Source organism: Mycoplasma sp. CB776, from assembly GCF_054343395.1.
The window spans coordinates 1-43,157 of record NZ_JBTGVD010000005.1 but is presented as its reverse complement, the minus strand read 5'-3'; the positions used below and the strand labels follow the sequence as shown (position 1 = coordinate 43,157).

Annotated in this window: 34 protein-coding genes and 1 rRNA gene; 29 read left to right on the top strand and 6 right to left on the bottom strand. The window is 23.4% G+C overall.

Annotation, left to right across the window (positions count from 1 at the left end; translation table 4 throughout):
• Nucleotides 1-139: 139 nt before the first annotated feature.
• The 3 genes from ACXX86_RS01095 to ACXX86_RS01085 are packed head-to-tail and all read right to left on the bottom strand — an operon-like array spanning nucleotide 140 to nucleotide 2,933.
• The gene (locus ACXX86_RS01095; protein WP_458560969.1) at nucleotides 140-472 is read right to left on the bottom strand and encodes a thioredoxin family protein; all 333 of its coding nucleotides are present in this window, start codon (nucleotides 470-472) and stop codon (nucleotides 140-142) included.
• Nucleotides 473-475: 3 nt separating this feature from the next.
• Nucleotides 476-1,282 (bottom strand): hypothetical protein, encoded by an 807-nt coding sequence (locus ACXX86_RS01090; RefSeq protein WP_436358697.1) that lies wholly within the window; start codon nucleotides 1,280-1,282, stop codon nucleotides 476-478.
• The gene (locus tag ACXX86_RS01085) at nucleotides 1,272-2,933 is read right to left on the bottom strand and encodes a ribonuclease J (protein ID WP_458560968.1); all 1,662 of its coding nucleotides are present in this window, start codon (nucleotides 2,931-2,933) and stop codon (nucleotides 1,272-1,274) included. The genes ACXX86_RS01090 and ACXX86_RS01085 overlap by 11 nt, the downstream gene beginning before the upstream one ends.
• A gap of 194 nt (nucleotides 2,934-3,127) precedes the next feature.
• Here ACXX86_RS01085 and ACXX86_RS01080 point away from each other — a divergent pair, with 194 nt between their 5' ends.
• A complete protein-coding gene (locus ACXX86_RS01080) occupies nucleotides 3,128-4,924 on the top strand; it encodes an LppA-related lipoprotein (protein WP_458560967.1) in 1,797 nt (598 codons plus the stop codon).
• Nucleotides 4,925-5,022: 98 nt separating this feature from the next.
• A complete protein-coding gene (locus tag ACXX86_RS01075; protein WP_458560495.1) occupies nucleotides 5,023-5,940 on the top strand; it encodes a hypothetical protein in 918 nt (305 codons plus the stop codon).
• Between the two features lie 53 nt (nucleotides 5,941-5,993).
• On the opposite strand, the gene ACXX86_RS01070 is transcribed toward ACXX86_RS01075, so the two are convergent.
• Entirely contained in the window at nucleotides 5,994-7,286 is a 1,293-nt protein-coding gene (locus ACXX86_RS01070; RefSeq protein WP_458560966.1) for a glucose-6-phosphate isomerase, read from the bottom strand.
• The gene (locus tag ACXX86_RS01065) at nucleotides 7,274-7,609 is read right to left on the bottom strand and encodes a S1 RNA-binding domain-containing protein (protein ID WP_436358692.1); all 336 of its coding nucleotides are present in this window, start codon (nucleotides 7,607-7,609) and stop codon (nucleotides 7,274-7,276) included. Before ACXX86_RS01065 ends, ACXX86_RS01070 begins: the two co-directional genes overlap by 13 nt.
• A gap of 216 nt (nucleotides 7,610-7,825) precedes the next feature.
• On the opposite strand from ACXX86_RS01065, the gene ftsH reads away from it, so the two are divergent.
• The 14 genes from ftsH to ACXX86_RS00995 all read left to right on the top strand — a co-directional run bounded on the left by ftsH (nucleotide 7,826) and on the right by ACXX86_RS00995 (nucleotide 26,422).
• Nucleotides 7,826-10,003, top strand: a complete 2,178-nt coding sequence (ftsH, locus tag ACXX86_RS01060; RefSeq protein ID WP_458560965.1) for an ATP-dependent zinc metalloprotease FtsH — start codon at nucleotides 7,826-7,828, stop codon at nucleotides 10,001-10,003.
• A gap of 203 nt (nucleotides 10,004-10,206) precedes the next feature.
• Nucleotides 10,207-11,673: a lysine--tRNA ligase gene (lysS, locus tag ACXX86_RS01055; RefSeq protein WP_458560964.1), complete on the top strand. Its 1,467-nt coding sequence runs from the start codon at nucleotides 10,207-10,209 to the stop codon at nucleotides 11,671-11,673.
• Nucleotides 11,674-12,489 carry an HAD family hydrolase gene (locus ACXX86_RS01050; RefSeq protein ID WP_458557578.1) on the top strand — a complete coding sequence of 272 codons (816 nt, stop codon included), beginning with the start codon at nucleotides 11,674-11,676 and terminating at the stop codon, nucleotides 12,487-12,489.
• A 115-nt stretch (nucleotides 12,490-12,604) separates the two neighbouring features.
• Nucleotides 12,605-14,221 (top strand): ABC-F family ATP-binding cassette domain-containing protein, encoded by a 1,617-nt coding sequence (locus tag ACXX86_RS01045; RefSeq protein ID WP_458560963.1) that lies wholly within the window; start codon nucleotides 12,605-12,607, stop codon nucleotides 14,219-14,221.
• Nucleotides 14,221-15,549, top strand: coding sequence for a tRNA uridine-5-carboxymethylaminomethyl(34) synthesis GTPase MnmE (mnmE, locus tag ACXX86_RS01040; protein ID WP_458560500.1), 1,329 nt, complete (start codon nucleotides 14,221-14,223; stop codon nucleotides 15,547-15,549). The genes ACXX86_RS01045 and mnmE overlap by 1 nt, the downstream gene beginning before the upstream one ends.
• Before the next feature lie 206 nt (nucleotides 15,550-15,755).
• Nucleotides 15,756-16,508, top strand: coding sequence for a hypothetical protein (locus ACXX86_RS01035; RefSeq protein ID WP_458560501.1), 753 nt, complete (start codon nucleotides 15,756-15,758; stop codon nucleotides 16,506-16,508).
• Nucleotides 16,509-16,525: 17 nt separating this feature from the next.
• Nucleotides 16,526-17,260: a hypothetical protein gene (locus ACXX86_RS01030; protein WP_458560502.1), complete on the top strand. Its 735-nt coding sequence runs from the start codon at nucleotides 16,526-16,528 to the stop codon at nucleotides 17,258-17,260.
• A gap of 19 nt (nucleotides 17,261-17,279) precedes the next feature.
• Complete coding sequence (locus ACXX86_RS01025; protein ID WP_458560503.1) at nucleotides 17,280-17,732, top strand: hypothetical protein; 453 nt, start codon at nucleotides 17,280-17,282, stop codon at nucleotides 17,730-17,732.
• A gap of 191 nt (nucleotides 17,733-17,923) precedes the next feature.
• On the top strand, nucleotides 17,924-18,400 hold the full coding sequence (locus ACXX86_RS01020) for a hypothetical protein (protein ID WP_458560504.1): 477 nt from the start codon (nucleotides 17,924-17,926) through the stop codon (nucleotides 18,398-18,400).
• Nucleotides 18,381-19,901: a hypothetical protein gene (locus ACXX86_RS01015; RefSeq protein ID WP_458560962.1), complete on the top strand. Its 1,521-nt coding sequence runs from the start codon at nucleotides 18,381-18,383 to the stop codon at nucleotides 19,899-19,901. Before ACXX86_RS01020 ends, ACXX86_RS01015 begins: the two co-directional genes overlap by 20 nt.
• Nucleotides 19,902-20,105: 204 nt before the next feature.
• Nucleotides 20,106-22,409 carry an alpha-amylase family glycosyl hydrolase gene (locus ACXX86_RS01010; RefSeq protein WP_458560961.1) on the top strand — a complete coding sequence of 768 codons (2,304 nt, stop codon included), beginning with the start codon at nucleotides 20,106-20,108 and terminating at the stop codon, nucleotides 22,407-22,409.
• Between the two features lie 151 nt (nucleotides 22,410-22,560).
• Nucleotides 22,561-23,574 carry a hypothetical protein gene (locus ACXX86_RS01005; protein WP_458560392.1) on the top strand — a complete coding sequence of 338 codons (1,014 nt, stop codon included), beginning with the start codon at nucleotides 22,561-22,563 and terminating at the stop codon, nucleotides 23,572-23,574.
• A gap of 24 nt (nucleotides 23,575-23,598) precedes the next feature.
• Nucleotides 23,599-25,410, top strand: a complete 1,812-nt coding sequence (locus tag ACXX86_RS01000) for a S8 family serine peptidase (protein ID WP_458560391.1) — start codon at nucleotides 23,599-23,601, stop codon at nucleotides 25,408-25,410.
• A gap of 1 nt (nucleotide 25,411) precedes the next feature.
• On the top strand, nucleotides 25,412-26,422 hold the full coding sequence (locus tag ACXX86_RS00995) for a hypothetical protein (protein WP_458560390.1): 1,011 nt from the start codon (nucleotides 25,412-25,414) through the stop codon (nucleotides 26,420-26,422).
• Between the two features lie 23 nt (nucleotides 26,423-26,445).
• Here ACXX86_RS00995 and fmt read toward each other — a convergent pair whose 3' ends face one another.
• Nucleotides 26,446-27,285, bottom strand: coding sequence for a methionyl-tRNA formyltransferase (gene fmt / locus ACXX86_RS00990; protein ID WP_436358680.1), 840 nt, complete (start codon nucleotides 27,283-27,285; stop codon nucleotides 26,446-26,448).
• A 113-nt stretch (nucleotides 27,286-27,398) separates the two neighbouring features.
• Between fmt and ACXX86_RS00985 the strand changes: the two genes are divergently transcribed.
• The 13 genes from ACXX86_RS00985 (at nucleotide 27,399) to ACXX86_RS00925 (ending at nucleotide 43,085) form a co-directional block, all read left to right on the top strand.
• Nucleotides 27,399-27,554, top strand: a complete 156-nt coding sequence (locus tag ACXX86_RS00985) for a hypothetical protein (RefSeq protein ID WP_436358679.1) — start codon at nucleotides 27,399-27,401, stop codon at nucleotides 27,552-27,554.
• A gap of 72 nt (nucleotides 27,555-27,626) precedes the next feature.
• On the top strand, nucleotides 27,627-27,866 hold the full coding sequence (locus tag ACXX86_RS00980; protein ID WP_436358678.1) for a hypothetical protein: 240 nt from the start codon (nucleotides 27,627-27,629) through the stop codon (nucleotides 27,864-27,866).
• The gene (gene dcm, locus ACXX86_RS00975) at nucleotides 27,856-29,082 is read left to right on the top strand and encodes a DNA (cytosine-5-)-methyltransferase (RefSeq protein WP_436358677.1); all 1,227 of its coding nucleotides are present in this window, start codon (nucleotides 27,856-27,858) and stop codon (nucleotides 29,080-29,082) included. Before ACXX86_RS00980 ends, dcm begins: the two co-directional genes overlap by 11 nt.
• Nucleotides 29,075-31,894, top strand: a complete 2,820-nt coding sequence (locus ACXX86_RS00970) for a DUF262 domain-containing protein (RefSeq protein WP_458560960.1) — start codon at nucleotides 29,075-29,077, stop codon at nucleotides 31,892-31,894. The genes dcm and ACXX86_RS00970 overlap by 8 nt, the downstream gene beginning before the upstream one ends.
• Before the next feature lie 218 nt (nucleotides 31,895-32,112).
• Nucleotides 32,113-32,343 (top strand): preprotein translocase subunit SecG, encoded by a 231-nt coding sequence (gene secG, locus ACXX86_RS00965; protein WP_436358675.1) that lies wholly within the window; start codon nucleotides 32,113-32,115, stop codon nucleotides 32,341-32,343.
• A gap of 2 nt (nucleotides 32,344-32,345) precedes the next feature.
• Nucleotides 32,346-34,409 carry a ribonuclease R gene (gene rnr, locus ACXX86_RS00960; protein WP_458560959.1) on the top strand — a complete coding sequence of 688 codons (2,064 nt, stop codon included), beginning with the start codon at nucleotides 32,346-32,348 and terminating at the stop codon, nucleotides 34,407-34,409.
• A gap of 124 nt (nucleotides 34,410-34,533) precedes the next feature.
• Nucleotides 34,534-35,103 carry a chromate transporter gene (locus ACXX86_RS00955; RefSeq protein WP_436358673.1) on the top strand — a complete coding sequence of 190 codons (570 nt, stop codon included), beginning with the start codon at nucleotides 34,534-34,536 and terminating at the stop codon, nucleotides 35,101-35,103.
• Nucleotides 35,103-35,759: a chromate transporter gene (locus ACXX86_RS00950; RefSeq protein WP_436358672.1), complete on the top strand. Its 657-nt coding sequence runs from the start codon at nucleotides 35,103-35,105 to the stop codon at nucleotides 35,757-35,759. The genes ACXX86_RS00955 and ACXX86_RS00950 overlap by 1 nt, the downstream gene beginning before the upstream one ends.
• 9 nt (nucleotides 35,760-35,768) lie before the next feature.
• Nucleotides 35,769-37,295 carry a GIY-YIG nuclease family protein gene (locus ACXX86_RS00945; protein WP_458559391.1) on the top strand — a complete coding sequence of 509 codons (1,527 nt, stop codon included), beginning with the start codon at nucleotides 35,769-35,771 and terminating at the stop codon, nucleotides 37,293-37,295.
• 103 nt (nucleotides 37,296-37,398) lie between these two features.
• Nucleotides 37,399-40,263 (top strand): SGNH/GDSL hydrolase family protein, encoded by a 2,865-nt coding sequence (locus tag ACXX86_RS00940; RefSeq protein ID WP_458560958.1) that lies wholly within the window; start codon nucleotides 37,399-37,401, stop codon nucleotides 40,261-40,263.
• Between the two features lie 66 nt (nucleotides 40,264-40,329).
• A 5S ribosomal RNA gene (gene rrf, locus ACXX86_RS00935) occupies nucleotides 40,330-40,435 on the top strand.
• Nucleotides 40,436-40,470: 35 nt separating this feature from the next.
• A complete protein-coding gene (gene whiA / locus ACXX86_RS00930; RefSeq protein ID WP_458559390.1) occupies nucleotides 40,471-41,316 on the top strand; it encodes a DNA-binding protein WhiA in 846 nt (281 codons plus the stop codon).
• A 257-nt stretch (nucleotides 41,317-41,573) separates the two neighbouring features.
• Nucleotides 41,574-43,085 carry an APC family permease gene (locus tag ACXX86_RS00925; protein ID WP_458560386.1) on the top strand — a complete coding sequence of 504 codons (1,512 nt, stop codon included), beginning with the start codon at nucleotides 41,574-41,576 and terminating at the stop codon, nucleotides 43,083-43,085.
• Nucleotides 43,086-43,157 lie beyond the last annotated feature (72 nt).

Below are 43,157 nucleotides of genomic sequence, written 5' to 3'. Positions count from 1 at the left end.
TACCCCAACCCCTTATTACAAAAAGGGGCTTTCTAAATAAAATGCTAAGCATTTTATTAAATTAATATAAAATACAAGTAGGTTATAAAAACACTGGTGCACTTTATATTTCATTTAAGGAAAAAGTACCTTCAGGTACTTATTTTAGAGCGTTTTCAATTCACTCAATTAAGACTTCTTTTGGAAAATATTCAAATCCTTTGTTTAAAATTTTTCCATCTTTTAAAACAAGGTGAGTAGGAACTCTTAAAACTTCAAAACGAGTTCCTTCTTTTCTAAATAATTGTGCTTCTTCAGCATCAACATTAATCATTTTTAAACCTGAGTTTTCATCAAAGTGATCTGCAACTTTTTGCACCACTGGTGCCATCATTTTACAGTCTCCACATCAAGTTGTTGTAAATTCTAAATAAACAACTCCGTTTTCAATGTGTTTTTGAGCTTCTTCTCAACTCATTTTTTTTATTTCCATATATTAATCAAAAGGATTTTCAAAAGGTAAAGTCTCATTTAAGTCTAAATTATTTTTAGATGGGTTATCTTTATTTTCATCAATTACTTTCTGATTGTCATAAGTTTCTTGATGTTGCTTAACACTAACTTCATCTTTTGAAATTCCTTCTTTATCCTCCGTTGATTCTTGATTTATTTTTTTCTTTTTAAATTTTACTATTTTTTCTTCATTTTTTTCATTTTTCTTAATTTTGGGCATTTTTTTCATAAAAATCAATATTTTTACCAATAAGTAAGTTATAAATGCTACAAGAGGAACAAGAATAACCCCTATTACTGAAGTGGTGGATTTTAGTACAGAATAAAGAAAAATATTGATAAATCCCAAGTGATTTAAATTTGGTAAAGATGAATTTACTTTTTCAGGAGCTAAAGTATTTCATCACTCTTGAAAATTGTGATTTCAAACATTAGCACCCACACTAAAATAGAAATTGCCTTCATATTGCACAACTTCAAGCACTATAAAAGAAACAAACATATTTACAAAAATTAAAAATAAACTAATTAAAAACAAGTCTATTTTGAAATTTTTAATAAACATAATTTTAGGTGTACTCAATTTTATTATGCACAAAATAAAAACAATTAAAAAGTAAGAATATGCTAAATTTCCAAACAAAAGACCAATAGTGTATGAATAAATAGTAGTTAAACCTTTGATATTTAAAAATGCAAAAACAATTAGTGCTAAGTGAATAATTATGATAATAAATCAAAGAAATTTATTTTCTAAAATTTTTTCAACATTTCTGTTTTTAAATTTCATAAAACACCACAACAATGATTGGTTCCTTATCAAAAATTTTGAAAATTTTCTTTTTAATTATTTTTTTAATTTTTTCTTGTAAATCTTTTAAAACTATTTTTTCTGCATCTAAAAAAGATTGATAAAAAGCAGAAGTTATTATTTCATGAATTATATTTTTGTTTTCTTTAGAAATAATTCCAGAAGAATTTATTTGTAAATCACCTTGAAGTTTTTTGGTTTTATATTCCACTAAACTGGTTATTGTTATGATTCCATCACGGGCAAGAGTTTCTCTTTCTTTTATTACTTCAGAAGAAATATCTCCAATTCCAAAACCATCTATAATTACTTCACCAACTTGTTTTAGGGTTCCTTTTTGTGAAAATAAGTTTCCATCAATAAAAGTTGCTATTTTTCCATTTTGTAAAATTATAGAATTACTTTTATTAACTCCAGCAAGTGCTGCTATTTCAGATGAAACCACAAGATATCTATAAAGTCCTTGTAAAGGGATAAAGTATTTAGGTTTCAAACTGGAAACAGTTTGGAAAATATCTTCTCTTGCAGGTCTTATTCTATAATATTCATTTTCTGTAATATCTACAACTTTAGGGGTAATTCTTGCAATTTCATCTAAAGTCATAGCATAAAGAACTTCTAAACCATTTAATGGTGGTGCAATCATAATTACTGTATCGGTGCTTAATAATTTAAAAAATACATCGTTATTTTCTGTAATTCTTAAGAATCTTTGATACAGTCTTTCACTTGTAGAAGTGATTAATACAACAGCATTTTTGTGATTGTTAACTTCTTTATAATCGATGAATTTGGGTAATTTTAAAAATTGACCTTCATATTTTATTTTTTTAATAAGATCTACCAGTTGTCCGTATGTTCTACCATAAACAGCAACAGGTCTATCATATTTTTTAGCTAAATCTAAAATTTCTTGTAAAAGGGCCATTTCTTCATCAAATGAACCAATAACGATTCTAGAATTTTGATCAGTTTTGAAAAAAATATTTTCAATAGATGGAGTCACATCTATTTTATCAATGGCTTTTCCTTTATAATTAGCTCTTCCAGAATCAATTAATAAAGTGTGAATTCCTTTTAGAGATTCAATTGATGATTTAATATAATCTAAATTTGTAGTTCCATATATATTTAAAGATCCAACAACAAAATTAAGCATCACAACAATAGAACCATCTTCTGTTTCGAAGTTGTATCCATAAACTCCAGGCATTGATCCAGCAAGTGGAATAGATTTAACTATTGCATCATTACAGTCAATTTTTTCATTTGTTATTGAAATAACTTCAAAATCTGTGTGTCCTATTTTATACTTTGAAATCCTGTCTAAAATTAAAAATTTAGTAAAAGGCGAACAAAATATTTTTAAACCTTTTATTTTCATCAATAATCAAGGAATTGCTGAAAAAGATTCGTTTTTCCCATCTGTAATGAATATTCCTTTAATTTTGTCTTTGTTTTGTTCTAAATAGGTAAAATCAGGTATTAAAGTATCTACACCATTAGTTGAACTTATAGGAACCTTTGCTCCTGCATTAACTAGAAAAATAGAATTATTTACTTCAATAACATAGGAGTTTTTTCCATTTTCATCTAATCCCCCTAAACCAAAAATGCTAATTTTTGCCATTTTTTCCTTTCTTTTCATTATTAATTATTAATTTAATAAAAACATCTTGTAATTTCTTTTTTAAATTATACTTTTTTTTATTGAAAAAGTAAGATAATAATGAATTTTATATAAAAGATTATCTAATTCTTTTTATTTTAAAAGAAATTTGCAAAATTTTATAAATTTAAAATAAAAAGTGTTATATTTAAAATATGATAAAAAAGAAAAATAAATTAATAAATTTAGTTTTAGTAACATCAATAGTTACAACATCTATTGTTGCTGTTTCTTGTAAAAAAGAGCAAAATGAATCTGATATTTCACCATTTCCTCCAATTAAAGTAATTTCATATGATGTTAATGATTTAAAGTTTAAAAATGTTAAGGAAACTTCTGTTGAAATTGAAGTAGGTTTTAATTTAAATATTGAAAAAGATATAACTTTTTCTTTTGTTCTTAAAAATTTAGATAATTCCGAAACAAAGGAATATTACGTAACTCCAAAAGCAATTGAAAACAAAAGAGAGTTTAAAATTGAAAATCTTGAAGAAAATACAAATTATAAATTAATTTCAATAGATGCAAATAAACCTAATTCTGATATTTCTATATCAATTTCCCCTATAAAAGAAGAAATAAATACAATTTTTAGAACAAAAAATAGCAAAATTTTAGATGAAAATGAGCAAGAAATAATGAAATCAGTTGATGAACTTGGTAATTCGTTAAATGTAATTGATTTTTATAAAACCTATGATGCATCTTCATTTTATGAAAGATTTAAAAATAATGATGCAGAAAGTTTAAGTTCTAGCATAAGTTTACCTTATGATATTAGACATAAATTTTCTAAAATTATAGCTACTTTTTCTAAAGAAATCAGTGATGTAAAAAATAATGTAGGAATAATAGATAATGTTAAAATTTCCTTTTATACAGAAAAAAACAACAAAAAAGATATTTTCGTTTCTTTAAAAGGTTTTAGTTATTTTCAAAACAAAAATACAGAAAAAGATGCTGAAAAAGAAAACTTTTTAAGAGCAAAAGAATTGTCAGCAGAAATAAAAGAACTTTATCCTTCATTAATAGCAAGTTTATTACTTTATAACGAAAATAGAGAGAGTTTTCAAGATATAGAAAATCAACCGAAAAGTGAAAATGAAACGATACTAAATTATGAATTTTTAGTTTCTGGCACAAATGCAAAAGACTTATTTAGAAATCCTAAAATTAAACTAAATCCTTCATTAATAACAAAATTTTTAGAAAGAAATATAGAAAATAATAATAATCCAAAATTTCATTATGAAGTTTTAGGTGTTAAAGCAGATGATTTAGCAGGAACATTAGATATAGAAGTTGGAATTTACAATAGAGATGAAGAAGAAGTTAATGCAAGTGTTCCAAGGTATTTAAAAATATTTAGTTTTTCAGGATTAAGAAAACATAACATAAATGAAAAAGGCAATGTTGATAATGAATTATTTAATTTCAGTATAAATAAAGAAAAATTTAGTGAATATTTATCTAAATTGAAAGTTAAATCCCTTTTAGAAGAAGAATCTAAAAATCTAAATAATACAAAAACCAAAGTCAATGTTAATTCATTAATTAAAAATGCTAATTTATTTGAAAGAATCAAAAATTACGTAATTAATAATTTACTAGTAAAAATTAAAGATAGTAATTCTTCTAAAACTTATGAGTGAAAATATGACTTTTTACCTTTAAATTCATTAATTTCAAGAAACGATCGTTTAACTGCTTATCCTTTTGTAACCATTATAAATAATTCTAATTTTGACAACATTAATTTTTATTTAAATAAAAAAGAAAATAATGAATACGAACTAAGTCTTGAATTAAATGCACAATTTCCTTTATATAAAGCAGAAAGAATACAGGACATTAATTCCTTTGATTCATTTTCTGATAAAAATCTGGTCTATACAGGAGAAATATTTAAAGTAAATATTGATGAATTAAAGTCAACTAATAAAAGTAAATAGAAAAATACAAAAAGTTTAATTGAAAAAGTTTGAACTTTTTCTATTTTAATTATGCTATTTTATTCAAATTATGTATAATTATATTATAAGGAGGGAAAGTGAAAAAAAGATGAATTTTACTCAATTTAAGTGCTTTTGTATTTTCATCTATTGCCATAACTTCTTGTAATTCTAAAACAGAAGAAAACAAGAAAATACATAGTGATTCTGAAGGTGGAGAATTTCGTTATACAACAGAACCTTTAGTTGATGATTGAAATCCTGATATTCATACTTTTAATAATCAAAACCTTAAGAACATAGAAAAACTAAAAAATATTTTTGGAATAGATTTAACCAATTCAGATACTTTTGAAAACAAAAATTTGTTTTTAAGCGACAAACAACACAACATTTATTTTAATAATGAATATATAAATCATTCTAATAAAGAAAAAGAAGAATTTTTAGAATTTTCAAAAAATAGCGAAAATGCTTTATTTTCTATAGAAAACAACTTAAATATTTCTAATTTTGAAAATTATAATTTTGCTTTAAGTGTTAAATTATTGAATTATAAAAATTTTAGATATGACATTAATTTATTACCAAGTATTTTAAGCGAAGCAGTTCTTATAAACTTTTATGTTAAGGCTCCTTCTGATTTTAATCAAGAAAATATAAAAAAATCAGGATTAAATATTGATGTTTCTGATAAAAAAGATAGTTTATCTTTAGGAACTATAGTTAAAAATAATTCTCTAGATTATGATGTTTTAAAACGAATTTATCCTATGTTTAATTCAATTTATTTTGATTATAACAACAAAACACTTCATATGAATTTTCGGTTAGAAAAATCAAAAGAAAGGAAAACTGATTTTAAATTTTTAAAACAAACAAAATTAAATAATTCATACAAAATATTGCAATTTTCCTTTATGGTTCCAATTAATAGTATGGATTTGAAAGACTTTAATTCTATTAGTGATTTAGAAGTCAAAATAAATAATTGAGAGCAAATTTTTACTAAATAAGTTAAGTTACTTTTTGATAAAAAAATCATAAACCTGTATAAGATTTATGATTTTTATTTTCATTTTTTACCAAGAATTTTAAACATATTTGATTTATAAACTTCAACACCTGGTTGATTAAATGGATTAACTCCAAGTAAGTATGCTGAAATTGCACAAGCTCTTTCAAAGAACATTACTAGTCATCCAAAACTTCTTTCTTTGGAATCTTCTAATAATAAGTGAATGTTAGGAACTTTACCTACATTTACGTGTGCATCCATTGTGGCTTCAAAAGCTGCATTATTTACAAAATGAACTGTTTTATCTACTAAATAATTTAATTTATCTAAATTCTCTTCATCTTCATTAATTATTAAATCGTGTTCTGGATGTTTTAAGGTTATTATTGTTTCAAAAAGAATTTTTGATCCTTCTTGAATAAATTGACCTAATGAATGAAGATCGGTTGAGAATATAGCAGATGTTGGTAGCAATCCTTTTTCATTTTTACCTTCACTTTCTCCAAATAATTGTTTTCATCATTCATTAAAGAAAGCAAAATTAGGTTCATAAGAAACGAGCATTTCTGCTTTATATTTTTTACCTAAAAGGAATCTTGCAACAGCATATCTATAAGCATCATTTGTTTCAAGCGAACTATTTTTATAAATTTCATTAGCTTCTGCAGCACCTTTAAGAACTTCATCAATATCTACTCCAGCACAAATTAAAGGGAATAAACCAACAGGAGAAAGCACACTAAATCTTCCACCAATATTATCTAAAATAACGAATTTTTGGTATTTTTTAATTTTTGCCATTTCAAATAATGTTCCTTTATTTGCATCGGTAGTTGCAAAAATTAATTCTTGTGCTTGTTCAACACCTACTTTAGATTCTAAAAGAGATTTAAAGAATCTAAAAGCTATAGCAGGTTCTGTTGTTGTTCCTGATTTGGAAATAACATTGATTGCAAATCTTTTGTTTTCCACATATTTTAATAATTGATATAAAGAATTTGAACTAATGGAAGTACCTGCAAAAATGATTTCCATTTTTCTTTCAATTCCAGGATACATACCTTGAATAACATCAATAGCGGCTTTAGCTCCTAAATATGAACCCCCAATCCCTATAACTACTAAAACTTCAATATTATCAGTATGAAGTTTTTTAGCAGCTTTTTTCATTTCATTTATTTCTTTTCAATTGCTATTTTCTGGTAAATCTTTTCAACCTAAAAAATCAGAACCAACTGCAGAAAAATCATTCATTGAATCATTAATTTTAGTTACTTGATCTTGAAATTTTAAAATTTCTTCTTCTTTTATTGCATTTTTTAAATTTAAAGTTATTTTTTTCATTTTTCTACCTCGTTTTTTGTAAATCTTAATAAATTTTTAAAACCATTTTCTGTTTCTGTTAATTTAAAAGAAAAAGGACTTTTTAAGTATTTAGGTCTTATTTGTTTAAAAGAAAGCGTTGCTTTTTTTGTATGGTGATTTATACTTAAAATTTTTAGTTTTATTTCATCCCCTATTATAAACATTTCTTCTAAATTTTGAATGTAATAATCACTAATTTCCTTTATAAAAACAATACCTTGATAACCATCTTTTAAATTAACACAAAAGTAATTTTTAAAGATTTTTTTAACTTTACCTGTTACTATTTCTCCGTTTTCCATAATTATTTAAAATTATAGCACTATAAATCAAAAAGAAATCAAACTGTTTTTAAATTTATTTTTTTACACAAAGAGTGAAAAAATTGGAAATTTTACTTTTAGAAATGGAAAAAAGAGACTTTTTTCCCAAATAAGTATCATTTTTATAAATTTTATTAATAAATCAATTAAAAGTCTTATAATTTATAATACTTAATATGAAGAAAGGACTAATTAATGAATTTTTTAAAGAAAAAAAAGTGAACTGTAATATTAATTACAATTTTAACTATCATACTTTTATGATTTTTATGGCAACTAATTTTTGGTTATCATCCACAAACAATTAGTATTACTCAGTTTGAAGATAAAATAAGAGAATATAGTGCATCAACTACTGATGATAAATTTTTCGCAAATATAACAATTAGTGAAAACGAATGAGTTTTAAGATTTCAGGAAATAGGTGGACAAAAAAATAATCATTTTTATGTTCAAGATTACATAGTGCAAATTTCACCAACTATTGCAAATAAATACAATGGAAATATAGCTAAAATAATGGGTGATACTACTTATTTTGAAGCAATTCAAAAAGCACTTGCTTATAAACAATTTGATCAAAATCGACAAGAAGTTAAAACTGAACTTTCTAAATTTATTTTAAATAACAGAATTCAAACTGGTTATTATAGTTTAGGAATTCCACAACCATCAACTTTAAGTAGAATTTTAGGATTTATTCCATTACTAGTTTCTGTAGGTTTCCCTTTAGTTTTATTATTTTTTATTTATAGACAATTTAGAGGTTCAGGAAACGGAAATGGATTATTTGGTGGTCTTCAAAGTAGTCAAGCAACTAAAATAACTTCTGACAAAAAATTTAGCGATATCGCTGGAAATAAAGAAGTAAAAGAAGAAGTTATGGAATTAGTGGATTATTTAAAATATCCACAAAAATATCAAGCAGCTGGAGCAAGAATTCCAAAAGGAATTTTACTTGGTGGTCCTCCAGGTACGGGAAAAACATTACTTGCAAAAGCAACCGCAGGTGAAGCTAATGTACCTTTCTTATTTATTTCAGCTTCTAATTTTGTTGAACTATATGTAGGTATGGGAGCAAAAAGAGTTAGAGAATTATTTAAAGAAGCAAGAAAAGAAGCACCAGCAATTATATTTATTGATGAATTAGATGCTGTTGGACGTTCCAGGGGTTCAGGTATTGGTGGCGGAAACGATGAAAGAGAACAAACACTAAATCAATTACTTGTAGAAATGGATGGAATGGCTGATAATAGCGGTCTTTTAGTAATTGCTGCAACAAACAGAACAGATGTTCTAGATCCTGCTCTTCAAAGACCTGGTCGTTTTGATAGAACTATTACAGTTGGTTATCCAGATGTAAAAGAGAGAGAAGAAATTTTACAATTACACGCAAGAGGTAAAAGGGTTGATAGTTCTATTGATTTTAGAAACATTGCTAAAAGAACTCCTGGTTTTTCTGGTGCGCAATTAGAAAATGTAATAAATGAAGCTTCAATTTTATCAGTTAGAGAAAAAACAGAAGTTATAACTCCAGCACAAATTGATGAAGCAATTGACAGAGTTATGAGTGGTCCTGCTAAAAAACACAGAACAATTACAGAAGCAGAAAGAACAATGGTTGCTTACCACGAAGCTGGTCACGCCGTTGTTGGTATTAAAGTTCCAGGCGGAAGTAAAGTACAAAAAATCACTATTATCCCAAGAGGGAATGCTGGTGGTTACAATTTAATGCTTCCAGAAGAAGAAAAATATAATGCAACTAAATCAGAATTGTTAGCAACAATTGCATCATTTATGGGTGGTAGAGTTGCAGAAGAATTAATTTATGGACAAAAAGAAATTTCTACCGGAGCAGCAAACGATATTGAAAAAGCTACAAAAATAGCAAGAAGAATGGTTACTGAATTTGGTATGTCTGCACTTGGACCAATTCAATATGAAGAAAATACAGGTTCTCCATTCTTAGGTAGAGATTATGCAAAAAATATGTCATTTTCACACCAAGTGGGACATGAAATAGACTTAGAAGTAAGAAAAATAATTTCTGAAGCTTATGAACAAGCAAAAGAAGTGGTTAAAAACAACAGAGAATTATTAGAATTAATTAAAGATTCTCTTCTTGAAAATGAAACTATAGTTTCAGAAGAAATTGAATATATTGCTAAATATATGAAATTACCAGAAAGAAAAGAAAAAGAAGAATATAAAAAACAAGAAGAAATTGATATAGATAAATTAATTGAAGATGTTCAATTAGAAAAGTCTAATGAAGAAAATCCTCAAATGGAAACAGAAAAAGAAGTTCAAGAAACACAACCAATCTTAGATTCAGAAAATAAAGATAAAGAAGATGAAAATAAAATAATCTAAAATATTAAAAGGTGAACATAAAAAGTTCATCTTTTTATTTCTTAATTTACTTCATTAAATTAAATTCTGCTTACAGAATAGAATTTAATGAAAACAAGATTAAGATATTAAAAAGTAAATAATAAATAGCATTTATTTGTATAAAATAAAGAATTTATAATATAATTTAATATATTAATTTATAGTTAAAAAGAAAGGGTAAAATGGAAAGAAATTTTAATGAACAAGAACTAATTAGAAGAAAAAAAATAGACAAATACAAAGAAATGGGAATCAATCCTTTTTCACAAAATCAACCGATTAGCGATAACTCAATTTCACTACTTGTTAAATATAATTCTTATAGCAAAGATGAATTGCATAATAAAGAATTTAAAGCTTCAGTGGTTGGAAGAATAATGACTTTTAGAGGACCTTTTATTGTTATAAAAGATGATGAATCAAGAACACAAATTTATTTTAATAAAAAGGAAAATACTGTATATTCAGAATTAGTAGAAACTTTAGATATAGGAGATATAGTTTATTTTGAAGGTATTGTAATGAAAACAAATACTGGAGAAATTTCACTAAAAGCAGAAAAAGTTCAATTATTAACTAAAGCACTTAAACCACTTCCAGAAAAATATCACGGTTTAACAGATGTTGAAGAAAAATATCGTCGTCGTTATGTGGATTTAATTATCAATGAAGAAGCAAAACAAATTTTTTGAACAAGAAGCAAAATTATTTCTTATGTTAGAAAATTTTTCGATGATTTAAAATATTTAGAAGCTGATACTCCTGTATTACATCCTATTTTAGGTGGTGCAAGTGCTCGTCCATTTACCACTTTTCACAATGCTTTAAGTATGGACTTTTATTTAAGAATAGCTACAGAATTGCCTTTAAAAAAACTTTTAGTAGGTGGTTTTGATAGAGTTTATGAAATAGGAAGAATTTTTAGAAATGAAGGTGTAGATACCACTCATAATCCTGAATTTACTTCAATTGAGTTTTATGAAGCTTATTCAGATTTACACGGAATGATGAAAAGAACTGAAGATTTAATTTCATCTTTAGCTAAAAAACTGGGAAAAGAAGAAATAATGTATGGTGGTCATAAAATTTCACTAAAAGCACCTTTTAGAAAAATTGATATGGTAGATGAAACCTCTAAATATGTAGGTATTGATTTGAAAAAAGCAACATTTGAAGAAATTAAAGAAGTTGCTATCAAACACAAAATAAAAATTGAAAAATATTTTACATCAGGTCACTTAATTAATGAATTATTTGAATTATTTGTTGAAGATACATTAATTCAACCAACATTTGTTTACGGACATCCAATTGAAATTTCTCCATTAGCAAGAGAAAACGAAAAAGATCCAAGATTTACAGACAGAGCAGAATTATTTATCAATAAAAAAGAATATGCTAACATGTTTAGTGAATTAAATGATCCAATCGACCAATTAAAAAGATTTGAATCACAACTTGAAGAAAAAAACGCTGGAAACGATGAAGCTAGTGAAATTGATATGGATTTTGTTGAAGCTTTAGAATACGGAATGCCGCCAGCAGGTGGTTGTGGTATTGGTATAGATAGATTAGTAATGCTATTAACTCAAAAAGAATCAATTAGAGAAATACTTTTATTCCCACACTTAAAAAATAAAGGAAACTAAATGAAAAAATTATTTGCATTTGATTTGGATGGAACATTACTAAGAAGTGATGGAACAATACATCCAGAAACTATTAAAATTTTAAAACAAGCAAAAAGTAAAGGTCATTATTTAGCAATCGCCACAGGTAGAGCAATTGCTTCAACTACAATCTTTTTAAATCAATTTAGTGATTTTGATTTTTTAGTTTCAAACAATGGAGTAGCCATTTATGATGTTAAAAATCAAAAAACTACAATAAAAGAGTTTTTACCTGTTGAATTACTTAAAACCCTTTTAGAAGAAGCTAAAGAAAGCGAAAGTTTCTTTACATTAAGTACAGAAAAAAACGTTTATCCTTTCAAAGATAATAGCAAAACTTTTTCATGATTAACAGAACAAGAAAAAATGGATTATGATGAGCAAGGTTTTAAAACAGAAGAAGAAATTTTAAATGCAATTTACAAAAATAATGAAAAAATAACCCAATTAGCTTTAAGAAATTCTGAAGAAAAAATCAAGCAATTATTTGATAAATACAGCAAATTAATAGGGGATTCATACACTTGTTTGTTAACAAATAGAGTTTATTTAGATGTTAATCCAAAAAATACAGATAAATTTTATGGACTAAAAAAAGTTTTAGAATTATTGAATTTAACAACAAATGACTTAATTACTTTTGGTGATTCAGGAAATGATGTTTTAATGATAAAAAACGCTTATAAAGGATTTGCTATGGAAAACGGAACAGTTTCATCAAAAGAAGTTGCTTGTGAAGTTATTGGAAATCATAATACAGATGCTATTGCTAAAACAATGGAAAAACTAATTTAAGACACAAATTAGTGTCTTTTTTAATAAAATGAAATTAAACATATATAATTTAATATAAATTACTAACTAATAAAATAATAAATTAAATACTATTAATAAAAAATAAAGGAGTAAAATGTTAGAAATCAAAAATCTGTCCAAAATTTTTTATGATAAAAAATTATTCGACAATGTTAATTTAAAATTCACTGAAGGAAACACTTACGGAATTATAGGAGCAAATGGAGCTGGAAAATCTACCTTTTTAAAAATAATTTCAGGGCAAATTGAAGCTTCTTCAGGTGAAATTATCAAAGATAAAAACCAAAGAATTTCAGTTTTGAGTCAAGATCACAATATGTATAATGATTTTAATGTGACTGATGTGGTTATTATGGGAAATGAAGAATTATTTAAAATTCAACAAGAAAAAAATGCAATTTATGAAAATCCAGAAGCTACAGAAGAAGACTATACAAAAGCAGGGGAATTAGAAGAAAAATTCGGTCTAATGGGCGGTTGAAACGCTGAAAATGATGCACAAATTTTATTATCTGGGTTAGATATTCCTAAAGAAAAATGGAATGTAAAAATGAGCGATTTAAAAGCTTCACAAAAGGTAAAAGTTCTTTTAGCAAAGGCTTTATTTGGAAATCCAGATATTTTGATTATGGACGAACCTACTAACCATTTAGATCTAAAAGCAATCAAATGATTAGAAAACTTTTTAGTTGATTATCAAAATATTGTTATTGTTGTTTCACACGATAGTGACTTTTTAGATCAAGTATGTACTAACATTGTAGATATTGATTTTGGTGAAGCTAAAATGTTTACAGGTAATTATAGTTTCTGAAAAGAATCTTCAACATTAATAAGAGAAATGCAAAAAAATTCTAATGCTAAAAAAGAAGAACAAATTGCTAAATTACAGGCTTTTATTGCTAAATTCTCTGCAAATGCTTCAAAATCATCTCAAGCAACATCAAGAAAAAAATCACTTGAAAAAATTACTCTTGAAGAAATTAAACCTTCTTCAAGAAAATATCCTTTTATTAGATTTGATATTTTTAAACAACCAGGAAAGCAAATTTTAAGAGTAGAAGACTTATCTTATGTTAATCCAGAGACAGGAGAAACTTTGTTTGAAAGTTTATCATTTGATATTTTACCTGGCGAAAAAATGGTTTTACTTGGTGAAGACGACATTGCTAAAACCAAACTACTTGAAATTCTGCTTGGACTTGAAAAACCAACTTCTGGTCAAGTTATTTGAGGATCCACAATAACTCCAGAATATTTCCCATCAGATAACTCTAAATATTTTGATAAAGAAGAAAACTTAATGGAATGATTAAGCAAATGACCAATTGAAAATACAGAAGAATCTAATAAAGATAACTCAGATCAAAGAATGAGAAGTTTTTTAGGTAGAATGCTTTTTAGTGGTGATTCTGTTTTTAAAAATGTTAAGGTAACATCCGGTGGAGAAAAAGCAAGATTAATGTTTTCTAGAATGATGCTAAAAGAATCTAATTTTCTTGTATTTGACCAACCTTTAGATCACTTAGATGCAGAATCAATTGATTCAGTAATTGAAGGACTTGCTGATTATAAATCATCTATGATTTTTACAACTTATAATCGTGCTTTAGTTAAACAAGTTTCTAATGTAATTTTAGAAATCAAACCAGATTCCTCTTTTATTTTTAGAGGGACATTAGATGAATATGAGAAAAAAATGGGATACTAATGTTTGATAATATTGCCGCGATTTCATCTGGAGGTTTGGTTAACCAAGCAATTTCCATAATTAGGATCACTGGTCCAGACGCTTTTTTGATTGTTAAAAAAATTTTCACAGGAAAAGTTGGTAAAGATAAAGAAATTACTTATGGTTGAATCAAAAATAAAGATGAACTTATTGATGAAGTTTTAGTAATGTGATTTGAAGGCAAAAATAATTTTATAGGGGAAAATACCGTAGAAATAAATGCACACGGTGGTATAGTTAATACTAATTTAATTCTAGAATTAGTACTAGCTAATGGAGCTAGAATGGCTGAACCAGGAGAATTTTCTAGAAGAGCCTTTTTAAATGGAAAAATGGATTTAATCAAAGCAGAAGCTATCAATGATTTAATCCATGCTAAAACCAAGTTACAAACAAAAGCATCTATTGAAAAATTTGATGGAAAAACAAGTAATTATATTAAAAATTTAATTAGTGAATTGTTAGAAATAATAGCAATTATAGAAGTTAATATCGATTATCCTGAATATGATGATGTAGAAATTTTAACTAATCAAACCCTTTTACCAAAATTAGAAATATTAAAAGAAAAACTCAAAACCACTATAGACCTTTCGGAAAGATCTAGAGTTATTTATGATGGTGTAAAAATCGCTATTGTAGGTAAACCAAATGCTGGAAAATCTTCTTTATTAAATGCTTTTTTAAATGAAGAAAAGGCAATAGTAACAGACGAAGCAGGAACCACAAGAGATGTTATTGAATCTGAGTTTGTTTTAGAAGGTATACCTTTTATAATAAAAGATACTGCTGGTATTAGAAATTCAACAAATAAAGTTGAAAAAATAGGTATAGAACGCTCTTTTAAACAAATAGAAGAATCTGATATTGTCATCCATTTACTTGATGCATCAGTAGAAACTGACCAATTCGATCAACAAATTGTTGATTTTTCTAAAAATAAACAATATATCCCTGTTCATAATAAAAAAGATTTATTGGATTCTAAAAAATTAGATAATACCAAAATTTATATAAGTGCTAAAAATAAAGAAATAGAAAATCTCGAGAATGAGATTATAAAAAATTATCAAAACATTGATATTAATAATGAAAAAGTTATTACAAATATAAGACAACTTTCTTTAATAAAATCTTCTTTTCTTTCAATAGAAAACGCCATTTTTTCTTTAAAAAATGGTTTTGAACCAGATATAGTTATAGTAGATTTAAGAAAGTCGTGAGAAGACTTGGTAAATATTAAAGGTAAAGCAGATAATGAAACCTTATTGGATTCAATGTTTAAAAATTTTTGTCTTGGAAAATAATTATATTTTGAATAAATCATACCAGTAATTTTTACTGGTATTTTTAATTTCAAAAACTATTTAAACGGTATCACTATTTTGCATATTTCAAAGAAAAAAAATCGAAAATGAAAAAAAATGAATTATTTTATATTTTTTAAATTTATTCTATTGAAAAAATAAAAAAAAGAACAAATAAGAATAAAATTGTATTGAAAGGAGAAAATATGTTCATACCAAATACAGTTATAGAGAAAAAAATTGACTTTAAAAACGAAATAAATCAAAAGTTACAAAAACTAGATTACTTAATATTGTTAAAATCAATGTTTTTAGAAGCAGAAAGTTCTTATTCTGCTAAATTATTTAAAATTAGATTATTAAAATATATTAATAATTTATCTTTGCTTCCTGAAAAAGAGCAAAAAACTTTTTTAGGAGAAGACTCAACTACTAAAATTAAAATTTTAAAGAATATGTATTTTTACAAAAAATTTAATAAGGACGTTGGTCATTTATTAAATATTAGTCAAAGAAGCGTTATAAAAGAAGATGCAGCCAAAGTAGTAAGTTCTCTTCACTCACTCTTAAATCAACCTTATCTAGATTCTTTGAAATATCAACTTTTTCAAGATGTTTTTAATATTATTTATATAGCAGTAAGTCCTTTGTTACCCATACCAGAGGAAGTTTCTATTGGTTTAGATCTTTCTGATTTATTAAATGAAATTATTAACGATGTTCGTCAAAGTAATACTTTATCAGATCCAGATAGAGCAAAAAAGTTATTTTCCATAGTATTGAAAGACAAAAGAAATGGAAAAAATTCAACAATAAGTCAAGATAACGAAATTCTTGATTCTATAATAAAATTATTAGATGATAGACCAGTATTTAAGTTTTATAAAAAATACTTTGAATCTTTAAAAAAAGATAATTTTATTGATAATAATTATGATTACGACATAAATAGATATTAAATTAAAGGAGAAAAAATATGTTTATTAATATTCCAGCACCTGTTCAAAAAACAGAAATAAAAACAAACTTTTCCAAAAATGAAATTAATTTTTTTGATTTCTTAATTTCAAATAAAAATAATGAACTTTTAAAAGAAAGTCAATATAAATCAAAAATTTTCAAAATTAGAGTTTTAAAACAAATTAAATTAATAGATGATGCCTCTGTTCATCAACTTACTCAAGTTTTCGGTCAAACAAATGCATTAATGCTTAAAAAAACAATAAAAGATATTAAAGAAAATTCTATAATGTATAAAAAATTTCAAAAAGAAGTTTCACATCTTTTAAATGTAGGACAAAGTAGAAGCGTTATAGAAGGAGAAGTTCTTGACAAAGTAGAGGAACTAAAAAAATCATATGAAAGTTTTCTTAAAACTGAAAAAGAACATTCACAAGCACTAAAATATACAACAATAGGTTTTACTTTAGGATTTTTCACTATTCCTGGTGCAATAGTTACAGCTAGTGTACGTGCTTATGTGGACTCACAAATAAAAAAATATGAAGAATTTTTAGATAGATTAGCAAAAATAACTTATAAAGATTTAGAAAATGGTGATAATTCTACCAATTCTCAAGATAGAGATGTTCTTGCTCAATTGGTTCAATTATCTGAAGATTCAGATTATAATTATTACAAAACCTTTTTTAAAAATAAATTAGATGAAAAATTTATATCAGATAACTCAAATTATGATTATAGATATTAAAAAATAAAAGAGGAAGAATATGGAAAAAATATTTTATAGATTCGCTTATGCGATAATAAGAAACTTTATTTTGTTACTTGTTTATAATGTATTATTAATAATTTATTTATCTTTACTTGCATATTTTACAATAATTAGAGATCCATTTTTTTGACAAAGTGAATGAACTTTATTTTTTGCTTTCATTTGACCCGCTTTCATAATTGTACCTTCATACATCTGAAACACAGTTTTTCTTTTTAAAATTTTTAAATTAACAAAAAAAGCAGAGAAATTAGAAGAAGACAAAATAAAAAAAATAGAAAAATATTTCAAATTTTTATTTATAGTTGCTTTTTGAGGTAAAAAATCACAAGAAAAACTTGAAAAAAAATCAATTAAACAAAAAGAAAGATTAGAAAAAATTTCTGGAATAAATCCTTTATTTGGATTATTATTTCCAATTTATTGAATTATTTTCTACTCAAATTAATTGTTTATAATAACTATTTATAAACAATTACATTTAATAAATAAAAATCTAAATATTCAAATAAAATAAATATCACAGTTACAAATAAAGAAAAAATCAAAAACAAATTTGTAAAAACTAAAATTTAGTTTTTTGATTTTTTAATTTTAGACAAAATAATACTTTTTTAAAAATAGTAAAAGGAGCTTAATATGGAAAAAATATTATATAAATTAGGTATAGTTATAAAAAGAAATATTTTTTTAATTCTTACAAATTATTTATTATTTTGAATTTATTTTATTTTACTTACATATTTTACAATTATTAAAGTAACTTTTTTTTGAAAAAATTGATGATTTTTTGTTTTAGTTAGTTTTGCACCAGCTTTTGCAATAATGCCTTTATATATTTGAAATTTATATAACTTATTGAAAATTTTTAAAATCACTAAAGACAAAGAAAATTTAGAAGAATGAGAAATAACAAAAATTAATAAATATTTTAAAGTTTTATTTTTAATAGGATTTTGAGGAAAAAAATCAGAAAATAAATTAGAAAAAAAATCAATTAAACAAAAAGAAAAATTGAAAAGAATAGCTTGTACACATCCTTTATTGGGTTTATATGTTCAAATAAATTTAGTTTTCTTTACTAAAGAGGTGAAAAATGATAAATTTAAAAAATAAAATCAGAATTTCTTTCTATTTAAAGACTTATTCTAACATTTTATTTTTCATTTGAATAAGTGTGATAATAATAGTATGAACTACTCTTTCTTTAGATTATAAATATTTTCCATTATTTTGATTTGGTTGAGGAACTTTATGAGTTGCTGGTATTTTATATCTTTATATTTTGTTTGTATATATGAAATTAATAAAAATAAGAATTAAAGTAGAAGAGAATCCTGATATAGAGATAAAATTTAAATCCTTTTTTATTTTTTTTATAAAAGAAAAAACAATAATGAAATTTATTTCTGATTCTAAATATCAAGCAAAATTAAATTTTGCTTTAAAAATGTATAATAAAAGATTACTATTAAGTACTTTTTTACCTATTCCTTATTACTTAATTTTAAAGTTAAAAATTAAAAAGGAAGAAAAAAACCAAAGAACTTTAATAATGGAAAAAATAAATCGTATTTCTGAAGATTTGGCAAATTTAAAAATTAATACTATAATAAAAGGCAGTTTTGCTTTTAATTTCTTTAAAAATTTTAAATTTTTAGGTAAATATAATGATGTTGATTTATTTTTAAAGTATGGGGATTTAATTGATAAAAAAGAAATTTTAAACATTTTTGAAAAACATGGAAAAGTTGTTTTTCACAATTCTTTTCTTATTTCTTTAATAATAAATCTAAAAGATAAAGAAACTCGTTTTGAATTTTTTCTAACTGAAGATATTGATTTATCTTTATGTAATAAACAAAATGAACATTTATATATTGCACCAGTAGAATACTTATTTTTAGCAAAAATATTTCACTTGCCTAAATTAGAAAAAACAGAAATATTCCCTTATGATGAAAAAATGCAGAAAACTATTTTCATTATTAAACAAATACTGAATAATAAACAAAAATGAAATATGAATATTATTAACTCACTAATAGAACAAATATATTTAAATAATTTAAAACTTATTTTTCACATTGAATACGACGAAAAAGATTTAAGTATTTCATCTTTTATTCAAAAGAAAAAAGAGTGAGTAGAAAAGAAATTTACAAGCAAAGATTTACTAAATTTAAATCAATTTACGGAAAAATTCTTTTTAAAAAATAAAATGTCAGATTTTTTTGATTTTCTTTTTTTAAAAAGAAAAATAATTATTGAAAGTTTATATGAAACACCAATAATAGAAGTTATTAATACTTATGAGTGAAATTTTAATAACTCACAGTTATTATTTAATTCAAGCATTTCTTTTGATGAATTTTATGAAAGTAATACTAAAATTATTAATAATATTATTTATACTAATTCAAAAGAACAAATATACTGATTAATGCTAAATATCTTAATAAATGAAAATGAAGAAAATTTAAAAACAAAATTAGAGATTGATTTAAATAAAGAATTTTCTGAAATTTTAAATAAAAATAAAGATATGTATGAAATTAACATAAATGATTTAATATTAAAAATAAAAGAAATTTATTTTAAATCATCAACAATGTAAATTGTATATTTAAAAACATTTTTAATCCTAATAAAATAATAAACCGAAACACATCTAAAAAGATTTGAAGAGAATGTGTTCCGGTTTTTTTCAATGAAAATTTGAAATTTTTCTTATTTTATTTATTTTTTGTTCATAAAAATTAAAATTCTATGTATTATATTTGATATAATTAAATATATAAGTATTTAAAAAGGAAAAAGTATGAAGAAAAAAAGAAAATCTTTAAATTTATTATGAACAATTCCAACTGTTACATTTTTCTCTTCTCTTACTGTATCTTGCAAATATGGAGAAGAATCAATAGAAAAAACTAAAATAAATAATCCTAAAACTCCAACAGAAAATGAAAAAAGAAAAGAAAAAACTGAGGTCCCAATTGTCCCAGTTGCTGAAAAACAAACAAAAAAACCTGTAGAAAAAGGTAAAGTAGAGAATACAAAACCAGAAGATCAAAAAGAAGAAAAAGATAATATTACAACTAAAACAGATGATCAAAAAACTAAAGTAAATTCTGAAAACAAAAATTCAGAAAATCCAGACAAAAATAATTCTCCAGTAGATAATCAAAATGAAGAAGAGATTATTAATAAAACTCCTGTTTGAGATGAAGAAACTCCTGATTTAACAGGAAATAGAGTAAATAAATATAGTATTGAAGAATATTTAAACTCTCCTGAAAGAGCAAAATTATCTAAAATAAAAACTTTAAGAGGTTGATCAAATGAAAAGTTTTTAAAAGAAATTAAAAAATCAGGAGCTTTGGATAATTTAACTTATAAAGATGAAAGCGATTCTGTCCAATATATTGCTCCTTTTGATAAAAGTAAACCTAAATCAAATACAATTTATCAATTAACAGTTTATTCTTTTGCTGATGGTAATAATGATGGAATTGGTGATTTTATAGGATTGAAAGACAATATAGATTATTTTGTTAATTTAGGTATTGATACTTTATATTTATCACCAATTCATCCTGCAAGTTCTTATCATGGTTATGATGTAATTGATTATACAAAAGTTGCTCCTGAACTTGGTGGATTAAAAGCATTTGAAGAATTTTTAAAAGTAGCTCACTCTAAAGGAATTAAAGTTGTAATAGATATGGTATTTAATCATACTTCTTATGAGCATCCTTGATTCCAAAGAGCACTTGCTGGTGATGAAAAATATCAAAAATATTATTATTTTTACAATTCAGAAAACAATCCATTAGGAAATGAAGGACAAGATAATATAAGACAATACTTTAAAAATGTTTATGATAAAGTTCATCTAGAAAACAATCCAAAATCTTCAAATAAAAAATGAGTTGCTCAATTTTGAGCAGGAATGCCTGATTTAAATCTTACAAATGAAGATGTTTTAAAAGAAATAGATTATGTCCACAAATTCTGAGCAGCAAAAGGAGTTGATGGATTTAGATATGATGCTTTTGAACATTACTTTAAATCTGATAATCCTAAAAAACCAAGAGCTAATAATAGTGATATGGTAAGAAATTTATTTGAAAGATGAAGAGATGTTGTACAAGGTGAATATAAAAAAGCAAATACTGCAGGAATTTCTAGATTTAGCGATAGAACCTTTTTATTTGGTGAATGATGAAGAGATCCAGCAGAAGCAGAAATTAAAGGTTATTGAGGAGGATGAGAAGGTTCAAAACCAGGTTTAAGTTCAGTTATTGATGGAACTAAATGAAAAAATAAACTTAATGTCTCATTAAATCCAAATGATGAAAAAAATGTAATAAAAAGTTTAACAGATACTTTAAACCAAAAACATGAATGATTACCTTTTTTAGATAATCATGATGTTGAAAGATGAATTATAACTTTTAAAGAACAAAATAATAGACCAGTAATAATTTCACCACATAGATTAGATGATGATGAAAGATCCGCTTATGAATATGCTCTTACTTCCTTACTTTCTCGTGGTGGTCATCCTATTTTATATGATGGAAATGAACTTTTAATGCAAGGTGGAAAAAAAGACGGGCAAACTGATACACACATTAGAGAAGCATTTAATTGAAAAGATCTCAAAAAACGTGTATTTTTCCAAGATGAAAGAGATAGAGATAACTTTATCACAACATTATCTTCAGCGGGAGAAGGAAAAGTAGAAGATATTGTTGCTAATGAAAATTCAGCATATAATTTAGTTTCTAAGATAAATAAAGCAAGACAAAGATTTATTTCAATGAGAGAAATGGATGAAAAATATGTTGGTGATCCAAATGAAATTCTTTGAATTTGACACGATAATGCACTTAGATATGATGAAATGACAGTAAGAAAAAATGAAGATGGCACATACTTATTAGCTATTTATTCTTGAGGTAATAGACCACAAGCAAACACTTCTTTAAAAGAAGGATTTGAAATTGAAGAAACCTTACTTTCTAAAAATATAACAACAAGAGTTTCCGATGGTTCAACTTTTATTGAAGGAACAGGAAATGGAAAAATCGGACTATTTTTAATTAGAAGAAAATCTTAATATAATAACAGAATTCCAGAAAACTGGAATTTTTGTTTTTTAAAATCAAAAATATGTTTAAATAAAGGAAATTCTAAATAAATATGCACTTTTTATCTTTGTAAAATAAAAATTTATGAATAAGTTATATAATTAAATAAAGGAGGTGTTTATGAAATTATTTAAAATAAAAAGAAAATTTTTATATTCTACAATTATTACAACTATTCCTGTTTTTTCTATTATTTCTTGTTCTAACCAAGCTTCAGTTGAAGAACAAAAAGAAGATAAAATCAATGATTTTTATTATTGAAATTTAAATAAAATAGAAGATTTAAGAGAAAAAGATAACATAGATTTTATAGACTTAAGTAGAGAACAATCTAATAATCTTTTTCAAAATCAAACATCAAAAGTTATATTTTTTAATAAAAAAGAAGAAAAAGAATTAGATTTAAACAGATTTTGATCTTATCGAACAAAATATGAACAAACTAAATTTGACTCTAAAGTGTTTAACATTACAGAAAATAAAGCAAATTACAAGTTTTTAATTTCAGAAGAAAGTATTGATTCACAAATTAAAAATTATGACTTTGCTTTAGAAATCAAACTTCTTAATAAAAAGAATTTAGAAAAAACTTCTTTTTGGTGGTCTAAACAAAAAGAAAAAGAAAATTTTCTTTTAGTAAATTTATATAGAAGAGTACAATCTAAAATAGATTATAGTTTAAACTACAGATTGAATAATGAAAAAGATAAGGTTGACACAACAAAAGAAAAACCAATTGTTGATTTTTATAAATATTATGATTTAGTTGCTTCTAATGTTAAATTCAATTCTTTTAACTTTGATAAAACTGAAAAGAAAGCAAAAATTTCAATTAATTTTGATAAAGGACAAAATTTAAAATATAGAAACTTTAATTTATTAGATCAAAATGATTATTTTAGTATAAAAACCATTTCAATTGATACGCCAAATAAAAATTGAAGTAAAACAAGTCAACAAAAAATTCAATCTTTTGAACCGCATCATTTAGTTAAAGATTATATTTTAGAAAAAACAATTTTTAATCGTTTAATTCAATATTCTTTTATTGTGTCAACTGATTTAACTGAAAAAGAATTTAACTCATTAAAAGACATAAACTTGATTTTTAATGATAATGCAGGAGTATATTAAAAAAATTTAATTAAAGAGGAAAAAATGAAAAGAAAAAAATTATTTAAAAAAATATTACTATCAGTATCTCCTATTTTTACACTAACCACTTTTGTTTCAGCAAAAATGGAAACTACTGATACAATTGAGAGAGATCCTAAAATATATAATGATATGTTTTTTAACTTATTTAATCATTTAGGAATAAAAAAAGAAGAACTTAGTTATGCTCCAGTGAAAATTGGAATTATTGATGGAGGTTTAGTTGATTCAAATTTGCTAAAATACAATGGACAAACTTTAAAGGAATATAGAAATTCTGATACTTACAGTTTGTTCCATAATGAAAATCGTCTAAACAAAGATAAAGTAATTTACAATGAAGAAGAATTAGATGATTTAGAAAAAACTGACAAAAATAAGCAAAAAACTTTTGCTGAATTATATAAAAAAAATAGTCATGCTACAGAAATAGCTTCCATTTTAGGAAGTGATTCAGGTTTTTTTAAAAATGCTATTTTTTATTCAACAACATTTAAAGGAAAAAAAGATGGTTGAAATGGAAAAACATATGATAATGTAGAAGTATTAAGAAAAAATTTAGAATTTATGAGAAAGAATAATGTTTTTTACGTTAATATGAGTTATGGTAGTAAATTAGATGAATATCTTTCAGATTTTATAAACTTGAAAAATTATTTTCTTTTTTCTCCTGATAAAGAAAAATTAGAAACTTTTTATAATCTTTTACAAAAAATAGATTCCTTTGAAACAAGTTATTATATATATGATAGAGAATCATCGTTATTAGATGAGTATGCTTATAAATATAATATGAAATTTTTTATTTCAGCCGGTAATGGAAGAGAAGAATTTTCTAATTTTAGATCAGATTTTATAAAAAATAAAGATTTTATATTTTCTACATTAAATAAAATTAAAGATTTAAAAATAACAGAAAATATTAAAGACATTTATAATAAAATTTTGAATAAAATAGAAAATAATCATAATTTTTATCAAAGAGATAATTCTTTAGTTTCATCTAAAAATACTTTTATAATAGGAGCATATGATATAAATACTAAAAAACCTGAGTACTATTCTGAAAATGCAACTGATAATAATAAAAATTCTCCACTTGGTTTAGGACCAGATAATATGCAAATACCTGTTATTTCTATTCTTAATGAAAAAAATAAAAAAAATTTAACTGGAACAAGTTTTTCAACACCAGTTCTTTTAGGTATGTCAATGTTGTTAGAAATAAAAAACAAAAAACCATTTTATGTACCTCAATTAAAAGCTATTCTTACAGCAAGTTTTGAAAGTAAAAACTCTTGAGAACAATATAACGATTTAGAAGGTTTTGGTTATATAAGTTGAGAAAAAATGAAATATTTTAGAGATAAAGCTAAAAAATTAAATATTTATCGTTATCCAGTTGCGGATGGAAATACACATCATTATTATTTATATTCCAATTTAAAATTTTCATCTCCAACAACTGTTGTATTTTCTAATTACTCATATTTACATGAAAAAAATGAATATTATAAATTAGAAAATTTTGATAAATTAAGTGAAGAAGAAATAAAAAAATATGTAAATCCTTTTACTGTTTCAGTGGATGTAGAAATAGTTGCAGATTCATCTGCAGTTTATAAAATTTATCATTTAAGTCATTATGAAAGTACAGCTGCTTATTTACCTGAAAATAGATTGCAAAATGTATCTAAAGTAATAATAAAACCAAGTTCTGATTTAGCAACTGAATATAAACTTAATGTTTTTTCAAATAATGATGTAAATGCAAAAATAATATGATTAACAGGAGTATGAGCAATACTTGATTAAAATGAAAAAATTATTAAATATTATCCCTTTTATTTCTTTGCCTTTAATTGTTTTTTCCTGTTCTAATCAAAAAGTAAATAGAGAGGAAAATAAATTAAAAGAAACAGAAGAAAAACAAAAAAATGAATTTTATAATTTAAATTTAGAAAATATAGCTGATTTAAAAAATAATTGAAAAATTGATTTTATTCAATTAAACAATGAACAAAATAGAGAAATTTTTGCAAATAATGAATCTAAAATAATCTTTTTTGAAAAACCTTATCAAGAAGTAACAGAATTATCTAAAACTCAAAATTCAGAAGAAAAAATAAATGTTACATCTAACAAAAGAGATTATACATTTATTAATAAAAATCAAAACATAGGTAGTGAAATTAAAACTACTGATTTGGGCTTAGAAATTAAACTTCTTAATAAAGATTATTTAAAAAACAAAATTAATTTGAAATTTAAAGAAAATCAAAATTTATTATTAGTAAATTTTTATAGTACTGCAATATCAAGACTTATTGATGGGCATCCTAAAGATCTACACGATCCTTTTAACAAAAACATTACAACAGATATTGTAAAACCAATAGTTGATTTTTCAGAATATCAAAAGTTGGTTTCTTCAAAAATTAAATTTAACTCATTAAATTTTGATAAAAATCAAAATAAAATAAATTTAACTATTGATATAGATGAAAATCAAACAGAAAATGAAAAAATGATTAATTTATTAAATCAAAATTATTTTTTCAATATAAAAACAATATCAGCAATAAAAAAAGAAAAAAAAGATTTTTATATCAATGCAGAAGAACCAGTATATGAACCCTATGGAGTTTCTAAAAAGTATATTTTAAATAATTGAATTTTAGTTCGTTTACTTCAATATTCATTTATTATTCCTGTAAATATTTCAGAAAAAGAATATAATTCCATCAATGATATTAATTTAACACTTAATGATAATGCAGGAGTTTTTAAACATTTAGTACAAGAATCAAAGATTTTAGAAAATTAATAAAGATATTAAAAATTTAGAATTTAAAGAACATTTACAACTTTTTTACCTTCATATTGATATTCATAAATATATAAAATCCCGTTGATAAAAGTTAATTTTAAAGCATTTTTAATAGGAGAGAGTGAAGCTCTAAAAAGTTTCACTCTTTTATTTTGTTCGTTAATATAAAAAGCACCAGGATTATCGTTTAAAGCCTTTATTTTTCTATATGCTTGAATATAATCATCACTTAAAAAAATTTGAGCAAATTCTTTTTCTATTTTAGGCGAAAAAACTACAAGATTGTCATCTTGTTTTTCAGATTTAAGTTCATTTTTAGATAATTTATTTAATCACTGGACAATATTATTTTTTGCAAGTAAAGAAAGTTTATGAAATAAATCTTTTGATGTGTCTTCTTCTTTTATATCTAATTTTGCTTTTGCAAGCATATCTCCTGCATCCATTTCTTTTACCATATACATTAAAGTTACTCCTGTTTCTTTATCACCGTTTAATAAAGCGTGTTGAATAGGAGCAGCACCTCTATATTTAGGAAGTAAGGAACCATGTATATTAATAGCGGCTATTTTAGGTATGCTTAAAACTGAAGTAGGAATTCATTGTCCAAAAGCAGCAGTGACTAAAATATCAAAGTCTATTTTCTTTAATTCTTCCGTAATTTCTGAAATTTTTGTAGGTTGAAATAGCTTTATGTTATATTGGTTAGCTAAAATTTTTACAGGTGTAGGTAAAATTTTATAACCTCTATTTGATGGTTTGTCTGGTTGACTAATAATTGCAACCACTTCAAAATTATTAATAATTTCTTCAAAAATAGGAACTGCAAATTCTGGAGTTCCTGCTAATACAATTTTCATCTTTCTCCTTTAGTTTTCTTTACTTTAAATTATAAAATAAAGAAACAAAAATTTTAATTTAAAATGAATTAATTTATCTAAAAGTAATATAATTAAATTATAGGATAAAAAAAATGAGCGGAATAATTGTTATTATAATTTTAATATTAGGATTAGCTGGATTAGTTTGATTAATTAAACTAGCTAAATTTCTATTTTCTTTAGCAGTAGGTGCTGTGATTATAGGATTAATTTTACTTTTAATTTTTGGACATCATTTCCTGTTTTAGTTAAAGAAAAACTAACAAAACAAGTCTTTTTTACCAAAAGATTTGTTTTTTTTTTTTTTGTAAAATTGAATTATGCAGAAGAAAGAAAAATTAGAAGATTTATCAATTTTTTCTAATTTAATGGGTAAATTAAAAGAAAAATACAGAAATTTAATTAGTAAACTAATAGATAAATTTTGTATCTATTTATTAACATTGCCAAAAGCAAAATTTTTACAAAATATTTCAATATACAAAAATACAATACTTGCTATATCAGTTTTTAATAAAAAAATCTTAATAAAAAATTTTAAGGTAGATTTTGTCTTCTAAAAAAATAATAAATGTTCTTGAAACATTTGCAGGTATTGGTGCACAACATAAAGCTATAACAAAAATAAACAAAGAAAAAAAGATTTTTGAGATTGTTTCAACAGTGGAGTGAGATGCAAGAGCAAATATTGCTTATGGTTTAATTCATAATTCTTTAGATAAAAAATTAAAAAAAATTTTGAAAAACAATAATTTAACTTCAGAAGAAGAAATAAACAAATTTTTATTAAATTTTACAATTTCTTTAGATTCTAAAAAACCAGCAAAGATAATTTCTAAAGACTATGAATTTAAGCAACTGTTAGCTGCTTCGATTATTTTATCAAACAATAATGTTGATATAACTAAATTAGATCCAAAAATTATTCAAGAAAAAGATATAGAACTTATAACTTATTCTTTCCCTTGTCAAGGTTTATCAATAGCAAATATGGGAAGATCAAAAGGAATTAATGATGATAAATCAACTTCTAGTTTAATTTGAGAAATATACAGAATTTTAAAAGGAGCAAGTAAAAAACCAAAATACTTATTAATGGAAAATGTAACAAATCTATTAAGTAAAAAATTCAAACCTGAATATGAAAAATGGCTTTCTGTTTTAGAAGATTTTGGTTATAAAACTTTTACAACCACTATTAACAGCATAAATGCTGGTTCTATTCAAAAAAGAGAAAGAGTTTTTGCTTTAAGTGTTAAAAAAGAAATAAAAACACCATTTAATGATGATAAAAGTTTTAAAGAATTTGTAGATAATATTGCATTTAAAAATAAATTAAGCCTAAATCAAAGAAAAAAAGTTTTTGAAAAAATCTTTAATTTTGACTTAAATTACAGCGAAAACCTAGATGTTTTAATGAATAATACAAAATCTAGAATAAAAATGGTCAAAACACAAAAGATTATTAATAAAAGTGAAAATTATATTATTAATACCTTGACAACCGTTCAAGACAGAATACCTTGTGTTGGAATTATTGAACATAAAAACAATTTAGAGCATAAATTAGATTATCGTTATATAACACCAAGAGAAGCTTATAAATTAATGGGTTTTAGTGATCAAGATTTTAATAAATTAAAACCATACTATGAAAAAAATATTCTCACAAAAGAAAGTCTTTATAGGCAAGCAGGAAATTCTATTGTAGTAGAAGCAATAGAGAATTTATTTAAGGTAATAAAAATCATTGAAAAAGGACAAGATAATGAATAAAAACATAAAATGATGAAAAGACAGAATGAAAGAAAATAATTTTATTACTTGAACAATTGGAACTAATATTTATTCTTATTTAAGTTTCACAGTACTTCAGTGACTTAATGAAGTTGATGAAAATGAAGAAATCATTTTAACAATTGATAAAAAAGAAGTTTTAGCTGAATTTAAAAATAACACACAATTCCCCTTTTATAAAGACAAAAAGTCTAAATCAGACTCTACAATTAGACAAATTTTAGATGTTTTATCTTCTCTTGGGATTATAGAACCGATAGGAGATAATTACAAAATTAATAAAGAATTAATAGATGTAAGAAAGACTGAATCAAACAATTTCTATGCTCTTAAAAAATTTGTAAAATCTAATTTTGCTAATTATATAAAAAAATTTGTTATAGATAAATTAAGAGACATTAAGGAAGAAAAGGAAATTTCGAATTCTTCTATTGAAACAAAATTTTGATGAAATGTTTTAGTAGTTTCAGATGAAACATTATTTAACGATAGACTTAAAGGCATATTTAACACTTTAGTAAAAGTTGGTAATGAAAAACGATTTTATGAAGACTTTGTATTAGAATTTTTATATAAAGAAATCGATAATGATGATATGGAAAAAATAATTTCTGACATAAAAAACATAACGGGGATAGAAGATTATTTATCTATTTTATATGAAGTTATAGATAATTATGAAAAAAATATTGTAAGATATGAAGACAACTCTTTAGATGAAGCAATTAAAAAAATTTCTAATTATTCAACCAAAAGTGAATTTGAAGTCATTAAAACAAGTGTTAAAGATATTTTTACTTCGCAAGAATTAAAATATATTTTACCTTTATATCAAAGAACTTATTCTTGAGATTCTAATATTATAATTGGACTTTTTGAATCTATTTATAATGATTTTATTAATACTAAGCAAAGAAAAAATGATTTCAGTTTTCTAAATAATATAATTATTGTTCAAAATGCAACAACAAACTCTATTGTAGATGGTCAACAAAGAATGGTGTCTTTAATAATAATTATTATTTTATTATATAAATTTTCTAAAAATAAATTTTTTGAAAATGCTCAAGAAAAATTAATACACTTAATTCCTAAAATAAAAGAAATGATTACTGAGTTTGCAAAAGATGATAGTAATTATTTAAGTCTGCAAAATATTTTTAATTCTATAAAAAAAGATGCTCAATTACAAAAGGATAGATTTTCCGAAAACTCTTTTGAAATAATAAACCTTATTGTTAAGAAATTTGATAAAAAAGACGAGGATTTTCTTTTAGATTTCATTGATTATATTTTAAATAAAACATTCTTAATTACTACATATATAAAAGTTATGGATGATGATTTTGTAACTAAAATTTTTCAAAATTTAAATCAATATAGCAAAAAATTAGGAGTGCTTGATTTACTAAGAAATAAAGTTTTTGATATATATCGTGATGAAAAAGAGAATAAGATAAAATTATATAATTTAACTGTTAATATTTATTTTAGACGAAAACAGAAAAACGTTTGAAATGAAGATCTCAAAAAAATTTCAAATTTTTTAGATGCAGTTTTTATAAAATATAGATTATTTGAAGAATTGGAAAGAACAAACAAAAAATTTTATGACGAAATAGCAAATTGTTATAATAAATTTGAAAATTTATTTGAATATTATAATAGTAATTTTGAATTTGAAGATAAATTGGAATTACTATGAAAAGATATAATTGAATTTGAATATTGTTCTACTGGACATTTTAATAAATTCTCTACTTTATTAAGTGATAGTGAAATTAAAGAAAATAATAAATATTTAAATAATTTTAATGCCATTTTAACAGAGTATGAGCAAAAAATTTATGACTACAAACAAGTTAATTTTCAAATTAATAATATTTCTAATTCTGGTTCTAAAACTATTTTTACTCAATTAATTTGATCATTAGCATATAACTTGCAATTATTTGAAAATGAAGAAAATACAGAAAAAATGGTTATTTTTAGTAAATATTTAGCTGAAATAGAAAAATTTTCAGCTTTATGAGAAATAAGATTTGCTGGACAATCGCTTTCTAGTTCCATAAAATTAATTTGTAAAAATGATTTATTAAATTCAGATTTTAATTTAATAAATGAATCAAAACTTTATGAACTTTTAGAAAGAATAATAGTTGATTTAACAAAATTATCACTTGTTGAAAAAATCAATGAATTATGAAAATATTTATATGAAAAACAAAATAGTAAAAGCGATAACAAACTATACAAAAACATTATTGCAAAAGTTATTTACAGCTTACAAAATTCAAAAACTCCAAAGAGTTTTACAGGTTTTAAATCACAAGAAGAAAAATATCAAAGTATCGATTTTATTCCTTATACATATGAACATAATTTTCCACAAAAATTAGATCAAAGTACATTGAAAAACTTACTTGAATTAGGAATAAACAGAGAACAAATAGAGAGAATAACTAATTTAATTGGTAATGGGTTTTTATTGTTAGGAAAAGATAACTCTAAATTTAGTAATAAAACAACGAAAAACTATAAAGAAAGCAACATTGAAAACAAAACTATTGAAGGTTTTCAAAATACAGATTTTTATCTACTTGATTTTGAACAAATGAAAACATCAAATTCTATAAAATGAACTAATAATAAAATTCAAATTTCAAAATTAGATAATTTAGACATTGATAAAATTTCAAGTAAAGATGAATTTTTAGAATTATTAAATCAAAGAGAAAAAAGAACAAAAGAAATCATTAAAGCTTACATTTCTATATTGTTTTATGAATAGAAATAGCGAATATTTGATTTAATCCTTTTAATATTTAATAAATACTAATAAAGTAACAAAAAAATATTAACTAAAAAACAAAAAAATTTTTGTAACAGTTGCTTTTAATAGAGAAATTCATAAATTCTTCTTAATTAAAAATAGTTTTTTAAACTTTTTAATAGTTTTATAATATAAATTGTTTATAATTTATAATAAATTAAAAGAAAAGGAGAAATATGAAAATAGCATTAACAGTAATTTTAGTAATAATTTCATTAGTTATAATGATAGTTTCTCTTTTAATGTCTCCTAACTCTAATGGTTTTTCAGGAGCACTTGTTGGTTCTTCAGATTTAGATTTATTTAAAGTTTCAAAAGAAAGAGGACTTAAAAAAGTACTAAAATGAACAATGTTTTCAATGGGTTTTGTTTTACTTTTAGTTTCTTTAGTCATTAGGTTGTTTTAAAAATGAAAACATTTAATTTAAAAGCAATACAATCATTAGTAACAAATAAATCTTTAACTTTTTTAGAATTAGTAAAAAAAATGCAAATAGATAGAAAATTAAATAAGGAATTTTCTATTTTTTTAAATAAATCAGTGCAAAATAATCATTTGTTTTGTAAGGATCAAAAATACTCTTATAAACATGAATTTAAAAAAATTGTAGGAGAATTTTCTTTAAATTCAAAAGGTTTTGGCTTTATAAAAGTTTCAGAAACCGAAGATTTCTTTGTTCCAAAAGTTTATACTTGCAACTCTTTGGACAAGGATTTGGTTGAAGCAACATGTTTTGAAGAAAAAGATGGGGAAATATGATGTGCAATTAACAAAGTGGTTGAAAGATCAAAAAGTTTTCACTATGGTTACATTAAAAAAAATGGTTCCTTTTTTGATTTTATTTCTTTAGATCCACGTTTAAAAGCAAGATTTAGATGAAAAAATAAATACGCTTTTAGTGAAAATGATTTAGTAAAAGTAAAAATAGTAGATATACAAGGTAATAATTTAGTTATTGACTTGATTAAAAACTATGGTGATTTAAATAAACCTTTTCAAGATATTGAGTTAAGTATAGAAAAAAGCGAAATACCACATATTTTTCCTGAAGATGTTTTATTAGCTGCTAAACTTTTACCACAAACAATTGATAATGAAGATATAAGTGACAGAATTGATTTAAGAAAAGAAATAATAGTGACAATTGATGGTGATGATACTAAAGATTTTGATGATGCTATTAGTGTAAAAAAACTTGAAAATGGAAACTATATTTTAGGAGTTCATATAGCTGATGTAAGTTATTATGTTAAAGAAAATGAAACAATAGATTTAGAAGCAAGAAAAAGAGGAACATCTATTTATTTAGCAGACAGAGTTATTCCAATGTTGCCTTTTGAACTTTCTAACGGTATTTGTTCTTTAAATCCTAATGTTGATAGATTCACTATTACAATGGAATGTGAAATTGATTCCAAAGGAAATAATGTATGAATGAAATTTTATCCATCCATAATTAACTCTTACAAAAGACTAACATACAAAGAAGTTAATGATTTTTATAATAAAAACAAAGAATTTGATAAAAACATTTCTGAGTTATTAACTAATGCTAAAAATTTAACAGAAATTATTCGAAAATATAAGGTAAAACAAGGATTTATAGATTTTGAATTCGAAGAATCAAAAGTAGTTTTAGATAAAAATGGAAAAACTGTTGATATAGTAGTTAGAGAAAGAAATGAAAGTGAAAACATGATAGAAGATTTCATGGTAAGAGCTAACGAAAATGTTGCAGAATTTATGACTAAAAAGAATTTTCCTTTTATTTATAGAATCCATCCAGCACCAGATGTTGAAAAAATAAATGCTTTTAACCATGTTTTAAAACTATTAAATATAAATGTAACTATTCCTTTAACAGAAGAACCGAAGGAATTTGCCAAAGCAATGGAAAAAATTAAAAAAATTAATTTTGATAACTTTATAAAAATTAATTTATTAAGAACTATGCAAAAAGCAATTTATTCAGAAAAAAATGTTGGTCATTTCGGACTTGCTTCAGAATATTATACACACTTCACAAGTCCTATTCGTAGATACCCAGATTTGATAGTTCATAGATTACTTAGAGAACTAGTATTTTTAAAAAATACAGAAAAAATCGAAGCATACAAAAATGAATTACAAGAAATTTCTTTAAAAAATTCTTTAAGTGAACAAAGCGCTATTTCTTTAGAAAGAGAAGTTCTTGGAATAAAAATGGCAGAATTTTATGAAGACAAAATCAATAATAAAGAATTTAAAGCACAAATAGTTTCAGTTAAAAAATTTGGTTTTTTTGTTGAATTAGAAACTGGAGCAAGTGCATTAGTTCACGTTTCCGCTTTACCTGGGGAAGGATTTGAAGTTGATGAAAATGAGTTATTTTTATCTAATCAAAAAATAACATATAAAGTTGGTGATTTTGTAAATATAAAAATAGAATCTGTTTCTAAATTTGAAGGAAAAATAAACGCAATTTTAGCATAGTTTTATACTATGCTTTTATTTTGAAATTTTTGTAAAAAATCCTTTTATACCTATAAATCCTTTATAAAAGTATTTTTTTTAAAAAAAATATAACAGAGATTTAAAAAAATGTAAAATTTATGTTATGAAAAGTAAGGAATTTTGAAAAGTTTTTTTATTTATTATTAAATGTACTTTTATTGGTTTTGGTGGCGGAAATGCACTAATGCCAATAATAAAAAAATATGCAGTTGATCAATATGGATGAATAACTGAAAAAGAATTTAATGATGGAATTGTTGCTGTTAATTTAATTCCTGGGCCAGCGGTTATAGAAATGTTATCTTATATTTCCATAGTAAAACTAGGTAAAATAAAAGGAATGATAGTTACACTTTTAGCAATAATGCCACACGTTATTATGGCAATGCTTCTTTATTTTTTAACAACATTTTTACCTAATAAATATTTATATGTAATTAATGCAGCAGTTATTCCTGTATTAATTGGAACAATAATAGCATTTGCTTATAGATATTTAAAAACAAGTTTTAAAACATTAAGCTTACCAATTTGAATTCCACTTTTTATACTAACATTATCATTTTGTTTGTTTGCTCCAAGTCCTTTTAATATACCAGCAATTCCTTTAGTATTAGTTATTTTTATAGTATTTATAGTTGAATTTATTAGAGTTAAAAAGGGGAAAAAATAATGATTTTAGCTATTTTAGCTTGTTTTTTAGGAGTACTAATAATAGGTTTAATTGTTTTTGGTGGTGGTCAAGTTTTCATACCTATTTTTGAAAATTTTTGAAATTTTTTATCAAATACATTCAATCTAGAAATTACAAAAGATCAAATTGATACAGTTATAACCATTTCTAATTCTACTCCCGGTGTAGTTTCTACCAAATTTGCAGCATTTACTGGTATTTTAGTTTCAAACGGACAATGATGAGGATGAATAATAAGTTTTTTTACATATTTAATTTTTTGTCTTCCTTCTATATTTTTAATGATTTTATCTGTAAAATTAATAAAAAATACAGAAAAAAATAAATATTTATCTAAAGTTATAAAATATTTAAATCCAGTTTTAGCAGGAATTTTATTTGCTCTTGCTATTCAATTATTTATAAGCATTACATTTCCAAATATTTATTTTAATGATACTAATTTAAGATATTTTGGTGTAAAATCAACAGAAAAAAGTTCGTTTTTTAGTGGATGAAGGTTTATAGCATTAATAATTTATTCTATATTTTTTATAATTATTTCTATAGTGTGAAATATAAAGAAAAAACCCGTATTTTTATTAATTTTAATTTCTATAATAACTGCATTTATTGTTTTTGAACCTTGATTGTAAAGGAGAAAAGTGTTAACAAAAGTAAAAAAAGTTACAACTAAACCTGGAGTTTATTTGTGAAAAAATGAAAAAAATGAAATCATATATATAGGTAAAGCTAAGAATTTGAGAAACAGAATGATGCAATACTTTAAAGGTAGCATCAATTCTCGTTATACTTATAAAATGGTAGAAGAAATCAGGGATTTTGAAATCATTGAAACTAATAGCGAAAAAGATTCTTTAATTTTAGAAACCAGATTAATTAATGAAAAAAAACCAAAATATAATATTCTTTTAAAAAATAATAAAAAATATCCTTATTTAGTAGTTAAAAAAGATAAAAAAATCTCTATTTTAAGAGAAAATAACTTTAAAGAAGGAAAGAATTTATATCACTTTGGACCACTTCCACCTAGTTACGGTTTTAGAGAAATTCAAAATCTAATTGAAAAAATGTTTTTATATAAAGATGGACTTAAAATAAAAGAAGATCAATGAAATGAAGAATCTCTAAACTCTACTTTTTTTCAAATAAAAAAGTTATTATCAAACAAAATGTCCTTTTTTATAAAGGAATTAAAAGAGAAATATGAAATTTATAAGTTTGATGATGTAAAGTTAGAATTAGCTTTAGAAATTAAAAAATTTATAGATAAATTAGAGAAAAATCTTAATGAGAAACAGACTATAGAATTAAATATCGAATACGATGTTGATATTTTTGATATTCAAGAAACTGAAAAATTCTTTTTTACTACAATTTTTATTTATCGTGCAGGATCTTTGTTAAGCATTATAGATGATAAATTTGACAAAAATACAGATAAAAACCTTTTTATAGCAAATTTTATTAATGAGTATTATAAAGAAAATATAATTCCTAAAAAAATAGTTTTAGGTGCTAATTTTTCAAATATAGATTTTAATTTAATTAATTTGGATAAAAAAATCCAAATAGCAAAAAAAGGACAATTTAAATTAGCTTGTGAAAATGCAGAATCTCACAATAAAAATAGAATATCTAAAATCGATGAAATTAAAAATCAAAATCAAGATTTTATTATTTTAGAATTAAAAGAGAAATTACAATTACAAAAATTAGAAAATTTTATTATTATTGATAATTCTTTTGAATTAGATAAAGTTCCAGTCACTTCTATTCTTTATTATAATAAGACTGAAAACATTGAAGATCTAAACTTTTTCTATGTTCATAAAAATAGTAAATCAAACTCTGATGTCGATTTTATGAAACAAGGTTTTCAAAAATATTTAGAAAAATTTTCTCATTTAGAACTAGATTTAATTTTAGTTGATGGTTTCCAAAATCAAATTTCAGCAATAGATAAAATTCTATTTAAAAACTCTTTATCTATACAAGTTTTTGGTCTTAAAAAAGATGAACATCATAGAACAAAATACTTAGTAGATTATAAAGATAATCAAATAAATGTAAGTGAATACTTATTTCTTTTTCTTTCTAAAATACAGGAAAAAGTAGACAAAACTGCAAAAAATTACAGAAACGCAATAAAGTTAAAAAAATTCAATTAAAGCTATTTATAGATAAAAATGTATAAGATTTTTATACATTTTCTTTATTTTTTTAATTTTATTTTTTTCTTATGGTATTATTTTTGCAACTCAAGGAGGTAATATGAAAAAGAAAACAAAAATCATATTAGGAGCTTCTACAGGGTTGACATTATCTGTAGCAGTTATAACAATCCCGAGCGTTTTATATGTTCAACAAAACTTAAATAAATCTGATAATAGTAATAACTCACAAAAAACTAAGATTACTAATAATGATCAAAAAGATTTATTAAAAGACAATATTAATTATTTAGCTATTGGAGATTCCATTAGTGCCGGTTTCAATAGTGAATACGGTTTTGAAATTGCAGGAGATTTAAAAAATAATCAAATTGAAGGATTAAGTTTTCCTGCTTTTTTAGCAAATTATATAAACAAATTAAAACCAAATGCAATACACCAGTTTAATAACTATGCTTTATCAGGTACAAGAATAGTAGATTGATTATATTTACTAGATGCACCTAATGCAAACTATAATCTTAAAGCAGAAAAAGGTTATTTTCAATTTCTTTTATCTTGAGATGATGACTCTCTAAATCCATTTAGACATAGAATAAAAGAGGCTTTTGGTGATTTTCAAAAAGAAAATTTAGAAAATTTAAAAAATAAAATAAAGGAATCTAATCTTATAACAATAAGTTTAGGGGCTAATGATTTATTTGGTTCTTTAAATTTTAATAACTTAGAAAAGTTATTTAATAAAGAAACTCAAAAAGAAGCAATTTTTAATTTAAAACAAGATTTAGAAAGAATTTCTAAAGAAAATTATGTAAATTTAAATAAATTAGTCTCTAAAATAAAGGAAATAAACAGTAAAACAGAAATTGTACTTGTTGGTTATCCAATGCCTTTATTGAGACTATTAAATATAATTGATCATTTTTTTAGTTCAATAGCACAGGAAAAAGTTAATTTAAGTAACCAAATTTTAGATTCCATTAATGCAGTCTCTAAAAAAGTAGCAATTGAAACTAAAATTAATTATATTGAAACTTTTGATGAAGATGATTGAAAATCTAATAATGATAAATGAGCAAAATCTATTTTTGATATTCATCCAACAGAATTAGGATATAAAAAAATGGCTCAAGATATTATTTTAAAATTATCTCTAAATGACATAGATAAAAACTATAGTTTAGTTAAGAATTGAGATGAAAACTATATAGATAAAGATAAAAATGCTTTTCATAAAATTTTTGATTTTTCAAAAAATAACGAAGAGATAGTTAAAATAATTTCAAATTCCAAACTATTTAATGATGAGATTTTAGAAAAATCAAATTATCAAACAGAATTAAATAAAGAAAAAAGCAAACTCTTTTCAATGAAAAGAATAGTCTTAAATTGAATTAATGCAAATCACCATTTAACTAATCAAATAATAAATTCGTTTATTTCTAAAATAAAGGAAAAATACGGAATAAATGATGAAATTGTAGAACTTTTTAATGAAAAAACAGAAGAAAATAAAACATTTATATTTAAATTAATGGAAGAGTTTTTAAGAACCGATTTTATAGATGTTGTAATTTTAAAACTACAAAAATATTTTGATGAAAATGATTTAGATTTAAATGGCATAGAAGGTACACAAATAATAACTTCTAAATTGTTATTAGAAGAATTAAAAACAATATTTAAAGATCAAAAATTTATTTTAAGAATTTTAAAACAATTTTTAAAATCTGATTTTGCTATAAAAAATAAGAATAAATTAACTGCATTAACTAATTTTGCAACAACCTTTATTTTAGAAAATCTGGACAAGTTAAACTTAGTAAATTTAAAAGAAAATAAAGCAACAATTTTAACTTTAACAAAGGAAAAATCCTTTATTAAAGTAATTTCAGATATATTAAATGATTTTATTATAAATGAAAATCATTATGATTCAATTAATGATTTTAATTCTTTATTTGTAGTTTATTTAGAAAACCATAAAGAAGAATTCAAAACCAATTTAATAAATTTTATTAAATCCTTAAAAAACAATGAAACCATTTTAAATGTTATATCTAATACTATAGAACAAAAACTAAATTTAGAAAATCCTCAAGAAAACAAGGAAAATATTTTACCTTTTATAACTGATTTAATAGGTTCTGTCGATAAAATTGATTTAGTTTTACAAAATATTGATAAATTAATAGATTCTTTTGTTAAAGGAGAGTTGAGTTTTAATAACTTTTCTTTTGAAAAAGTAATTAGTATTTTGGATTTCAATTCACTAACTGGTGATTTAACTAAATTAGCAGATTTTTTTAAATTAATAGAAACTGGCGATATTTCAATAGAAAATTTTGTTAACTTTTTCAATGTAATAATAGAAAATTCTCCATTTAGCAACACCGAAAACTTAACAAAAGAAAAGAATCTATTCTTTTATTATTTAAATAATATAAATAATGATCCTGACACAAAAAAAAGAACAAGTTTAAGTATAAGTGATATTACTAAATTAAGCGGTGATTCTTTTGTTTCAAAAATTACTTTAATTTCAACAAAAGCATTTGAAAAATATAAAGAGTTTAAAAAGACTCATCCAAATGTTAATGAATTGGACAATCCATATAGAAAATTTCTATATAGATTTTCAGGATTAATTTTATGATATGCATATGAAACTTATGCAAGAGAAAGTTCTTTTCACTATATTATTTACTATTCTTCTTCACCATTCAATATAGAAAAAAGTATATATAATTCCTTAGCAGGAAAGTCAAAAGAGCAACAGACATTAATAACTTCAATATTTGGAAATAGATATTCATCATTTTTTGGTGATTCAGCCAAATCAATTCATAACAACGATTTAATGAAAATGATTTATTATAATACTGAAGCTAACAAGCACAATATTAAATGAAGAGAAAATCTATTTAAATTTATTAAACAAGGAAAACCAGATTTAAACAAATAGTTTGCTTATACAAGTAAAAAAAATAAAAAAATTATTGACTATTTTTAAAATTGTGGTAATATATATACAAGCGACCATAGCAAAGGGGATCACCTGATACCATTCCGAACTCAGTAGTTAAGACCTTTTACGCCGAAGATACCAGAGATGGGAAAATAGGGAGTTGCTGCTTTTTTTTTGCTTTTTTATAGATATAAAGGAGGTTTTATGTCATTTACTCATGAAATAAAAATGGAATTAATTGAAAACAAGATGAAAGAAAAGCAATTTAAAAGCTTCTTAAAAGGTTTAATCTTTACAAATTGTCAATTTAATAATAATGATTTAGAAGTTGTTATAAAAATTAATAGAGCAGATATTTCTATGAAAATAAAGGAAAAATTAGATAAATTTAAGATTAAATTTTATCGTTCAATTAAAAATAAAAACTGAATAATCATTTTAAAAAAAGATATTGATTTAGAATTAGTTATTAATGAACCAGCTTTCTTTTTTGCAGGAGCATTTTTAGGTGGTGGTACTATTTCAGGCATAGATTCTACTTCTTATCATCTTGAAATAAGTTATTTTGAAGAGAAAATAGGTAATTTAATGATTGAAAAATTAAATAACTATGAATTTAATTTTATTTCTAAAAAAAGAAAAAATAAATTTTTTATTTATGAAAAGAAAGTAAATAATATTTTGGACTTTTTAAGTGCAATTAGAGCAAACACTAGTTTTTTAAAATTTTTCAATTTGAAAAATGAAAGAGATATTGAAAATAACGCAAATAGACTTGCTAATTTAGACTTTCATAATCAACAAAGACTTGTAAATGCTTCTCAAAGAGATATAAAAAATTATTTATTTTTAAAAGAAAATAATTTGGTAGATCAACTCACTGATGATCAAGTGATTTTTTTTGAAATAAGAGTAAAATTCCCGTATTTACATTTAAATGAAATAGTGGAAATTTTAAAAGAAGAGCATAATATAATAAAAACTAAAGGTGGCTTAAATCATTGATCGATAAAATTAGCTCAAATCGTGTCTAAATATAAAGCAAAATAATATTTTTATAAAAAAGTCAAAAATAATATATAATAAATTTGTTATATAAACTTAGGAAGGGTATGAAAATGAGCAAATCAAGTTCAATTATTATGTTCTGAAATAACTCAATTGAAATTTATGCAATTGCTTTTTTTCATACCTTTTTTAAGTAAGAGAATAAAATTATTTTAAAAATAATGAATAAAACAAACTCTTACTTTTAAAAAAGTAGGAGTTTTTCTCTTTTATATAATAAAAAATAATAAGGAGATTTTATGCAAGAAAAATCAGTAAGAAAAATTGGCTTATTTGTTTCATTGATGTTGCTTATTGGTTCTGTTGTGGGAATAGGAATATTCTTCAAAAACGCATCAGTAGCTAAAGCAACCGGAAATAATGGATTAGCTTGATTATTGAGTTGAATTATTGGTGGAGTTATTTCACTTGGTGCAGCTCTTAGTTTTTCTGAAATAGGAAGTTTCAGAAAAACTAAATTAACAGGTTTATCTAGTTGAGCTTATAAAATTTATGGTGTAAAAGCAGGGTATGGAGTATCATTTTTATATTCACTTTTTTATTATGGGTTATTAACTAGTGTTTTAGGTATTTTTGGATCAGAAATATTTTTCTTTTTCTTATCAGGAATAACAAGTTTGGAGTTTGGTAAAATTCCATTTTGAGTAATTGTTGTAGTAGGTTTATTATTCTCTGTTCTATTTTTAGCTTTAAATCATTTATCTATTAGAACAAGCGGAATAATACAAACAGTAGTAACATTTACAAAATTTATTCCTTTAATAGTTGCTGTTGTTGTGGGAATTGCGTTTTTTGACACTCATAATTCAGAAGGTGGAGTAAATGCGTTTTTAGATTTTGAAGGGAAAGCACCTTTTGGATTAAAAGGAATGATTGTCGCAATTCCTGCAGTTCTCTTTTCTTATGATGCTTTTTTAGTTGCCGGTTCTGTAAGAAACAAAATGAAAAATGCATCTAAAAATTTACCTTTTGTAATTTTATTTGGAATGACTCTTATAGTTATTTTATATACTTTAATTGCTGTGTCATCCATTTTACATAATAGCGGTATTGTTTGAACAGTTTTAGCAGATACATTACCAAAAACTGTATCTAAATATATTATTCCATCTGTAGTGTTCTTTATTTTAATATCAACTTTTGGAGTAATAAACGGAATAACATTAGCATTTATTAGTGAAACATATAGTGCAATTGACTTAAATTTATTTTTTGGTTCATATGCACTAAAAAGAAAAATAGGTGCTAAAAAAACAGAATTAATATACAATGCAATCATTTTAACTTTTTGAGCTATCTTGATTTTAGTACCTTCAGTGGTTTTAAAAATGGATAGTTGAATAGATGGAGCAACAAATTATCCTACAGTTTTCTTTTTTGGTATATATGGATTTGTAATTGGTTCATATTTAATAAAAAGAAATAAAATTACAGAAACTAAGAAATTAAATAGTTATTTATTTTATACATTTTCTGTAATTTCTGTTGTAGGTATTGCTTTTGTAGAAGTAGTTTATTTATATACAATTTTTTCAGATTTATTTAACCCTGATTTTAAATCTTCATGAGGTTTATTTAGAGACAATGGAAATTTAATATATAAATGAGTTCCTGTTTTAGTTTATTTCTTATTTTTAGGATTCTGTATTGGTTCTTTATATTTAAATATTTTCTTAGAGAAAAAAGTTTTCAAAAGAAATATTTTAGAAGAAATGAAGTTAAAATTACAAGAATATGAAGCAGAAAATTAATCGGTTACAAACCGATTTTTGCTTAATTGTAAGATCAAGTGCACCACTTTAAAGTAAAATTTAAAGTATGGG